The organism is Halomonas sp. DP3Y7-2, from assembly GCF_019800795.1.
Taxonomy (GTDB): Bacteria; Pseudomonadota; Gammaproteobacteria; order Pseudomonadales; family Halomonadaceae; genus Halomonas; species Halomonas litopenaei_A.
In genome coordinates this window covers 57,672-115,342 of record NZ_JAHVKJ010000008.1, presented here as the reverse complement: position 1 = coordinate 115,342, position 57,671 = coordinate 57,672, and the positions used below count along the sequence as shown (strand labels likewise).

48 protein-coding genes (2 of these 48 cut by a window edge) are annotated in these 57,671 nt (G+C 61.5%); 12 read left to right on the top strand and 36 right to left on the bottom strand.

What is annotated here, in order from left to right:
* From KUV45_RS10315 to KUV45_RS10305, 3 genes are all read right to left on the bottom strand, one after another.
* Positions 1–312, bottom strand: partial view of an SDR family NAD(P)-dependent oxidoreductase gene (locus tag KUV45_RS10315; RefSeq protein ID WP_222162984.1) — the 5' end (the start) only. 456 nt of this gene lie to the left of the window's left edge; only the first 312 of its 768 coding nucleotides appear in the window; its start codon is at positions 310–312; its stop codon lies beyond the left edge, outside the window.
* A gap of 84 nt (positions 313–396) precedes the next feature.
* Positions 397–2,049 carry an AMP-binding protein gene (locus KUV45_RS10310; protein WP_222162983.1) on the bottom strand — a complete coding sequence of 551 codons (1,653 nt, stop codon included), beginning with the start codon at positions 2,047–2,049 and terminating at the stop codon, positions 397–399.
* A 403-nt stretch (positions 2,050–2,452) separates the two neighbouring features.
* Positions 2,453–3,019, bottom strand: coding sequence for a TetR/AcrR family transcriptional regulator (locus KUV45_RS10305; RefSeq protein WP_222162982.1), 567 nt, complete (start codon positions 3,017–3,019; stop codon positions 2,453–2,455).
* A 235-nt stretch (positions 3,020–3,254) separates the two neighbouring features.
* Here KUV45_RS10305 and KUV45_RS10300 point away from each other — a divergent pair, with 235 nt between their 5' ends.
* Positions 3,255–4,439, top strand: coding sequence for an acetyl-CoA C-acyltransferase (locus KUV45_RS10300; RefSeq protein ID WP_222162981.1), 1,185 nt, complete (start codon positions 3,255–3,257; stop codon positions 4,437–4,439).
* Between the two features lie 125 nt (positions 4,440–4,564).
* Complete coding sequence (locus tag KUV45_RS10295) at positions 4,565–5,734, top strand: MFS transporter (RefSeq protein ID WP_222162980.1); 1,170 nt, start codon at positions 4,565–4,567, stop codon at positions 5,732–5,734.
* Between the two features lie 314 nt (positions 5,735–6,048).
* Here KUV45_RS10295 and pstB read toward each other — a convergent pair whose 3' ends face one another.
* The 6 genes from pstB to KUV45_RS10265 all read right to left on the bottom strand — a co-directional run bounded on the left by pstB (position 6,049) and on the right by KUV45_RS10265 (position 12,696).
* Positions 6,049–6,858 (bottom strand): phosphate ABC transporter ATP-binding protein PstB, encoded by an 810-nt coding sequence (gene pstB, locus KUV45_RS10290; RefSeq protein ID WP_206939114.1) that lies wholly within the window; start codon positions 6,856–6,858, stop codon positions 6,049–6,051.
* A 63-nt stretch (positions 6,859–6,921) separates the two neighbouring features.
* The gene (gene pstA, locus KUV45_RS10285; RefSeq protein WP_222162979.1) at positions 6,922–8,088 is read right to left on the bottom strand and encodes a phosphate ABC transporter permease PstA; all 1,167 of its coding nucleotides are present in this window, start codon (positions 8,086–8,088) and stop codon (positions 6,922–6,924) included.
* Between the two features lie 17 nt (positions 8,089–8,105).
* Positions 8,106–9,362 (bottom strand): phosphate ABC transporter permease subunit PstC, encoded by a 1,257-nt coding sequence (gene pstC / locus KUV45_RS10280; protein WP_206937123.1) that lies wholly within the window; start codon positions 9,360–9,362, stop codon positions 8,106–8,108.
* 107 nt (positions 9,363–9,469) lie between these two features.
* On the bottom strand, positions 9,470–10,483 hold the full coding sequence (locus tag KUV45_RS10275; RefSeq protein WP_222162978.1) for a PstS family phosphate ABC transporter substrate-binding protein: 1,014 nt from the start codon (positions 10,481–10,483) through the stop codon (positions 9,470–9,472).
* 258 nt (positions 10,484–10,741) lie between these two features.
* A complete protein-coding gene (locus KUV45_RS10270) occupies positions 10,742–11,500 on the bottom strand; it encodes a sulfite exporter TauE/SafE family protein (RefSeq protein WP_308126705.1) in 759 nt (252 codons plus the stop codon).
* The gene (locus tag KUV45_RS10265; protein ID WP_222162977.1) at positions 11,497–12,696 is read right to left on the bottom strand and encodes a Bcr/CflA family multidrug efflux MFS transporter; all 1,200 of its coding nucleotides are present in this window, start codon (positions 12,694–12,696) and stop codon (positions 11,497–11,499) included. Before KUV45_RS10265 ends, KUV45_RS10270 begins: the two co-directional genes overlap by 4 nt.
* Positions 12,697–12,938: 242 nt before the next feature.
* Here KUV45_RS10265 and tal point away from each other — a divergent pair, with 242 nt between their 5' ends.
* Entirely contained in the window at positions 12,939–13,877 is a 939-nt protein-coding gene (tal, locus tag KUV45_RS10260; protein WP_206937116.1) for a transaldolase, read from the top strand.
* Positions 13,878–14,115: 238 nt separating this feature from the next.
* Here the strand turns inward: tal and KUV45_RS10255 are convergent, their stop codons facing one another.
* The 9 genes from KUV45_RS10255 to KUV45_RS10215 all read right to left on the bottom strand — a co-directional run bounded on the left by KUV45_RS10255 (position 14,116) and on the right by KUV45_RS10215 (position 27,409).
* Positions 14,116–14,625, bottom strand: a complete 510-nt coding sequence (locus tag KUV45_RS10255; RefSeq protein ID WP_206937113.1) for an STAS domain-containing protein — start codon at positions 14,623–14,625, stop codon at positions 14,116–14,118.
* On the bottom strand, positions 14,612–15,805 hold the full coding sequence (locus tag KUV45_RS10250; protein WP_222162976.1) for a PP2C family protein-serine/threonine phosphatase: 1,194 nt from the start codon (positions 15,803–15,805) through the stop codon (positions 14,612–14,614). Before KUV45_RS10250 ends, KUV45_RS10255 begins: the two co-directional genes overlap by 14 nt.
* 12 nt (positions 15,806–15,817) lie before the next feature.
* Positions 15,818–16,588, bottom strand: coding sequence for a VacJ family lipoprotein (locus KUV45_RS10245; protein ID WP_206937108.1), 771 nt, complete (start codon positions 16,586–16,588; stop codon positions 15,818–15,820).
* A gap of 324 nt (positions 16,589–16,912) precedes the next feature.
* The gene (locus KUV45_RS10240) at positions 16,913–18,040 is read right to left on the bottom strand and encodes a beta-ketoacyl-ACP synthase III (RefSeq protein WP_222162975.1); all 1,128 of its coding nucleotides are present in this window, start codon (positions 18,038–18,040) and stop codon (positions 16,913–16,915) included.
* Positions 18,041–18,195: 155 nt separating this feature from the next.
* The gene (hrpA, locus tag KUV45_RS10235) at positions 18,196–22,134 is read right to left on the bottom strand and encodes an ATP-dependent RNA helicase HrpA (RefSeq protein WP_374107029.1); all 3,939 of its coding nucleotides are present in this window, start codon (positions 22,132–22,134) and stop codon (positions 18,196–18,198) included.
* A gap of 246 nt (positions 22,135–22,380) precedes the next feature.
* Positions 22,381–24,057: an AMP-binding protein gene (locus KUV45_RS10230; protein WP_222162974.1), complete on the bottom strand. Its 1,677-nt coding sequence runs from the start codon at positions 24,055–24,057 to the stop codon at positions 22,381–22,383.
* A 158-nt stretch (positions 24,058–24,215) separates the two neighbouring features.
* A complete protein-coding gene (locus KUV45_RS10225) occupies positions 24,216–25,019 on the bottom strand; it encodes a class II glutamine amidotransferase (protein ID WP_222162973.1) in 804 nt (267 codons plus the stop codon).
* Positions 25,012–26,865: a vWA domain-containing protein gene (locus KUV45_RS10220; RefSeq protein ID WP_222162972.1), complete on the bottom strand. Its 1,854-nt coding sequence runs from the start codon at positions 26,863–26,865 to the stop codon at positions 25,012–25,014. The genes KUV45_RS10225 and KUV45_RS10220 overlap by 8 nt, the downstream gene beginning before the upstream one ends.
* Positions 26,866–26,971: 106 nt before the next feature.
* Complete coding sequence (locus tag KUV45_RS10215) at positions 26,972–27,409, bottom strand: hypothetical protein (RefSeq protein WP_206936964.1); 438 nt, start codon at positions 27,407–27,409, stop codon at positions 26,972–26,974.
* 216 nt (positions 27,410–27,625) lie between these two features.
* Here KUV45_RS10215 and KUV45_RS10210 point away from each other — a divergent pair, with 216 nt between their 5' ends.
* Both KUV45_RS10210 and KUV45_RS10205 read left to right on the top strand, forming a co-directional pair.
* Complete coding sequence (locus tag KUV45_RS10210) at positions 27,626–29,761, top strand: S9 family peptidase (RefSeq protein ID WP_222162971.1); 2,136 nt, start codon at positions 27,626–27,628, stop codon at positions 29,759–29,761.
* A 76-nt stretch (positions 29,762–29,837) separates the two neighbouring features.
* On the top strand, positions 29,838–30,644 hold the full coding sequence (locus tag KUV45_RS10205) for a hypothetical protein (protein WP_222162970.1): 807 nt from the start codon (positions 29,838–29,840) through the stop codon (positions 30,642–30,644).
* A 136-nt stretch (positions 30,645–30,780) separates the two neighbouring features.
* On the opposite strand, the gene KUV45_RS10200 is transcribed toward KUV45_RS10205, so the two are convergent.
* The 6 genes from KUV45_RS10200 to KUV45_RS10175 form a co-directional block, all read right to left on the bottom strand.
* Positions 30,781–32,115 carry a cytosine permease gene (locus tag KUV45_RS10200; RefSeq protein WP_224852043.1) on the bottom strand — a complete coding sequence of 445 codons (1,335 nt, stop codon included), beginning with the start codon at positions 32,113–32,115 and terminating at the stop codon, positions 30,781–30,783.
* Between the two features lie 162 nt (positions 32,116–32,277).
* Positions 32,278–33,261, bottom strand: a complete 984-nt coding sequence (locus tag KUV45_RS10195; RefSeq protein WP_222162969.1) for a biotin-dependent carboxyltransferase family protein — start codon at positions 33,259–33,261, stop codon at positions 32,278–32,280.
* Positions 33,251–34,165 (bottom strand): allophanate hydrolase subunit 1, encoded by a 915-nt coding sequence (locus KUV45_RS10190; RefSeq protein ID WP_222162968.1) that lies wholly within the window; start codon positions 34,163–34,165, stop codon positions 33,251–33,253. Before KUV45_RS10190 ends, KUV45_RS10195 begins: the two co-directional genes overlap by 11 nt.
* Complete coding sequence (locus KUV45_RS10185; RefSeq protein WP_222162967.1) at positions 34,162–35,541, bottom strand: acetyl-CoA carboxylase biotin carboxylase subunit; 1,380 nt, start codon at positions 35,539–35,541, stop codon at positions 34,162–34,164. Before KUV45_RS10185 ends, KUV45_RS10190 begins: the two co-directional genes overlap by 4 nt.
* Positions 35,538–35,795 carry an acetyl-CoA carboxylase gene (locus tag KUV45_RS10180; RefSeq protein WP_222162966.1) on the bottom strand — a complete coding sequence of 86 codons (258 nt, stop codon included), beginning with the start codon at positions 35,793–35,795 and terminating at the stop codon, positions 35,538–35,540. Before KUV45_RS10180 ends, KUV45_RS10185 begins: the two co-directional genes overlap by 4 nt.
* 62 nt (positions 35,796–35,857) lie before the next feature.
* The gene (locus KUV45_RS10175) at positions 35,858–36,613 is read right to left on the bottom strand and encodes a 5-oxoprolinase subunit PxpA (RefSeq protein WP_222162965.1); all 756 of its coding nucleotides are present in this window, start codon (positions 36,611–36,613) and stop codon (positions 35,858–35,860) included.
* A gap of 118 nt (positions 36,614–36,731) precedes the next feature.
* On the opposite strand from KUV45_RS10175, the gene KUV45_RS10170 reads away from it, so the two are divergent.
* Entirely contained in the window at positions 36,732–37,640 is a 909-nt protein-coding gene (locus tag KUV45_RS10170) for a LysR substrate-binding domain-containing protein (protein WP_222162964.1), read from the top strand.
* Between the two features lie 76 nt (positions 37,641–37,716).
* On the opposite strand, the gene KUV45_RS10165 is transcribed toward KUV45_RS10170, so the two are convergent.
* From KUV45_RS10165 to dnaX, 6 genes are all read right to left on the bottom strand, one after another.
* On the bottom strand, positions 37,717–38,178 hold the full coding sequence (locus tag KUV45_RS10165) for a YcgN family cysteine cluster protein (protein ID WP_206936959.1): 462 nt from the start codon (positions 38,176–38,178) through the stop codon (positions 37,717–37,719).
* 36 nt (positions 38,179–38,214) lie between these two features.
* Positions 38,215–38,517, bottom strand: coding sequence for a YcgL domain-containing protein (locus KUV45_RS10160; protein WP_222162963.1), 303 nt, complete (start codon positions 38,515–38,517; stop codon positions 38,215–38,217).
* Positions 38,518–38,632: 115 nt separating this feature from the next.
* Complete coding sequence (rnd, locus tag KUV45_RS10155) at positions 38,633–39,766, bottom strand: ribonuclease D (protein ID WP_222162962.1); 1,134 nt, start codon at positions 39,764–39,766, stop codon at positions 38,633–38,635.
* A gap of 36 nt (positions 39,767–39,802) precedes the next feature.
* Complete coding sequence (recR, locus tag KUV45_RS10150; protein WP_222162961.1) at positions 39,803–40,408, bottom strand: recombination mediator RecR; 606 nt, start codon at positions 40,406–40,408, stop codon at positions 39,803–39,805.
* A gap of 95 nt (positions 40,409–40,503) precedes the next feature.
* Positions 40,504–40,830 (bottom strand): YbaB/EbfC family nucleoid-associated protein, encoded by a 327-nt coding sequence (locus tag KUV45_RS10145; RefSeq protein WP_045993209.1) that lies wholly within the window; start codon positions 40,828–40,830, stop codon positions 40,504–40,506.
* A 121-nt stretch (positions 40,831–40,951) separates the two neighbouring features.
* The gene (gene dnaX / locus KUV45_RS10140) at positions 40,952–43,204 is read right to left on the bottom strand and encodes a DNA polymerase III subunit gamma/tau (protein ID WP_222162960.1); all 2,253 of its coding nucleotides are present in this window, start codon (positions 43,202–43,204) and stop codon (positions 40,952–40,954) included.
* A 255-nt stretch (positions 43,205–43,459) separates the two neighbouring features.
* Here dnaX and KUV45_RS10135 point away from each other — a divergent pair, with 255 nt between their 5' ends.
* The 4 genes from KUV45_RS10135 (at position 43,460) to gltS (KUV45_RS10120) (ending at position 48,569) form a co-directional block, all read left to right on the top strand.
* Complete coding sequence (locus KUV45_RS10135; protein WP_222162959.1) at positions 43,460–44,704, top strand: hypothetical protein; 1,245 nt, start codon at positions 43,460–43,462, stop codon at positions 44,702–44,704.
* 654 nt (positions 44,705–45,358) lie between these two features.
* A complete protein-coding gene (gltS, locus tag KUV45_RS10130; protein WP_222162958.1) occupies positions 45,359–46,546 on the top strand; it encodes a sodium/glutamate symporter in 1,188 nt (395 codons plus the stop codon).
* A 27-nt stretch (positions 46,547–46,573) separates the two neighbouring features.
* Positions 46,574–47,245, top strand: coding sequence for an RraA family protein (locus KUV45_RS10125; protein WP_222162957.1), 672 nt, complete (start codon positions 46,574–46,576; stop codon positions 47,243–47,245).
* A 136-nt stretch (positions 47,246–47,381) separates the two neighbouring features.
* Entirely contained in the window at positions 47,382–48,569 is a 1,188-nt protein-coding gene (gene gltS, locus KUV45_RS10120) for a sodium/glutamate symporter (protein WP_222162956.1), read from the top strand.
* Between the two features lie 92 nt (positions 48,570–48,661).
* On the opposite strand, the gene KUV45_RS10115 is transcribed toward gltS (KUV45_RS10120), so the two are convergent.
* The 4 genes from KUV45_RS10115 to KUV45_RS10100 form a co-directional block, all read right to left on the bottom strand.
* Positions 48,662–49,693 (bottom strand): histone deacetylase family protein, encoded by a 1,032-nt coding sequence (locus KUV45_RS10115; RefSeq protein WP_222162955.1) that lies wholly within the window; start codon positions 49,691–49,693, stop codon positions 48,662–48,664.
* 173 nt (positions 49,694–49,866) lie between these two features.
* Positions 49,867–50,592 (bottom strand): tellurite resistance TerB family protein, encoded by a 726-nt coding sequence (locus tag KUV45_RS10110; RefSeq protein ID WP_222162954.1) that lies wholly within the window; start codon positions 50,590–50,592, stop codon positions 49,867–49,869.
* Between the two features lie 422 nt (positions 50,593–51,014).
* Complete coding sequence (locus tag KUV45_RS10105) at positions 51,015–52,385, bottom strand: NAD-dependent succinate-semialdehyde dehydrogenase (RefSeq protein ID WP_222162953.1); 1,371 nt, start codon at positions 52,383–52,385, stop codon at positions 51,015–51,017.
* Positions 52,386–52,656: 271 nt separating this feature from the next.
* On the bottom strand, positions 52,657–53,667 hold the full coding sequence (locus KUV45_RS10100) for an aldo/keto reductase (protein ID WP_222162952.1): 1,011 nt from the start codon (positions 53,665–53,667) through the stop codon (positions 52,657–52,659).
* Between the two features lie 226 nt (positions 53,668–53,893).
* Between KUV45_RS10100 and KUV45_RS10095 the strand changes: the two genes are divergently transcribed.
* Together KUV45_RS10095 and KUV45_RS10090 are read left to right on the top strand one after the other, a co-directional pair.
* Positions 53,894–54,856 (top strand): hypothetical protein, encoded by a 963-nt coding sequence (locus KUV45_RS10095; protein WP_206936943.1) that lies wholly within the window; start codon positions 53,894–53,896, stop codon positions 54,854–54,856.
* A 349-nt stretch (positions 54,857–55,205) separates the two neighbouring features.
* Positions 55,206–56,024, top strand: coding sequence for an isocitrate lyase/phosphoenolpyruvate mutase family protein (locus KUV45_RS10090; protein WP_224852052.1), 819 nt, complete (start codon positions 55,206–55,208; stop codon positions 56,022–56,024).
* Positions 56,025–56,387: 363 nt separating this feature from the next.
* Here KUV45_RS10090 and KUV45_RS10085 read toward each other — a convergent pair whose 3' ends face one another.
* The gene (locus KUV45_RS10085) at positions 56,388–56,858 is read right to left on the bottom strand and encodes a hypothetical protein (protein ID WP_222162950.1); all 471 of its coding nucleotides are present in this window, start codon (positions 56,856–56,858) and stop codon (positions 56,388–56,390) included.
* 3 nt (positions 56,859–56,861) lie between these two features.
* Positions 56,862–57,671, bottom strand: the 3' portion of a protein-coding gene (locus tag KUV45_RS10080) for a PAAR domain-containing protein (protein WP_222162949.1). Its footprint extends 306 nt past the window's final position; the window shows 810 of its 1,116 coding nt (coding positions 307–1,116); the start codon falls outside the window, past its right edge; it ends in the stop codon at positions 56,862–56,864.

Genomic DNA, 57,671 nt, shown 5'->3' with positions numbered 1-57,671 from the left:
GGCAGGATGGCCATGGCGATCCACCAGCTTGGCCACGCTGACCACGCCGGCGCAGTGGATGACGCCGTCGACCCCCTCGCGCTCGCCATGCTGACGTGCCGCATCGAACACCGCCTGCATGTCGTCTGCTGAGGTGACGTCGGCGTGCATGGCGATAGCGCCCTTACCCAGGTCCTTGGCCTGCTGGTCGATCTTGTCACTGAGGTCGCACAGCACCACCTGGGCTCCGGCTGCCACCAGTCTCTTGGCACAGGCGGCACCAAGCCCGGAGCCAGCGCCGGTGATCACAAAGGTGGCATCGTTGATATCCATGAAGTGTTCTCTCTCTTTACCAGACGTGCTTGACAACACACGCCCCGAGGGCTCCCTCGGGGCGTCAGAAGATGGCGCCAGGCGTCACGCCTTGGCGGCAGCATCGGCCCTCAACTTGAAACGCTGAATCTTGCCACTGGGGGTCTTGGGTAGTTCATCGACAAACTCGATCACCCTTGGAAAGGCGTGGGTCGACAGGCGCTCTCTGACCTGCTGGCGGATATCCTCGGCAAGCTCATCACTGGCCTCGAAGCCCTCCCGGAGCACCACGTAGGACTTGATGATTTCCCCACGAATATCATCGGGTTGCCCCACCGCAGCCGACTCCGCCACGGCAGGATGGGTCAATACCGAGTTTTCCACATCGGTCGGGCCTACCCGATAACCTGCGGTAGTGATGATGTCGTCATCTCTTCCGGCAAACTGAAAACTGCCGTCGTCGTTGCGGATGACCACATCTCCCGTCAAGTAGTAGCCCTCGGCAAACGGATGCTTTTCCTGCCAGGTATAGCCGGGAAAGAAATGCGCCGGCGACCTCGCCACGTCGACGGCAAGCACACCGGGCTCGCCCGGCGGCAGCTCGTTATATTCCGCATCAAGAATCACCAGGCGATAGCCCGGCATTGGCACGCCCATGCCGCCGACATGCTTGGGATGGTCGAGACAATGATGGTTGTTGCAGGTCATGCCCGTTTCGGTCTGGCCATAGTGATCCATCACCGCGCAGCCCAGCGCCCTTTCGACCCAGTTGACCACTTCGGTATTCAGCGGCTCCCCGGCGGAACTCGCCGCCCGCAACGACAGTGTCTCGTGTGCCTGATCAAAGAGCCCGGACGCCTTCATCAAACGATAGGCGGTCGGAGCGGCGGCAAAGTTGGTGATGTCATGGCGCTGCATGAAGGCCAGTGCGCCTTCGGCACTGAAGCCGGCCTCGCAAAAATGCGTGGTCACGCCCAACAGCAAGGGTCCGGTGATCGCGTAATAGAGGCCATAGGCCCAGCCGGGATCTGCCATGTTCCAGAAGCGATCCTCCCCACGCAGTTCGACGGCCAGCTCCATATACAGCGCAAAGGCGGGCATTGCGGAGAGCGGCACGGCAACCCCCTTGGGCTTGCCGACCGTGCCTGACGTAAACATCTGCAGAAACGGCTGCTCAGGGCCAAGGCGCGGTGGCGTAGCCGACGATGGCTCACTGGACAGGGCGTGATCCCAGTCGAGATCCTGCGGATGTGCCTCGCTGGCGCCACCCAGCGCCAGCACCGAGGGACAGGACGCCAGACCGTCAAACTTGTGACGATTGGCGCCATCGGTGATGACCAGCTTGGTATCGGCTCGCCCAAGACGGTAGTCGACGGCATCCGGGCCAAATGCCGTAAACAATGGCTGATACACGGCCCCCAGCCGCCAACTCGCCAATACTGCGATCAACAGCTGGGGCGAGCGCGGCAGCATGCAGGCGATACGGTCCCCTGCTGCCAGCCCCTGGGCCGACATCCACGCGGCGAGACGTGCGCTCAGGCTATCCAGTTCGCGATAGCTCAGGCGTGTAACGGCCCCATCCGGTGCTTCGTGCACCAACGCCAGCACCTCGCCACGGCCCTGCGCTACATGACGCCCACAGCAGGCATAGTAAGCGTTGAGGCAGCCGTCACCATGATCGTCCAAGCGGTCAATCACCTGCTGTATATCAAACGTCTCGCGATAGGACTCGGCCGATGGGAGTGTGGCATGGCTCATGACGTGCCTCTTACGTTGTGTTTGTTGGAGAGCGCTGCCCCGGCCCAAGCATTCCGTTGACGTAAGCGTAAACCTAGCAAGCGCTAGGGTGAAAACTAGATCCTTCGTACAGGAGTGACAAGCACAACCGGAATAGACCATCGTCTAGCCTGACACCGCCGCCAGGTCATCAGCGCCGCTGCAGACAGGATTCAGGGGGAAACTCATGCCAACGCAACAAGGGTGATGAACAAAGGCAATGCGAGTGAACAGAAGGGAGTCACCCAGAGGCGCTCATTGAGAGGAGCTCACGGAGTGCGGACCAATGAGATGAACTCATTGAGTGGGGATCACTGGAGAGGGAGCCTGTCGCCTGAGCCCCCTGCCCCGGGATAGCGCCCCCGGGACGCGGTAAAGGTGGCGCTCAGGTCCGGCGGGTCAGCATATTGACCAATTCATCGGCCAATTGCTCTGGGCTGCGCGGACCGTCCGGATCGTACCAGCGCACGGTCCAGTTCAGTGCCCCCAGCACAAAACGCGCGACCAGCGCTCGATCACCGGCCACCAGACCGGCTTCGATGGCCTCGTCGATGACGTCGTTCCACAGCCCCTCGTAGGCGTCCCTCAGGTGGGTCAGATGATCCCGCGCAGCGTCGTCCAGGCGTCGCCATTCGTAGAGCGCGACGACGTGGGCGTTACGATCGGTCAACAGCGTGTCCAGATGGGCACGCGCCATGACATGCAGCCGAGACAAGGGGTCTGAGCCTGCGTCGTCGAGGGCCGCACGAGCCAGCATCAGGGCATTCTGCGTTCCCTCTTCTATGACAGCGGCCAGAATTTCCTGCTTGTCCCTGAAGTGATGGAACAGGCTACCCGACTTGATACCCATTTCCTGAGCCAGCATGCGCACAGTCGTGCGATCGAAGCCTTCCTGGACAAACAGCTGGGCAGCGAGGCGGATCAGCTCCTTGCGGCGAGGCGAGTCATTCATTACATTCATCGACAGTTACACTAGCGCTTGCTTGGTTTTGATGAGGGAAGCATAGCGCACCCTCAGGGTCAACGCCGACTGATCCTGTCAACGCCAGGGACCTGCAAGCGCATCTCGCCGGGCTGGGCCACACTGAAGGTCTTCCGCAGGCGCCAGCTCGCGATAGCCAACAACCACAATACCGTCATGGCCGGTCCTTAACGGACCAGGCCATCAAGGTCACAGGAGGCACGCCATGCACCCGACCGACATCGTCTTTCTTGCCGCCGCCCGTACGCCCATGGGCGGCATGCTCGGTTCTCTTTCCAGCAAGACCGCTCCAGAACTGGCCGCCTGCGCGATCGCCGCCGCTATCGAACGAGCCGCCATCCCCCCCGACGCCATTGAAGAAGGCATCTTTGGCTGCGTTCTGCCGGCGGGCGTCAAGCAAGGGCCAGCACGCCAGGCCATGCGTCAGGCAGGCATTCCCGACCAGCGCGGCGCCACCACGATCAACAAGCTATGTGGTTCCGGCATGAAGGCCACCATGCTGGCCCACGACCTGATCAAGGCCGGCACGGCCGAGGTGATGCTGGCCGGAGGCATGGAGTCCATGTCCAACGCACCTCATGTCTTGACGAAGGCACGCAGCGGCTATCGCCTTGGCCATGGCGAACTCAAGGATCACATGTTCCTGGATGGGCTTGAGGACGCCGAGACCGGTCGCCTGATGGGCGGGTTTGCCCAGGACGTGGCCAATGAGCGCGGCTATGACCGGGAACGCATGGATGATTTCGCGATCGCCTCTCTTGAGCGCGCCATGCAGGCCACCAAGGCTGGACACCTGATCGCCGAGATGGCTCCGGTGACCATCACCAGCCGCCAGGGCGATAGTCTGGTCGAGCAGGACGAACAACCCTTCCAGGCTCGCCTTGACAAGATCCGCTCCCTGCGACCGGCCTTTGCCAAGGACGGCACCATTACCGCCGCCAATGCCAGCTCCATCTCCGATGGCGCCTCTGCGCTGATCCTGTCGACTCAGGCGGCGGCCGATCGACTCGGCGCTGTGCCGTTGGCTCGCATGGTGGGACACAGCACCCACTCACGTCATCCGAGCGAGTTCACCATCGCCCCGGTCGGGGCCATCGACAGCTTGATGAAGAAGCTTGACTGGAAGGTTGACGATGTTGACCTGTTCGAGATCAACGAAGCCTTTGCGGTGGTCACGCTGATGGCCATGGATGACCTCGGACTGCCCCACGACAAGGTCAACGTCTTCGGTGGCGCCTGCGCCCAGGGCCACCCGGTGGGCTCTACCGGCTCGCGGATTATTGCTACCCTGATCCATGCCCTGCGCACCAAGGGCGGCAAACGCGGTATCGCCAGCCTGTGCATCGGCGGCGGCGAAGCGACGGCCGTCGCGGTAGAGCTGATCGACTGATACCGCCTCACTCACTGAGAACGAGGCGGTCATGCGTGCCCATGTGTGTGGCCCGTCATTCATCGACATAGGCCCAAGGCGCCGCTGGTGCTTTCGGCCTATGCCTCCCCTCACAGGAACCATGGATGGACCGCTCTCGACTCGCCCTGCCACTGATCGTACTGGCCCAGTGGTGTGGCACCTCGCTCTGGTTCAGCGTCAACGGCGTTGCCGCATCCCTTCGCGATGACCTGGGCTTGCAGGAAGCCGACATCGGTCTGCTCACTCTCGCCGTCCAACTCGGCTTCATCGTGGGCACCTTGGTCATCGCGGGCTCCGGTCTGGCGGACCGCCACCGAGCCAGCCGTATCTTTCTCTGTTCGAGCCTGGCAGGGGCCGCCATCAACCTGGCGTTCGTCCTCGCGGCCTCGAGCCCTGCCCTCGCCGTCGCCTTGCGCTTTGCCACCGGACTTTGCCTCGCCGGCATCTACCCACTGGGCATGAAGCTGGTCATCGGCTGGACCCCGAAGCACACCGGCGCAGCGCTGGCCTGGCTGGTCGGCATGTTGACCCTGGGCACGGCCATGCCGCATCTACTGCGAGGCGCGACCCTTGACCTTCCCTGGGCGTGGACCCTGGCGCTGGCGTCTCTGCTGGCGGTCCTTGGCGGGCTTGCTGTCGGCCTGCTGGGGGATGGCCCCCACCTGCCGCACACCTCTGGACGAGCGTCTCTACGCGACGGGCTGGAGGCCTTTCGTGACCGCCACTTCCTGCGTGTGGCCGGGGGCTACTTTGGTCATTGCTGGGAGCTCTACGCCTTCTGGATGCTGGTGCCACTGCTGGTGAGCCGCGAGGTAACACGACTTGCGGTGGCCAGCCACTGGACCCCCTGGCTCAGCTTTGCGGTGATCGCGGTGGGTGCCCTGGGCTGTATTGCCGCCGGTGCCTACAGCCGGCATTACGGCAGTGCCAGGGCGGCCAATCTCGCCTTGGCCACCTCTGGCAGCCTGTGCTTACTCTACCCCCTGCTGGCCAACGTCAACCCGGCCCTGCTCATGCTGCTGCTGATGCTGTGGGGCTTCAGCGTCATTGCGGACTCGGCGCAATTTTCTTCACTGGCCTCGAGTGCAGCGCCCAAAGAACGTATTGGTGCCACCCTGTCTGTGATGAATGCCATCGGCTTCAGTCTGACACTGCCAGGAATCTGGCTTGGCGCCAGCCTGTGGCAGACCCTGGATGTGGCCGTGCTGTGGCTGTTGCTGCCTGGCCCGCTACTGGGTCTGCTGTGCATGCGAGGGGTCGCCAGACCTGCCTGACTGGCGGTGCCTGACGGGCGTGGCTGGTTACAGGAATGGCTGTCTACTGGCGTGGCTCTTCTCTACCGGCGTGGCTGTCTCGCCTCACTCGTGGCGCATGGCTTGAGCATCACCGTGCATGCCTTCCGACCGACATCACCGCGCAGAACGACAGCGTAGAGCGTCACTGCGTCATGATCGCCTAACACAATGAGGGAGGCCCCTGGGCCTCCCTCACGGATGTCATGGTCTGCTGACGCTTGTCTGTGCTTGATGACGTCTTCCCGGGTTCACGCGGGATCGGTCAGTGCGCCAGAGCTACCATCATCACTGGTCTAGCCGTAGCGGCCGGTGATGTAGTCCTCGGCCTTCTTGGTATGCGGCGTCGAGAACATGGTCTTGGTGTCGTTGTACTCAACCACTTCACCCAGATGGAAGAACGCGGTGTAGTCCGCCACGCGTGCCGCCTGCTGCATATTGTGGGTCACGGTGATGATGGTGAACTGCTGCTTCAGCTTGTCCATCAAGTCTTCGATGGTGGCAGTAGAGATCGGATCCAGTGCCGACGTCGGCTCATCCATAAGAATCACGTCAGGCTGCACGGCAATCGCCCGTGCAATACACAGACGCTGCTGCTGTCCACCGGACAGCGATGTTCCCGGCTGGTGCAGCTTGTCCTTGACCTCTTCCCACAGCCCAGCGTCACGCAGCGCACGCTCGACAAGCTCATCCTGATCGGCCTTGCGGCTTACCAGGTCATGCATCTTGGGGGCATAGACAATGTTGTCGTAGATCGACTTGGGGAACGGATTGGGCTTCTGAAAGACCATGCCGACCCTGCGACGCAAGGCGACTTCGTCCATCTTCGACTCGTTCACGTCGCGACCGTCCATTTCGATCAGCCCCTTGATGCTTACACTGGGGATCAGGTCGTTCATGCGGTTCAAGCAGCGCAGAAAGGTCGACTTGCCGCAACCCGACGGCCCGATCAGCGCCGTCACGTTCTTCTGGTAGAGATCCATGTTGATCGACTTCAGCGCGTGGAAGTCGCCGTACCACAGGTCCAGGTCTCTCACCCGAACGCTCAACTCATGATTGGCGTCGTCGTTGCGAGTGACCGGCTGGCCGGGCTGATCCTGCTTCATCACGTTCTCTCCGCGCTGGGCAACTTTCATGTTCATGGCAACGTATCCTGTTTGGGGGCCGCTTTACCAGCGCCGCTCGAATTTCTTGCGCAGCACCACAGCGGTGGCGTTGAGCGTGATGAGAACAGCCAGCAGCACCAGAATGCCGCCCGACGTCTTCTCGATGAAGGCACGATCCGGCTCACCCGCCCAGGTGAAGATCTGCGCCGGCAGCACGGTCGCTGCGTCGGTAAACGAAGTGGTCACATCTGGAATGAACGCCACCATGCCGACAATGATCAGCGGCGCCGTTTCCCCCATGGCCTGGGCCAGGCCGATGATCGAACCGGTCATGATGCCGGGCAGTGCCAGCGGCAGCACATGGTCACGCACCATCTGCCAGCGAGAGCATCCCACGCCAAAGGCGGCGTGGCGGATCGAGTCTGGCACGCTGCGCAGAGCGGTACGGGTGGCGATGATGATCACCGGCAGTGTCATCAATGCCAGGGTCAGGCCACCAATCACCGGAGACGAGCGTGGCACGCCAAAGAAGTTGATGAAGATGGCCAGGCCCAGCAGGCCAAACAGGATGGACGGAATGGCCGCCAGGTTGTTGATGTTGATCTCGATCAACTGGGTAAAGCGGTTGTCCGGGGCGAACTCTTCTAAGTACACCGCGGTCATGACGCCGATGGGGAATGCCACCGCCAGGGTGACCAGCAAGGTCAACACCGTGCCCATGGCCGCCGAGGCGATACCCGCCAGTTCAGGCATCTTGGAGTCACCGCTGGTGAAGAAGGTCGTGTTGAACGGAAGCTCCGCTCGGCCCTCTTCCTTCAAGCGATCGACCACCGCCTTCTCCTTGTCGCTGAGCCTGGCGTGGTGTCCCTTGAGATATTGGTCCACCTGGCCATCTGCCAGCACCCACTCCATGCGGGTCGTTCCCAGCAGGTCCGGATTGTCACGCATGCGCCCGGGGATCAGGCGCAGGTATCCACGGCTGACCAGCGGCCGAACGTCCTCATTGACCGCGGCCAGAGGAAGCTGGCTCGCCTGCTCGGAATAGTCCACTTCCACCTGGATCTTGGCCTGCTGGAAGGCGGGCAGCCCCTTGACCAGCATGTCGGCGAAGAACAGCACCAGGAACAGTGCCGCCAGGCCAAGTGCCCCCATGGAAATCCACTTCAGCCGAGCCGACTTGCGGTGGCGTGCGCGGAGCTGGGCGCTGATGTCGTCGAAGGATTGTCTCATTGCTTGGGCTCCACGGCTTACAGGTTGTTGACGCGATACTTTTCGCGGAAGCGACGAATCATGATCACCGACACCAGGTTAAGGCTCAGCGTCACGACGAACAGCACCAGGCCAAGGGCAAAGGCTGACAGCGTCTCGGCACTGGCGAATTCCTGGTCACCGGTCAGCGCGGCCACGATGCGCACGGTCACGGTCGTCATGTCCTCGAGGGGGTTGGCCGTCAGGTTCGGGCGCATGCCGGCTGCCATAACCACGATCATGGTTTCGCCCAGGGCGCGGGACACCGCCAGCAACGACGCCGAGATGATCCCGGGGAGTGCTGCCGGGACGACGATATCGCGGATCATTTCGCCCTTGGTCAGGCCAAGTGCCAGCGACCCTTCGCGCATGCTGTTGGGGACCGAGTTGATGACGTCATCCGACAGCGAGGAAATGAACGGAATGATCATGATGCCCATGACGATCCCCGGGGCCAGGGCGTTGTTGAACGACGCCTCTACACCGAAGAAGCCAGCAATCCCGACGATGATCGGCGCCACCGTAATGGCAGCGAAGAAGCCGTACACCACCGTGGGGATACCGGCCAGGACTTCCAGCACCGGCTTGGCAAAGGTACGCACCTTGGGCGGCGCATATTCAGCCATGTAGATGGCAGCCAGCAGGCCGATGGGAATCGCCACCAGCATTGCGATGAAGGTAATCATGAAGGTGCCGGCAAACAGCGGCACGGAACCAAACTGCGCGGCGCTGGCGCCTTCTTCTGCACGACCTGCCGCCGCCAGGAAGCTGGCGCCCGGATTCCAGGTCGTACCGGTAATGAAGTCCCAGAAGCTCTGCATCTGGAAGAAACGGATCGCCTCGAAGACGATCGACAAGAGGATCCCCAGGGTCGTGAAAATGGAGATCAGCGCGGCGCCGGCCAGAAAGAAGCGGATCACCCGCTCGATCGCCTGACGCGCGTGAAAGTCGGGACGCACCATGGCGACACCGATCACCAGACCGGCGCAGGCAACGACCAGACTACCTGCCAGCAACAGCAGCGGCGGAATCTCGGCGCCCACGAGCAGCATGACAAAGCTACCGACAGCGCCTACCGCCAGAGCCGGACCCGCCGTGGACATGACGGTGAACCAGCCGTACTGATCGGGCTGGGCGTACATGGAGGTGCCTGAGGCTCGGACCCTGGCCGCCTTGCCGCGGGCCAGGAAGTAGGCGATCAGACCGAGCAGAAGCAGCGAGCCGCTGAACATCGCCAGGAGTTGATTGGTCTGCATGGGTGTCTCTCGGAGTTATGTGCCAAAACGAGCGCATACTCGCTGGAACGTGTACCGGCCGACACCCTGTCGAGGATGCCGGCCGGCGTGATCGGGACCCGGGTCCCTTACTTCAGGTCGGCCAGCTCGAGGCTAGTCTGGCTCTCGACGGCGCTGCGAGCCTCTGCACGATCCGCCTCAGGGGCCGGAATCAAGCCAATACCCTTGAGGTAGCCGATGTCACCGACCATCTGCTCGCTCATGAAGGTGTTGGCGTATTCGTACATCGCCGGCACGTCATCGGCGTGCTGGTTCTTGATGTAGAAGAACAGCGAGCGCGACACCGGGTACTCACCGCTGCCGATGGCATCGGGGGTCGGTGCGACACCGTCGATGTTGGAGCCGATCAGGGTGTCGGCGTTCTCTTCCAGGAAGGAGTAGCCGAAGATGCCGAAGGCCGCTGTGTTCTCGGCCAGGCGCTGAACGATCAGGTTGTCGTTCTCGCCGGCGTCGATGAAGGCGCCATCAGCACGGATGTCGGTGTAGCCCTCACCACCGTAAGCGTCCATTTCCTCGGAGACCGCTTCCATTACCAGCTCAGCGAAGGCATCGCGAGTACCGGAGGTGGTGGGCGGACCGTAGACGGCGATCTCGCGATCCGGCAGGGACGGGTCGATCTCGCTCCACTTGGTATAGGGGTTGTCGACCAGCTCACCGTCAACCGGCACCTTGGCGGCCAGGGCCATGAACATCTGCTCACGAGTCACGTCCATGGCGTCATTCTGGGCGGACTGGGCGAAGGCGATGCCGTCATAGCCGATGAAGGCTTCGGTGATGTCGGTCACACCGTTGGCTTCACAGGTCTCGAACTCGGAGGTCTTCATGCGACGCGAGGCGTTGGTGATATCCGGGGTATCGTCACCCACGCCGGAGCAGAACAGCTTCAGACCACCACCGGAACCGGTGGATTCGATGACCGGCGTCGGGAAGTCGGTAGTCGCGCCGAACTCTTCTGCCACGTAGCTGGCGAACGGGTAGACAGTGCTGGAGCCCACGATGCGGACCTGGTCACGTGCCTGAGCGACACCCACCACGCCCATGACGGCAGCAGCGATAGCGGTGGTCTTGAGGATGCGATTCATGGAGAAGTCTCCTGATGATGAGATGGTCAACCTTCGCGATGCACACAATGCCGCAGAAAAATGACAGCTTCATGACAGCTCACCTCGAAACGCAATATGCCCTACCACGCAATACCTGACAGGCGTGTCCCAACGGCTGACATTCCGTCTCGGCTCCCGAGACACCGGTCGCCACACTTCCCCCGCCCTCCCCTAAAAAAACGCCGCCCGTCGCCTTGCGGCAGCGGGCGGCGTTGTCGCCGGCGCGATCAGAGGGGATCAGCTCAGCAGCAGTCCAATCGCCGCCGCAGCGCATAGGGTCAAGGATGCCCCTTGCAACAGCCGTCTCGGCAGTCTTGGCGCCAGCGCGGCCCCCAGCCCATGGCCCACCAACACCATCGGCAGAAAGCTCAGGCTGACCGCCAGCAACCACAGCGGCACCTTGCCCACGGCGGCAAGGCTTGCCAGCGTCATCAGCGACGATATCAGGAAGAAGGCCGCCAAGTTGCCCCTCAACCGATCCATCGGCATGCCATGCATCAAAAGGACGATGGGAGGACCTCCGATCGCCGCGACGGCGCCAAAGATTCCCGAGAGAAATCCCGCACCGAACAGCGAGCTGCGGTTGACCGGCAGGCGGAGCTTGAACAGGGTGACCAGCACGGCGAACAGCACGATGGCGGCGATCATGACTTCAAGGGTTGCCATGGGAGCGATCAACAGCAACCACACCCCCAGCAAGGTGCCCGGCACCTTGCCGACCAGCGCCATGGAGATGTCGCCCATCGCCACTTCGCGACGATAGCGCCTGACCACCAGGCACGACACCAGAAAGCCGTAGACCACCAGCACCACCGGCACCATGGCGGGAGCCTTCAGCAGTATCAGTGGCGCCCCGACCACCGCCATGCCAAACCCGGTGGTGCGCTGTACGAAGCACCCGAGTGCCAGCACCCCGCCGACCCACAGCCAGGTACCAAAGGTCAGTTCACTGAGCGCCCACCACTGCAGCAGGCAGCCCCATGCTGCATCGATCACGACACCACCTCATCGAGCTTGGGGGGCCGTCCCGCCAGCAAACGCAGCCCCACATTCCCGATCAAGGCGACCGTGACCATGGCGATGACCATCGGCCAGGCCGAGTCGATTTCAAAGGCCGTGACCAAGGCACCGGACAGTGCGGCGCTGCTGAACTGGATGCTGCCCAGCAGCGCCGTGGCCGTGGCACTCATATGACTGAAACGCTCCAGCAGCGAGGAGATGGCGTTGGGGGAAATAAGGCCGACCACCCCAAGAAAGGTCATCACCAGCGGCACGACCGTGTAGATCGAGTCCAGTCCGGTGGCGACCAAGGCCATCAAGCCGCAGGCCGCGACCAGCTGAATCGCCAGGCCCAGCCGTAGATTCTGCTGTGGGGTGCGCCTGCGCAGCAGCCGGATATTGACGCGATTCGACAGCGCCATGATCACGACATTCGCTCCAAACACAAAGGGGTAGGCTGCCGGCGACAGCCCATAGTGTTCCATGTACAGGAAGGGCGACGACGTCACAAAGGCGAAGATTCCCGCAAAGGACGCCGCGACAGCAAGGATGTAGCCCATGGCCCGACGATCGACCAGCACACTGAGATAGTTGCGCAGCACCTGCCGTGGCGATGCCACCGGCGCGTCCTCTGGGCGAGTCTCTGGCAGAAAGGCACCCAACAGCCACATCAGGAAGGCGGCATAGACGGCCAGGAAGACAAAGATCAGCCACCAGTCCGCCACATACAACAGCAGACTGCCGACCATGGGCGCCACCAGTGGCGCCAGCATCAGAATCATGGCCATGGTCGACATCACCTTGGCGGCTTCGCGGCCACTGAAGCAATCCCGCACGATCGCCGCGGAATTGACCACACACGCCCCTCCCCCCAGCGCCTGGACGAACCGCCACACCAGCAGTTCGGTCAGCGAATCGACGCTGACAATCACCAGACTGGCAATAAGAAACAGGATCTGCCCTGCCAGCAATACCGGCTTTCGCCCGATCCGATCCGACAGGGGCCCACAGGTCAGCTGACCTACGGCAAAGCCCACCATGAAAACGCTGAGTGACAGCTCGGTATGGTGAACGCTGGCCCCGACCGTCTCTGCAAGCGCCGGCATGGCGGGCAGATACGCATCGATCGCAAAGGGGGCAAGTGCAGTATTGGCGGCGACCAGCAGCGCCACTCGTCGAGCATTCAAAGACACGGACACTCCATGACAATAGAAAGACGTCTAGACGACGAGGCGTTTCGCCGTCGCCAGACGATGATAGATGACAGGACAACCCATATGCCGCAGCGACGACCGGTGGGTCGCACCAGGGCCAGGCCATGTGCCGAAGGCCTCACTCCCTCGCGCTCGGCAGCGCTCGCGGCTGTTGTCAATCTCATCCGCTTGATACAGTAACCCCAGCCCACCGACACCTTCTGACATTGGAGAAGAGCTGCATGGCAGATAATCTGCTCGATCAACTGAAAGCGATGACCACCGTGGTCGCTGACACCGGGGACCTGGACGCCATCCGTCGCTTCCAGCCCACCGACGCCACCACCAACCCTTCGCTCATCCTGCAGGCCGCCGGCCACGACGACCGACGCGCACGTCTGGCCGCGATTGCCAAGGAAGCCAACGACATTGACGACGCCCTGGATGCGGTGGCGGTCGAAATCGGCAGTGAAATCAGTGAGCTGGTACCCGGTTATGTGTCTACCGAGGTCAGCGCACGGCTGTCGTTCGACACCGATGCCACCCTGGCGCGCGCTCACTCACTGATCGAACGCTATGGCCGCCACGGTGTCGGCGCCGAGCGCATCTTGATCAAGGTGGCATCGACCTGGGAAGGCATTCGTGCCGCCAAGGTACTCGAGCGCGAAGGCATTCGAACCAACCTGACCCTGCTGTTCAGCTTCGCTCAGGCTCAAGCCTGCGCCGACGCCGGTGTCACCCTGATTTCCCCCTTTGTCGGCCGCATTCTGGACTGGCACAAGGCCCAGCAGCCCGACGCCGACTTCTCCGGAGACAACGATCCTGGCGTTCAGTCGGTGAAGCGCATCTATGACCACTACAAGGGGCACGGCTACTCCACCATCGTGATGGGTGCCAGCTTCCGCAATACCGATGAGGTCAAGGCGCTGGCAGGCTGTGACCGCCTCACGATCTCGCCCAACCTGCTGGAAGAACTGCAGAGTGCATCAGGCGACCTGCCTCGTCGACTGACCGCCAGTGACGCCGAGACCCGCCCGCCGGAACCGCAGTCCGAGGCCGACTTCCGCTGGGCGATGAACGAGGACGCCATGGCAACCGAAAAACTGGCAGAGGGCATTCGCAAGTTCATGGCCGATCAGCGCAAGCTAGAAACCCTGCTCGCTGACCTGCGCAGCAGCTGATTCGGCCGTATGTGGCCAACGCTCTGGAGGTCGTTCAAGGACATGAGCGATAGTCCGGGGCGCTGGCCCACGGCAGGTCGAGCTACGCCCTCGCGAGGTCAACGCTGAAACGCTTGTGGTTCTGGCTCTGGTTCTGGTTCTGGTTCTGGTACCGAACCGGGCTGCGTGACGCCCTGGGAACGCCAATTGGCAACACACCAGCCCTGCGAATAACAGGCTACCCGTTGACGCGCCGACATCAGGCCTTGTGCGCGCTCTCGCTCTGCGCTTCGAGCATTTCTACCAGGGGCTGAAATTGCTCCTGATTGTGTTCGTTCATGCGCATCAGAATACGATGGGCCTCGAGAATGCGCTGACGTAACCCTTCTTCATCAGCCGCTACCTCGGGCAATTCCTGCAGTTCGTCGACTTCGGCAATGGGCCGTTCGACCAGGGTAAAGAAGCTGCCGAAACCCATCACCTCCAGCATGCGCTTGACGTCAGGGTTGTCGGCCACAATGGTCGGAGACTGTTCGAGCTTGCCCCGCAGGGCCATGGCGACCTTGGCGAGAAAGCCCAGCGCCGTGGAGTCCACATTGCTCGCATCCCGCAGATCAATCATGACAGCCGTCAGCCCCGGCGTCTGTGCCAGTTGCTGGGCTTGATGGTCCAGTGTTGCGCACAGCGTGAGGCGGACATCGCCACACAGCTTGAGCACGAACACACCAGAATCAAATGCTGCCTTCAGGCGGCCTTCATGCACTTTCATCGCCAAACCCGCTCACCAACATGATCGTCAAGTCGTCAGGCAGCTCTTCGCGACCCGAGGTGGGGTCGGCGAGCGCTTCTTCATCACTGGACAAGGTGCCCAAGGCCAAGCCTCGTCGCAGCGTATCCAATGAATCGCTGCTGGCGACCCGCTGCTGCAATTCGTCCAATCTCGCCTCCAGGCTAGCCCCCGGCAAACACTCCAGCACGCCGTCAGAACACAGCCATAGAGAAAAATCGCTCGGCAGGTCACAGCCAAGCGTCGGGTAGCACACGTCAGGAAACAGCCCGACTGGCATGCCTTCTCCTTCCAGCGTCACCACACCTTCGCTCGTTTTCAGCAATGGCATCGGCAGCTGGGCCCCCAATGAATAGTGTAGATAACGCTTCTGCTGGTCGATAACGCCGACAAACAGGGTGGCATGCTTGCCGATCCCGGTATCCAGCAGTTCCCGATTCAGTTGCGCCAGCCACCTCGGCGGCAAGGCCTCTGGGGCCTCTCCATTCCACTCGCCTTGCCATCGGTTGAACAGGTACTTGAGCAACACCGTGACAAAGGCGGAAGAAGCACCGTGACCCGACACGTCGGCAAAGTAGAATAACGTATACCGCTCATTGTACGCCTGGATATCCAGAAAGTCGCCGGACAGATAAAGCGATGGTGCCAACCAGTAGTCACACCCCACCCTGCCGAGCTGCTGTGGACGCACGGGCAGCATTCGCCGCTGAATCTGCCCCCCCGCCTGCTGATCCAGCCGCAGCATGGCCAGGTGCGTCTCCAGGCTTTCATTGAGCTCTTCCAGACGCAGCCGGTCCTGCTCGCGCTCTCGGGCCAGGCGATTGACATCGACCACCCGACGTATCATGCGCCGCAGCAAGTGAGCGTGACGCAGGGGCTCGATCACGTAATCGATCAGTCCGGCATCCACCGCCTTCAGCAGGTCGTCGTCGCGACGATCTTCGCTCACCACCAGAGTCGGCCAGCGCTCGGCCAGGGTCATCCACTCGCGACTCGGCACCGCCAGCGAGTGGGCCACCACCAGTGCCGTCGTCTCAGGCAGCTCTGCTGCACTCGCCGCGGCGAACACCGCCAGGCCGTCTCGTGCAATGGCATCCACCAGGGCGTCGCGATGACGGCCCGGATGGTCGATGACACCGATCAGGGGCTTGGCAGCTAGCATGGTCACGCGGCCTTACTCGGCGAACGCATCTTCGTCGTAGTCAAAATCATCGTTGATGAAGTTGTCCTCACCCAGCTGGCCATCGTTGACCTCGAACATGCGGCGCTGCAGCCAGGCATCTCGAATGAAGCTGTACCGGTCGCCACGAATCAGGTCTTCCTGGTCAAGCAGCTGCGCCCTGGCGTCCAGTAGCTCGAGCCCGCGCAGCGAATAGCGCACGGTGTCGTCTTCCACATAGGTCAGCGGATACGAGTACCAGTCCACCGGCAGCGCTGCCGTGTCACGCACCGTGCTGGGGCCGAGGAACGGCAGCACCACGTAAGGCCCCTCGCCGACCCCCCAGGCCGCCAGGGTCTGACCGAAGTCTTCGGTATCGGCCGTAAAGCCGGCATGGCTGGCGGGGTCGAGCAGGCCACCGAGGCCAAAGGTGGTGTTCATCAAGAACCGCATGCTGGAATTGCCGGCATTGGCGGGCTTGCCTTGCAGCAGGCTGTTGAGCACCGTGCGCACTTCACCGAGGTTGTCGAAGAAGTTGCTCACCCCCCGCTCCAGCGGGTCCGGGGTGATATAGCGATAGCCCTGAGCAGCCGGCTTCAGCGCATACCGATCCAGGACATCATTGAAGGCAAACACGCGGCGGTTGAAGCCTTCCCAGGGATCCGCCGGGTTAGGCTCACTATTCACACCGCTGCTGGCGCATCCACTGACCGCCAGTGCGGCTGCCAGTACCACAACGCCCTTCGGCGCACTTTTACTCAGGACACCGCATTCATTAGCGTTCATTTTCGACTGCCTCCATTGCCTGTCCATGTCACCATCATCACTTTGAGGGCGCCAGCGCTCGACATCACCGCCTGACCTGGCGAACCCTCCTACAGCATGTGGCATCGCCAGACAGGCTTGCCATTCACCCGTAGCATGCCGTGTCGTCGAGGCACACTACCGATTATTGTTTCCCTGCGTCTTCTACTGTCGCGCTACGGGCCCTGTGACCAGCCACCTGGACCGCTACCGGCGTCCGCCGTCGGATCCAGGGGTTGGCGACCACCATCGGGGCTAGGTGGTCGCCGCGGCACTCCACCTTTGCCGTCCTGGCAAGGGCTTGTCTCAGCGTCGTCGAATCACGACGCAGCCCGCACTGTAGCCCGCGCCGAAGGAACACACCACCCCGAAGGCACCCGGTTCGAGATCCTGATGATGCAAATGGAAAGCGATGACCGAACCAGCAGAGCTTGTATTAGCGTAACGATCAAGGATGATCGGCGCTTGATCCAACTCAGGCTCGTGGCCAAGGACACGCCGTGCGATGAGATCATTCATATGGCGGTTGGCCTGATGCAGCCATAGCCGTGACACCGACGAGGGCGTGATCTGCAGGCTGGACAGGTGATCTCGAATCAGTTCGGCGACCATCGGGCAGACGTCCTTGAACACTCGACGCCCCTCCTGCACGAACAGCTTGTCCACCGCCAGCGGATCGCTGTCGGTCACCCGATTGAGGAAACCCGCATTGTTGCGAATCGCATTGGAGAACCGCGTCAGCAGCCGGGTACCGACCACCTCGAAGGAAGATGCCGCCGTTGCTACCTCCTCGCTCTCCAGGACCAGCGCGGTGCAGGCGTCACCAAAGATGAAGTGGCTGTCGCGATCGCGGAAGTTGAGATGGGCGGAGCACACCTCGGGGTTGACGACCAGTGCGCGCCGCACGCCCCCGCCGCGGATGGCATTGACGGCATTGTCGATGGCGAAGGTCGCTGACGAACAGGCAACGTTCATGTCGAACGCGTACCCTCCTGCACCTAGCGCCTGCTGCAGCTCCACCGCCACCGCGGGGTAAGCGCGCTCAAGGTTCGAACAGGCCACAATCACCAGATCGATATCCGCCGCTGCAACACCCGCGCTATCCAGCGCCTGACGGGACGCCGCAAGGGCCATCTCGCACTGGATACCCGGGGCGTCATTGGCACGCTCGTCCAGCTGGGGACGCATCCGTTCGGGATTCAGGATGCCCTCGGCATCGAGCACATAGCGGCTTTGGATACCGGACGCCTTGACGATGAACTCGCTGCTTGAATGGGCAAGCGGCTCCCGCTCTCCGGCGTCGATAGCGGCTTGCTGGCGCGCATTCTCGGCATCCACCCAGGCGTTGTACGACGCCACCAGCGCATCGTTATCGATGGCATTTGGCGGCGTATAGAGTCCGCTGCCGGTAATCAGCACCTTCGCTGGGGTCATGCCTTTCTCCTTCATCGGGCAGCTTGCATGCCACCTTGCTGTCGCGGCCTATCAACGACCGCTTAGATTCACGTCACGCTCCATCGTTGCGCCAACGCCTGCACGAAGCAACGTCATTGGCTCACTACTCGAGCTGTCGCTCATGTCGGACCGAATCAGGCCCGACCTGTCAGCTCTGCCCAGCGTTTCGCCAGGCGTTTCTCTGAGACCGGCATGGCGGTACCGAGTTGCTGGGCAAACAGCGACACCCTCAGTTCCTCGATCCACCAGCGGAATTCCACCAACGCAGGATCTTCGACATCGCCGCGCTTGTCCGCCTGACGCCTGGCGTCCAGTTTCGCTTCGAAGTCCTGCACCGCCTGCATCAGCATCTGATCCCGAGAACGCTCCCTTGGGGCCTTCTCCAGACGCACCAGGGCCGCCTCCATATAGCGCGGATACGCCTCCAGCCATGGTCCTGCCGCCGTGACGAACCCAGGATGCACCAGGCGCTGCATCTGTGCCTTGAGATCACTGTATACCAGTGCCAGCGAGAGACTGAGGTTGCCCTTCAACGCCTTGGTCACTGCCAGATGGCCCTTGAGCGCTCGCTCCAGCACCGCCACCATGCTCTCGGCACGGGGTAGCATGTCCTGCTCGACAGCGGCGATGCGCTCTTCCAGCGCGGCCGCACTGCGAGGCAGTGGATCTACCGCCACCACCTGGGCAAACACCGCCGTCACCACATCTTCCGTCAGTGCGCGCTTGCTGCCTACCTTGGCGAACAGTAGAGCACAAGTTGAAAGCCCTTGAGTCCGCTCGATGGCCCTGACCAGCGATGGGCACAGGTCCATGGCGGCCTTGACCACGCCGAGGCGATGGGCTTCTCGCGCCTTGTCAGGATGGTCGAACAGCTCAAGCCTCAGGCCCTCTGCCCCAGGCACCAGCGCCGGAAAGGCCTCGACCCGAATACCCGCCTGCTGGGTCACCCGTGACTCACTGAGTGCATCGCGGGGAAAGGTCGTGAGTTCGACCTGTTCTTCCACACTCTTGGCCAATGCCCTGGCGCCCTCGCTGGCAGCTTGCTCAAAACGGCGCTCCAGCGCGCGCAGGTCTCTGCCCTGCCCCAGTTCCTTGCCAGCGTGGTCCACCACCTTGAGATTCATCACCAGATGATCCTCAAGCTGGTCCCAGCGCCAATCATCCTGGGTCAGGCGCCCCCCTGTCTTGACCCGCAAGAACTCCGCAAGCGCCTCGGTCAGACTCCCCTGACCGGGTACCAGCGCCTCCAGGGCAGCGTCGACCCAATCCGGAATTGGCACGACCTGACGGCGAATCGACTTGGGCAGCGACTTCAGCAACGCAATGCACTTGTCGCGCAACAGGCCTGGCACGAGCCATTCCAGTCGCGCCGGATCTAGTTGGGACAGCATCGCCGCAGGCACGGTCATGGTCACCCCATCGTCCTTGGCACCAGGAGCAAAATGGTAGCTCAAGGGATAGCGCACGCCCTCGATGACCAGCTCATCCGGATAGGCCTCGCCGGTCACATCCAAGGCGTCCCTGGCCAGCAACGCCTGTCGGTCGAACTTCAACAGTTGCGGGTCATCACGTTCCGCCTTGCGTCGCCAGGCCTCGAACCCCTTGCCGTTGACGATATCCTCGGGCAGACGCGCGTCGTAGAAGTCAAACAGCTGCTCTTCGTCGACCAGAATGTCTCGCCGCCGGGCGCGATCTTCCAGATCCTCGACCTCGTCGATCAAGGCACGGTTATGCGCAAAGAAACTGCCCTTGGTGCGAAACTCACCTTCGACCAGCGCGCGGCGAATGAACAGCTCGCGACTCTCGGCCGGGGCGATGGGGCCGTAGTGCACCTTGCGACGACTGACGATGGGCAGGCCAAACAGGGTGACCTGCTCAAAGGCGACCACCTGAGCACGTTTCATTTCCCAGTGAGGCTCGCTGTAGCTGCGCTTGACCAGATGACCTGCCAGCGGCTCTATCCACTGGGGATCCACCTTGGCCACGGTTCTGGCAAACAGCCTGGAGGTTTCCACCAATTCCACCGCCATGACCCATTTCGGGGTCTTCTTGGAAAGCCCCGATGCGGGATGGATCATGAACTTGCGATTACGCGCGCCCAGGTATTCCCGGTTTTCGTTCAGCGTCCCCAGGTGACTGAGCAGTCCCGTCAACAGCGCCTTGTGCATGGCAACGGTCTGCGCGCGTTGAGCTTCATGCTCGCGCTGGTCTGCCTCATCGGACTCGACCGGTAGCTGCTGTCGCGGCGGTGGCACCTGAATATCCATGTCACGCAGCAGTTGGCGCAGCTGACGGAAGGTGTCATGCCATTCCCGCAGGCGCAGGTAATTCAAGTAATGATCGCGACACCACCGGCGCAGGCGATTCCCGGACAGCTCGTCCCGAGCGGCCTCGAACCCTTGCCAGAGGTTGAGCAGAGCCACAAAGTCCGACTCCGGATCCTGCCAGCGCCGATGCGCCTGGTCCGCCGCTTCACGCTTGTCCGCGGGCCGGTCACGCGGGTCCTGCACCGCCAGCGCGGAGACCACCACCAACACCTCCCGCAGGCTGCCATGCTCGTCGCCTGCCAGCACCATCCGTGCAAGACGGGGGTCGATGGGGAGTCGCGCCAGGCGCCGACCGATCGGCGTCAGCCGCCCCTTGTCATCGACCGCGCCCAGTTCGAACAGCAACTTGAAGCCATCGGTGACAAAACGTGAATCAGGCGGATCGACGAACGGAAACGCCTGGATGTCACCCAGCTTGAGCGACAGCATCGACAGGATGACCGACGCCAGATTGGTACGGCGAATCTCAGGGTCCGTAAATTCCGGGCGCGCCAGAAAATCTTCTTCGTCATACAGCCGAATACAGACGCCTTCCGCGACGCGCCCGCAACGCCCCATTCGCTGATTCGCGCTGGCCTGGCTGACGGCCTCTACCGGCAGGCGCTGAATCTTGGCGCGGTAGCTGTAGCGGCTGATCCGCACAAGGCCCGGATCAATGACGTAGCGAATGCCCGGCACCGTCAGCGACGTTTCTGCCACGTTGGTGGCCAGCACGATGCGACGTCCACCGTGGGGCGCAAATACGCGATTCTGCTCAGCATTGGAAAGGCGGGCGTAAAGCGGCAAGACCTCGGTGCTCTTGAGGTCGGCACGCCTGAGCACATCGGCGGTTTCGCGGATCTCACGCTCTCCCGGCAGAAACACCAGAATATCTCGCGGTCCATGAAACCAGCGCTTTTCCCGCTCGATGGCTTCAATCTCCTCCACCGCGTGGAGTATGCCTTCGCTGAGAGACCGGTCTTCTTCGTCCTCGGCGTCCCTGATCAAGGGGCGATAGCGGACTTCCACCGGGTAGGTACGCCCCGACACTTCCACCACCGGGGCAGGCTGGACAGAGCCGTCGGCGTGACGAGTCGCAAAATGCTGGCTGAAACGCTCCACGTCGATGGTGGCCGACGTGATGATCACCTTGAGGTCCTTGCGGCGAGACAGCAGTCGCTTCAGATACCCCAGCAGAAAGTCGATGTTGAGACTACGTTCGTGAGCCTCGTCGATGATCAGCGTGTCATAGCGCAGCAGGTCAGGGTCCTGCCGGGTTTCCGCCAGCAGAATCCCGTCTGTCATCAATTTGACCAGGGTGTCATCGTTGGTCTGATCGGTGAAGCGAACCTGATACCCTACCTGCTCGCCGACGGACACCTGGAGCTCTTCCGCCAGGCGCGTGGCGACGGAGCGCGCCGCCAGACGCCTTGGCTGCGTGTGTCCAATCAAACCTCGACGACCGAGGCCCAGCTCAAGACACAGCTTGGGCAGCTGGGTCGTCTTGCCTGAGCCGGTCTCACCCGCCACTACCACCACCTGATGCGAGGCCAGCGCCTCCAGGATGTCCTGCCGACGCTCGGCGACAGGTAGTGCTTCGGGATACTCCAGCGTCACTGAACGCTCGCGGCGCTGCTGCAGGGTGCGGTTGGAGCGCTGCCATTGGGCTTCCAGCTCCCCTAGGCCGCGGTCAATGGGTTTGTCGTCGCGCAGGCGACGCGCCAGGCCAGACAGTCGTTTGGTCAACACGGGCCGGTCGCGCAGCATCACCTCATCGAGGCCTGAGCTCAGGCGTTCGAGTCGCGCGGCGGCAGTGGTATCTTGCGGGGAAGTGGACGTCGAACTACACACGATAGGGTCGCAGGCTCCAGGTGGGCGTGAGCGTCGCTCCGGTCAGGACGACGGCGCCCTTCGCGAGACAACGCCATCCCTTGGAGGAGGCGTCGCCGCAAAGGGCGCGCAAAACACACTATTGTAACGCTCAAGCGGCCGCTGCCAACCCTGCAGCGAGGGTCAAGCGGCTTCGCCACCCCTTCCTTCATCGCGCAGCTGGCGCCTCAACACCTTGCCGACGTTGGTCTTGGGCAGCTCATCACGGAACTCCACCAGCTTGGGCACCTTGTAGGCGGTCAGCTCCTTCTTGCACCAGTTACGCAGCTCCTCGGTGGTCAGCGAGCTGTCCTTGGCCACCACGAACAGCTTGATCACCTCGCCGTTGGTCTCGTCGGGCACCCCGACGGCGCAGGACTCCACAACCTTGGGGTGCGCCGCCACCACGTCTTCGATCTCGTTGGGGTACACGTTAAAGCCCGACACCAGGATCATGTCTTTCTTGCGGTCGACGATACGCACGTAGCCATCATCTTGAATCACCGCGATATCGCCGGTGTGAAAGAAGCCGTCGGCATCGATCACCTTGGCGGTCTCGTCGTCACGTTGCCAGTACCCCTTCATCACCTGAGGCCCTCGCACGCACAGCTCTCCCGGTTCACCCGGCTGTGGCTCACCCCCATCTGGGTTGCACAGCTTGAGCTCGGTACCCGCGACAGGACGACCAATCGTCCCCAGCTGAATCGCCTCGACCGGATTGAAGCTGACAATCGGCGATGTCTCGGTCAAGCCGTAGCCTTCGGCCACCGGGCAGCCGGTCACCTCTTCCCAGCGCTTGGCCACCGCCTTGGTCAGCGCCATGCCACCGGAAATGGTGAGGCGCAGGTCGGAAAAATCCAGCGCCTTGAAGTCGTCGCGATTGCACAGCGCGTTGAACAAGGTATTGAGCCCCACGAACCCGGTGAAGCGGGTGTTCTTGAGCTCCTTGACGAAGTTATCCAGGTCACGCGGATTGGTGATCAGCAGGGAATGGTTCCCACCTTCCAGCATGAACAGGCAGTTCACCGTGAAGGTGTAGATGTGATAGACGGGCAACGGCGCCACGACCACCTCGCATCCCTCACCAAGCCCTGTTCCGATGATCTGCTTGGCCTGCAGCATATTGGCCACAAGATTGCGATGGGTGAGCATGGTCCCCTTCGCCAGCCCCGTCGTGCCGCCGGTGTATTGCAGGGCGGCAATATCATCGAGCTTGCCGTCCGCCTCCGCATGCTCGAGCGCTGCGCCGCGCTTGAGCACCTGCCGCAGGCCGATCGCCTTGGGCAACGAATAACGAGGCACCATCTTCTTGACGTACTTGACCACGAAATTGATCAGCGGTCGCTTGGGAAAGTCGTGCAGATCACCAATCTCGGTGATCACGACATGCTCGATATCGGTCTTGTCGAGCACCTTTTCCAGCTTGTCGGCCATGTTCGCCAGGATCAGGATGGCCTTGGCACCGGAGTCCTTGAACTGGTGCGCCATCTCCCGCTCGGTGTAGAGCGGGTTGGTATTGACCACCACCATGCCAGCGCGAATGGCGCCGAATACGGCGACCGGAAACTGCAGCAGGTTGGGCAGCTGAATGGCGACGCGGTCGCCGGGCTGCAACTGGGTCTCGTTCTGCAACCAGGCGGCAAAGTCACCGGACAATCGATCCAGCTCCGCATAGGTCAATGACTTGCCCATGCATGAGAATGCCACCTTGTCAGCATACCGCTTGACGGAGCGATGGAAGATGTCCATCACCGAGTGGTAATCATCAAGCCCTTCCAGAGCCTCCCCCCGGACGATCGATGCAGCGGCGTTCTCACTCATGGGCGTTCTCCACTGGAGGACATGGCCTCCTGCTTATTATCGAACTTCAGCGCCTGATTCAGCGCTTGCTTGACTATGGCTACCATAGCCCAGGATCGCAACAAACTGTAATACAACCGATTCAAACTTTCGTTTAAAACCAGGCAGATTAACGACGTTTATCCTTGCTCTGCGGAGTCCTGCTCGCTGAGAAAGCGCGCCACGATTTCGCCGTCACGCCACACCAGCAGCTCGCCCGGCAGCATGCGTGTCCACTTTTCATTGTCGGTCAGCGGCTCGGTGGCCAGCACCGACACCACGTCATTAGGGGTCGTATGCTCGATGAAGTTCACCACCATATCCGCATCGGAGAGATTCGCCTCGCCGAACGGGGCGCGCCGGGTAATGTGCGCCAGCTTGGTTGAGCAGAAGGTATACAGATACTCCCCATCTGCCAGCAGCAGGTTGAACACACCAAGGCCACGCAACTTCTCGCAAAGCTGATGAAGCGTCTGCCACAGCCCACGGCGATCCTCGGGTGGGTCCGGGTAGTGTCGACGCAGCTCACCCAATAAATGACAGAAGGCATGTTCGCTGTCGGTGGAGCCCACCGGTCGATAGCTGGCGAGCTCCAGTTGCTGCCAGTCGGTCAACTGCCCGTTATGGGCATAGCACCAAGGCTGCCCCCACATTTCGCGCACAAAGGGATGGGTATTGGCGAGCTTTACCTGCCCCACGTTGGCCTGACGAATATGGCTGATCACGATATGCGACTTGATCGGGTATTCGCAGATCAATCGGGCAATACGTGAATGCACGGAGGGGTGGGGATCGCGAAATTCGCGATAACCTCCTTCTTCATAGAATGCGATGCCCCAACCATCACGATGTGGCCCGGTACCACCGCCGCGATGGAGAAACCCGGTAAAGCTGAAACAGATGTCGGTGGGCACATTAGCGCTCATGCCCAGAAGCTCACACATGCGGCTCTTCTCTTGTTGATTCACGTTCGGGCTGACGCTGCCTGCGGCGTCGCCATAGATACAGTACAACGCAGACCACCAACACCATGACCAGCGACGCCAGCACGCGCGGATCGCTGCGGGCCTGTTCCATCGCCGGAGCCAGTCCAGGACGCCCATCGCGCCACCACTGCACCAGTCGCTCCGGCCCTTCATTGACCAACGCCACGAAGCGATCTGCCAGGGGGGCCTGCTGGGCAGGCGCGGCGGTGTCGTCACTGGCCGACGCGAAACGCTCTCCGCTCAAGGTGGGTCCCGCCAGAGCACGATCGATACCGACCTCACCGTCGGCATTGATCCACACCGTCGGCAGCTCCCAACGGGACTCATCACCGTCGAGTTCTGCCACTGCCACGATACGCATTGGCCGGCGCACGTCATCCTCAAGCTCGGGCAGCTGCAGCGTCCAGCGACGATCACCGGCAGGCGTTACCTCCAACGGCTGCCCGGTGAGCTCGGCCTCAAACCGAGTGTTCCCATGCTCCAGGCGAGGATGCTCGGCGACCAGCGACACGCTGCGTTGCTGTCGATCCAGAGCGACCCCGATGGCGGGCAACACGTTGACGGCCTGAACCCGCTGGCGATGAAAGTCATCTGCCTTGGCGGTGATCACCAAGCGGGCGGCTCCGACACCTGCCGGCGCGGCCAGGTCTGCGCGAAATACGCCTTGCTGATGGACCAGGGAGACGACATGGGAGCCTTCCACGGCCTCGCCGGTCAGTTCCGCCGTGACCTGCAGCCCCTCCGGCACCATCACGTCATCGCCCTGCTCCACCCTGACGCTGAGCGGCACCGAGAAGCCCGAATACAGCGTCGCGGGGAGTGCCCCGGTCACCAGCTGCCGGTCACTGTTCACCGTCACCCGAGAATCGTCCGCCACAGGGCCCTCGATGCGCCACTCCCCCTGCTCGGGCCGAGGCACCTGAATCAGATCGAAACGGGGCTCCCGCTGCCAGCGGACCCCCGCTGGGGCAGTATCACGGGTATAGCGACGTCCATCCGGCGCCACCAGCGTCACCTCGCCCTGTCCGGGCTCGTGAAACACCAAGGCAGAGAAGTCGTCGACGCTGGCATCCACGGTGAAGCGCTGATCCTGCAGCGGCACCTGGTCCACCGGAAAAATACGCTCGACGATGTCGAGGAAGGCCCCCAGCAGCGCGTTCGGCGTCTCTGCCACCGCTGCCAGGCCGCCGGTTCGCTGCGCCAGCCGTTCCACCAATGCCACATCAGCCCCGTCGGAAAAGGCGATGGCGTGGATCGCCACTCCCTGGTCCGCCAGCGCGGGCACCACGTCGTCGACAAGGCGGGCACGCGAGGCAAGATCGATCTCTGGCTTGCTGCCATTGCCCGGCGCCAGATCAATCACCCCATCCGTCAGCAGCACCAGATGACGCCAGCCTTCTGCTTCGGCGGCCGCGGCGGTGCTCAGCGCCGCTTCAATGTCGGTGTACTGCTGGTACTGCTCGAGCGCAGGCGGCAAGGCCAGCGCGCGCTCGCGCCACTGGGCGTCCACGCGAGCCGGGGGCAATGGATTATCGACGCTCTGGCCAAACGTCCAGATCCCGGCATTGACGCCCCCTGGCAGCAGGGCCACCAACATATCCAGCGCGCTGCCGGCGAGCTTGTTCGGATCATTGGTCTTCATGCTGCCGGAGACGTCCACGACGACGCGCACATCGGGAGGCTGCTCCGCCCAGGCGTCATCATCCACGTCCTGCGCCATGACCGAAGACGCCAGCGTGAACGCCATGGCGCCGGCCACCAAGCCGGCGACCAGCACGGACATCGAGGGTTTCGGCTTCTTCATGGCAGCTCCTGGAGTCGGCAGCATGGCGTGGTAACCGACGGGAATGAGTGTTGCGATGAGAGGCGAGTCTCGCTAGACGGCGATGGCGCCCATCGCCGCCGACCGCTCACCTCAATACAGGCTCCTGACGTTCGTGCTGTTCTTGACCGCCCTCTTGCTGCTGCTGGCGAGAGGCGGCCTCTGCTGCCTTGCGCACGCGACGACGACGTCCGGCCCACCACAGTGCCAGGCCAAACACCGCACCGATGGCAGCACCGATGATCACTCGTGTGGCCGCCGGCAGCATCACCCCCTGACGCCCATCCATGAACGCAACTGCGGCCACCATGATGGCAGGAGCCTGACCGTTGTAGACCTGCCCTTCTTCCACCAGGGGCAGGTCAAATGCCGACGGCATCCACATCACACCCGCCACGGCCCAGGTCACTACCAGCCTTGGCATGCGCGGTAAAAATGCCAGTCCGAGGTAGCCAGTCAGCAGTACGACCAGCGACAATGCTGCGTAGATCAACCACAGCGTGGACATGGAATCCGAAATCAACATTACTTGCTCCCATCAACTGTTAAGGAAAGACTGCATAGATGACACCGCGATGCCAGCGTGGCCGGTAGCCTGGCACCAGAGGCCGATCGCCAGACCGCTGGGACAGCCACGCAGGTGGGTCGGTTCCCTGCCCCGTCATCCGTTCACATCACTGCCGTTTTTCCCGACATCAACGCACATGACGACACTCGTTCCGAGTATGGTACATCTCGCACCATGAAAGCACAGCCGCCAAATGCAACAGCCGCCACACAGGCTGCCCCCGCCACTACCTATCTTCGTCAAGATGACGCGGCCTGGCATTGGCTTGAGGAGAGAGACGAGCCCGCGGTACGCGGATTTCTGGATGCCGCCAATACACAGACGGACCAGTGGTTCAGGCCCCTGGATCCGCTGGTAGAGCGCCTCTATGCGGGTCACCTGGCCCGGCGCGAACTCGCCGTGACCGGGCTACCCAGCCGCCTGGATCACTACACGCTGTGGAGCGAGACCGCCGCTGATGCCGACTACCCGGTGTGGTGGCGCCACCCCAACGACGCGCCCGATCTGCGCGAGACGTTCTTTGATCTGGAAGCACGCGCTCGGGAGCAGTCCTTCCTGGAGCTGGGTGACATGGCTCTGTCGCCGAACGAAGAGTGGCTGGCTTGGACCGAAGACACCCAGGGTGACGAGACGTATCGCCTGTTCATCAAGCGCCTGCCGAACGGGCAGGCCACCCCCTTACTGGACGATATCGGTCCGGAGCTGTGCTGGGCGGAAGACCACTGCACTCTGCTGTTCACTCGCTACGATGCCACCCAGCGACCCGACAGTGCCTGGCGGCTGCGCCTTGCGCTGAATACCGCTGACGCGACAGCGTCGGTGGAGCAGGAGCAGCTCGTGCTGCGCGAGGACGACCCCGAGTTCTGGATCGGACTTGGCAAGACGCGTTCCCGCGCCTGGCTGACCATAGAAGCGGCCTCAAAGGACACCAGCGAGACCCATGTGGTCCCCGCTCACACGCCCCATGCTGCGCCCCGCTGCTACCAGGTGCGGGAAACCGGGGTCGAATATGCCATCGATCATCGACCCGGCTACTTCTATATCCTGCATAACCAAGGCGCCAAGCATTTTCAGCTGGAAGTAGAAGAAGAGCACCGCCCCGGGTCGCGCCAGGTGGTGATCGGTCACCGCGAGAACAGCACGCTGGAAGGCATCGACGCCTACGCCTGGGGACTGGTCGTGGCCGAACGTGACCACCGAGAGGCCCAAGTCAGGCTGCGCCGCCTTGAGTTCGATGGCGACCACCGGTTGACGCTGGACGCAGCGCTGCCCTGCTCGCCAGGCCCCCTCAGCCTCAACCTGGGGGATAGCCCGCATTTCGATGACCGCGTGCTGCGCCTGCGCGAAGAGTCCTTTTGCAGTCCTTCCAGCTGGTGGTCACTGGACCTGGACAGTGGCCAGCGACAGCTGCTCAAGCGTCAGCCGCTGCACGGTGACCTGATGCCCGAAGACCTGAGCTGTCGAAGGCTATGGGCGGTCTCCCATGATGGGGAGCAGGTGCCGGTATCCGTGGTCTGTCGCAAGGACTTGGCAGATCAGGCGCTACCCACTCTGCTTTACGGCTATGGGGCCTACGGTGAAGCGCTGGATCCCTGGTTCTCGGTGGCTCGCCTTGAGTTGCTGGCCCGCGGTGTCGCCTTTGCGGTGGCCCATGTGCGTGGCGGCGGCGAGCGGGGGGAACCCTGGTACCTGGCCGGAAAGCTGGAGCACAAGCCCAACAGCTTCGAGGATTTCCTGGCCGCCCGGGATGCCCTGGTCGACGCCGGCCAATCGGCCCCGGACCGGATCGTCGCCTACGGCGCCAGCGCCGGTGGCCTGCTGGTCGGGGCCAGCCTCAACCAATCGCCCCAGGCCTTCTGCGCAGCGGTTCTCGACGTGCCTTTCGTGGATGTTCTACGCACCATGGAAAACCCCGACCTACCGCTGACCACCGCCGAATATACCGAGTGGGGCAACCCCAATCATGCCGCCGATGCCCGCCGTATCGGCAGTTACTCGCCCCTCGACAACCTGCAGGAAGACGCCTGGCCACCGGTGTTCCTGCAAGGCAGCTGGCACGATAGCCGGGTGCCCTACTGGGAGCCCGCCAAGCTGTACGCACGGCTTAGCCTGGCGAATATCGCCAGCCCCGCCCTGTCGAACCGGGTGACACTACTGAAGACGGATATGGACTCCGGCCATGGCGGCGCATCCGGCCGCTTCAAGGCTTGGCGCGATGGGGCGCAGCAGGATGCCTTCATCCTCTGGGCATTGGGGCTGGCCGACGAAGGCGACTCACCCGCGCCCACAACAGACACCCCTGCGCGCTGATCGGCGCGCTGATATGGTAGTAGGACGGAATACCCACTGGCCGCTGCATGCGGCCACTGAAATGACAAGGATTTTCATGAACGCCAAACCCATGCTCGCCCTCACCGCCGCCCTTTGGCTCGGCACTGCACTGACCGGTTGCTCCGATGACAGTGACACGGACGGCCAGGACAGTGCGGCGACACACAGCGACAGTGCTGCGGCCGAAGGCGCTGCCGCCAGTTCTGCCGACAACGACACCGCGGAACAAGGCTCTGACGATGCTGAACCGGCGCTGTCAGGGGATGCGCGTCGCGCCGCCCTCGAGGACTCGCTCAAGGCCAACTTCGACCCGCAGCTCGGCGAGGTGCGCTATCTGATTGGCTGGAGCGACCTCAACGATGATGGCCGGGAAGAAGCCATCGTCCACGTCGTGGGTCCCATGGTCTGTGGCACCGGCGGCTGTGACACGCTGATCCTTGAAGCCCAGGGGGATACCTATCGCGTCATCAGCGCCCAGCCCACCACCCAACCTCCCATTCAACTGGGCGACGCCGCCCACGAAGGCTGGCAGGACCTGCTGGTCCGGCGCCACGTCGCTGCCGATGAGCCTGCCCAGACCGTTCGCCTGCGCTTTGACGGCAACAGCTACGTCGAGACCCAAGACGAACAAGCGACCGCTGACTCTGCCGGCGAGACCCTCATCGCAGACTTCAGTAGCCTCGAGGACGCGCGTCCACTGTTCGATGGCGACGCCGAGATCACGGGGTCCATGGAAGGCGAGATGGAAGGTGAAATGGAAGGCGAGATCGCTGCCGACGACGACGCACAGGCGAAGCAAGACAACGACAGTACGCTCGCGGAAGACGCCACTCAGGCAGGTTCAAGCCAAGCCGGTGGCTAAGCACACAGGCCGATGACACTCCGATGGGAGAAGCGCCGGGCCAGCTTGCCAGGCCCAGTGCTATCGCCCCTTCGGCAGTCTCGGCTACGCGAACGCAGCATAAGCAGATAGGTGAGGAGATCGGTGGGGAGGTAAGTCAGGCGGTGCTGGCGGAGCGCCTGACCAGACCGAGACCCAGCGCGTAGCTGCTCCAGGCCACCACGAAGGTCAGAGGAGCCGATGCTCCAGCCAGACTCGGCGTTAGCATCAGTACGATGCCAATCACCGTTGCCACCGCCCAGGCGAACAAACCGACTGGATTGAACGCGTGGGTATCGCTGCCGAGATCGACCTCGAGGCGTCCTTCGGGCGACAGGATATGTGCCAAGGCTACTCCCACCCAGGCCACCACGAACACGCCCTGATAGGCCAGTGCCGCTAAAAGATAGCCGAACACATCTGCCCGCATCAGCAGGTAGGCAAGCCCACCCACCAGACAGCCGGCCACAATCTTGTTGAGCCTGATACCGGTCAGCTTGCCGACGAAGGCTTCGAGATTGACCGTCGCCAGGTAGAAGTTGGCGGTGTTGATGCGACTCTGGGTGACCCATACCAGCGCCAGCCCGCCGAGCCCCATCAGCTCGAGCAGTCCCAGTACGATGGACGCTTCCGACAGGCCGTCGGTGGGCAGACAGGCGTCGAGCAGGATCCCCACCACTCCACTGAACACGAAGGTCATCAGATAGAACGGAATGCCGAAGGTGACGCGGGCGTGGAAGCGGCTATCCTCGAGGCGACCGAAGCGGGCATAGTCGAAGGTAAACATCATTAGTACCCAGACCCCCATGTAGTAGGCAAAGGTCGACAGCCAGCCGAAGGGGCTGGCGCCCACCTCAGGCACTCGGGAAAGCCAGCCAGCTGGATAGCCGAACTCGGCCACCGCCATGCCCACGGCGATCAGCATGCCAAGGATGTAGACGGGCAGCAGCACGCCGTTGAACTTGTCGAGCCAGTGCTGAACGCTGCCGAAGATCAGCGAGACCCCGACCACCACCACGATCAGGGTGGCGCTGGCCATGCCGAGCGTCCCGGACCACTCGGATAGCACCAGCGCCATCACATAGCCTTCGAACACCGCGTAGTAGAGCGCGGTGGCAAAAAAGATCAGAGTAGCGATCATCGCGCCCAGGTGACCGAACAGGACCCGGGAAAACAGCGCCACGGTCAAGCCGGTGCGAATCGCGTAACGGCTGATCATGGCGTTGATGACCCCGTAGCAGACCACCGTCAGGGCGATCCCGATCAGTGCGTTGGTGGTGCCGTAGCTGCGAGCCATGGCAGCGGCCACCACCATGTAGAAGATAGCGCTACACACCGCCCACCAGGCCATCATCAGATTGCCCCTGGGCATGCGTTGGTCCAGAGGCATGGGGCGGTCGGCAAAATCGCCGGCGCCCTGTCCGCCCTGGTCGTGGGAGCTCATATCCTTCATCGATGAATCCTCGTGCTGTTGTTGTCATTGGACGAAGCTCGCCTCTCCCCTCTTTTGATTGCTTATACCCAGTGAAGCGATCACATCAGGCAAGGGGGTCCCGGGCGGAGCCAATTAGCTCCGCTGGGAAAGACGACGAAGTAGAAGTGAATAGGCCCTGGGCTATACACCCAAGGCTTGGCGCAGGGCGTCAAGACGCTCGGCATAGGCCTTGCGCGCGTCAAGGGCCTGATCGAGGGACACCGCCACGAAACGCACCTTCTGATGGGGTTGGATCTGGCCCACCAGGTCCATGTCGGCGCTGATCACCGTGCCAACCATGGCGTAGCCGCCGCCGGACACGGCGTCACGGTGGAGGATGATCGGCTCGCTGCCGGCGGGCACCTGGATCGAGCCGATCGGATAGCAGGCGTCGACAATATTGGACGGATCATCACCGGCACCGAACGGCGGCTCGCGCTCGACAAACTGAAGCGGTGTTCCCCCCTTGAAGCGATAGCCGATACGATCAGCCTCAGAGGCAACGCTCCAATCCTCCTGGTAGAAGAGGTCCCTCGCCTGCTTATCGAGGAGATGGTCATAAAGCCCCGGCACCACACGCAGTTCATAGTGCTTGGCAAAGCGTGGCAGGAACTCCTCGGGAAGACGCCGACCGGGTTGTACACGGGTATCGCTTTGGACCTGCCCCAGCGGCAGGACATCGCCGGTCTTCAATGGGCGTCCCTCGACGCCGCCAAGGGCGCCCAAGGCGTAGGTGCTGCGGCTGCCCAGACGTTCGGGTACATCGATGCCCCCTTCCACCGCCAGGTACAGCCTTGCCCCAGCACGCACGAAGTCGAAGCTCAAGACACTGCCCGCCGCCACCTCCAGCACCTCGCAGGTGGGTTGGGCCTGGCCATCGATCTTCGGCACCATCTCGGCGCCACCGGTGGCGATGCGACAGGCTCGGGTAAAGCGCAGCTCAGGCCCCATCAAGGCACATTCGAGCACCGCCGCGTCCTCGGCGTTGCCCAGCAACAGGTTGGCCGCGCGCATGGAGAACTGGTCCATCGCGCCGGACGGCGGAATCCCCAGGTGATAATGGCCGGCGCGGCCAGCGTCCTGGACCGACGTTGCAAGCCCCGGCTTGATCACTTCAATGCTCATCGAGCACCTCCTCGACACGACGGGCTACGGCTTCTGGAGCCTCGCGATACTCGTTCAGATCAAACACGAATGGTGCGGTACGAGGCCTGAAGCGGCCGGCCTCGGCATCGGCCACCATGGCGTCGTACTCAGATCGCTCGATGGCGCGGTGCTTGACGATGTCACCTGGGCGGAAATAGATCATCGAGTCGTCGATATGCGCCTGCTCGCCGCTGGGGTCATAGATCGGCATCGGCGTCACTCCGAACATCTGATAGCCCCCGGCGCCACGCACCGAGTAGATGCAGCTGAAGCACCCGCCGTAACCTACGGTCTGCTTAGGCGTATCGGTACGTGGCCGTACGTACTTGGGAACCTGGAGCTGCCGCTCCCGCGGCACCATCTGATACATGAACGGCAGGCCAGCGACGAAGCCGACCATCGATACGAACCATGGACTACCGCTATGTGCCTCGATGAAGCCATCGACATCGGTAAAGCCGTTGATTCGTGCGGCGTACTCCAGGTCGGTGCCTGTCGGATCCTGATGACGATCGCGAAAGCGCATCAATGTCTCATGGGTCCAAGGATCGTTATACAGCACCGGCACTTCCACCACGCGGGTTTCCAGGCGCTGAACCTGTTGGCCCTGTACCTCGGCATCGATCTGCTCAAGGGTGTCGGTCAGACGTGACAGCGATAATCTGTCAGGGTCGTAGCGCACCTGATAGGAGGCGTTGGCAGGACAGACCTCGATCACTCCCGGCAAAGCCCGCTCACGCAATCGGCCAGTAATAGACACCCCGCGAAAGAAAGCTTCCAGGTTCATCGCCTCGGACAGCTCGACGAACAGGAATTCGTCGCCGGCGGGGCTGTAACGTGCGGGCGAGGCCTGCTCGATCCGGCCTTGGACGGAGTCGTTCATGATGCTGCCTCCTGGGTTGATGGCGCTGCTGTGGGCTCCAGCCAAACCTCCAGGGTACCGGTATGGAAGTCGCCACGACGCACCGCCTCGTCCTCGACCAGCCGGCGATGCAGGCTCGCCGTAGTCGTAAACCCTTCCAGCGTAAATTCATCAAGGGCGCGGCCAGCGCGGGCCAGTGCTGTAGCACGATCCTCATCCCAGACAATCAGCTTGGCCACCAGGGAGTCGTAGAACGGTGGCATCTGATACCCCTCATACAGCGCACTGTCGATGCGCACCCCCGGACCAGTCGGCCACGCCAGTCGCTCGACCTTGCCCAACGAGGGGAAGAAATCATTGTCTGGATCTTCAGCGTTGATGCGCATCTCCACGGCCCAGCCGCGCATGGCGATATCATCCTGCTGAAGCGCCAGCGGTTCACCCAGGCACACCCTGAGCATTGAGCGCACCAGATCCACCCCGGTGATCATTTCGGTGACCGGGTGCTCCACCTGGATGCGGGTATTCATCTCGATAAAGAAGAACTCGCCGCTGTCGTCGTCATAAAGGTACTCGAGGGTCCCGGCAGCCTTGTAGCCGACGTGCTCGGCCAATGCCACCGCAGAAGCACAAAGTCGCGCGCGGGACGCCTCGGACAGGGCCGGCGACGGGCTTTCCTCGAAGACCTTCTGACGCCGTCGCTGCAATGAGCACTCACGCTCGAAGAGATGTACCGCACGTTCGCCATCGGCCAGTATCTGTACCTCGATATGCCGGGCGTGCTCGATAAATCGCTCGAGATAGACGCTGTCATCGCCGAAGGCCGCCCGCGCCTCGCTCTGGGCCAAGGGCAGCTGGGCGCGAAGCTCCACCTCATCGGCGGCAGTGCGGATGCCACGTCCTCCGCCACCGGCGGCGGCCTTGATCAGAAGTGGATAGCCGACCTCCTCTGCCACCCTCGCCGCTTCCTCGATATCGACCACCGCCGACGGCGACCCCGGCACCACCGGCACTCCTGCCGCCTGCGCGGTGCGCCGGGCTTCGGCCTTGTTACCCATACGCTCGATCAGCGCAGCATCGGGACCGACAAAGATCATCCCAGCCTCGACCACACGGCGGGCAAAGTCGGCACTCTCGGAAAGAAAGCCATAGCCTGGGTGTACCGCCTCAGCGCCAACTTCGCGGGCCGCCGCCAGGATCGCCTCGATATTCAGGTAGCTCTTGGCGGCCTGGGCCGGGCCGATGCAGACCGCCTCATCGGCCAACTGGACGGCCAGGCTGTCGGCGTCGGCCTCGCTGTAGGTGACGATACTTGTCAGTCCTAGCTCCCGGGCGGCGCGTACCACTCGCACGGCAATCTCCCCGCGGTTGACGATCAACAGTCGAGTCGCGTTCATGCGTCACCCTCCGCGGCATCAATCAGCAGAATCTCCTGCCCGGCCTCAATCACATCTCCATCATCGACATTAAAGGCAACGACCCGGCCGGCAATCTCGGCCTTGAGTTCGCAGAATTGTTTCATTACCTCAAGCAGGCCAATGGTGTCACCGACCTCGACATGGTCACCCGGGCTAACGAAGGCGTCGGCCTCGGGCGAAGGACGCCGGTAGAAGACGCCGGGAAAAGGAGCTTGCTGTGTTTGCTGAGACATGAGTCTTCTCGCTTGTCGTTGGAATTGGAATTGGAATTGCAGCGCACGGGACGGAGGCTGGTTCAGGGTGCCTTGAGCGCGATATCTGCAGCGGACAGTCGCCGTCGGATGGCGTCGAGCAGAGCCAAGGCACCGGGGGAGTCACTGTGAAGACACACCGACTGAAAACTGACCGGCACTTGCCTGCCGCTGGTGGTCTTGACAACGCCCTCACGGGCCGCCAGCAGCACCTTCTCAGCCACCGCCTCCGGGTCCAGTTGCTGTACCTGGCGAACAAAGATGATGGAGCCTTCATCGTCATAGTCGCGATCGGCGTAGAACTCGTGAACCCGCGGGATGCCCTCGTCCTCGGCGACTCGGTCGATCATCGACCCTGCCAGGCAGTAGATAGGCAGATGGGCGTCAATCAGCGTCAGGGCCTGGCACAGTGCAGTGGCAAAACTCTCGTCCTTGGCGGCATGCATATAAAGGGCGCCGTGAAGCTTCAGGTGGTGGAGTCCAAGTCCTTCCCGAGCCGCCAACTCGCGCAGCGCACCGAGCTGGTAGATGACGTCATTGACCAGCTCCTCTGGGCTGGCGTGGATATGACGGCGCCCAAAGCCTACCAGATCACGAAAACCGGGATGAGCACCCACCGCGACCCCAAACTGTGCGGCCTGTCGCAGGCTATGGGTCATGGTGCTGGGATCACCGGCATGAAAGCCGGTCGCGATGTTAGCGGAGCTGATACTCGCCATGATGCGATCGTCGATATCTCCGCCGATGCGCCAGGCACCAAAGCCCTCGCCCATATCGGCATTGAGGTCCAGTGTTGTCATTGTGGGTCTCCTCGCTGGTGTTCCCTTGTTGTAGCTGAGGGCCACCACTGATTGGAATTACCTATTCTTGTTTGGCATTATCAAAAAAACCGAACGCCTGAGAGGTGAGAAATTTCACATGGCGCGCAGCCCATCCCTACGCAAGCTACGTTATTTCGTGGCAGTCGCCGAAAGTGGCAAGGTGACCCAGGCCGCGGTGGACCTGAACGTGTCGCAGTCGTCAATCACCACCGGCGTGCGGGAAATCGAGGAAGAACTCGGTGTTAAGTTGTTCGAACGCCAGGCCCAGGGCATGCTACTGACCCGCGAAGGGACCCGTTTTCTCGACAGGGTCCGACATGTGTTCCAAGCGGTGGACGAGGCCTTCGACTCCACTCGCATTCACTCACCGACCCTGGAGGGACGCCTCGACCTGGCCATGAGCTATACCGTTGCAGGCTACTTTCTGCCGCCGCTCCTTGCACAGTTCCAGCGGCGTTATCCCGGTGTAGCGGTGCGCCTTCACGAGGCTTCGCGCCCTGTCATTCAAGCAGGCTTAATCAGCGGTCGCTTCGACCTGGCGATCATGCTGATCTCGAATCTGGACGCTGACGCCCCTCTGGCTCAGCACCTGCTGATCCGTTCGCCAAGGCGACTATGGGTGGCCAGCCACCACCCGCTTCAGGCCAAGCGTGACGTCGGCCTGGCCGATGTGGCACGCGAGCCCTACATCATGCTCAACGTGGATGAGGCCGAGCAGACCGCGCTGCGCTACTGGGCTCCGTCCGGGCTCGGCCCACAGACGCTGTTCAGTACATCCTCAGTAGAAGCCGTACGTTCACTTGTCGCTAGCGGGTCGGGAGTCAGTATCCTGTCGGATATGGTCTATCGCCCGTGGTCATTGGAGGGACGCCGCATTGAACATATCGACCTGGCCGACCCTATTCCGACCATGGACGTGGGCTTCGCGTGGAACCGCAAGCGCCCCCTGACAGCCCCGGCCAAGGCATTTCGCGATGCTTTGATCGAGGCCATGGCGGCGGGCTGAGCCAAGCCCCAACGCAAGCGGCCTCCTTAAGGAGGCCGCTACTCACGCCGTCGGGAGGCTTGTCGCTTGCGATGTCTCAACCGTCTACGGGGATCACCGCGATAATGTGATCCTCGAAGTCGGCTTCGTCGACCTCGGTCTCGGAAATGGCGAAGCTGCGCACGCTGATGCCCTTGCGGTGCACCCGTTCGCGATCTCCACAGATCAGGTGGTGCCAGCCTGCCAGCTTGCGCCCTTCGGCCAGCCTCCGGTAGGCACATGAGTGCGGCAGCCATGTGAACTGGTGGGCCAGCTCCGGGGTAAGCTGAGTACAGTCTGGCACCTTGGCGAAGCGGTTTTCATAGTCGCTGCAGCGACAGCTGTGGACATCGAGCAGACGGCAGGCGAGCCCCAGTACCGCCAGGTCACCGGTGTCCTCATCCTCGAGCTTGCGCAGGCAGCATTGGCCACAGCCATCGCACAGCGCCTCCCACTCCTGGGGGTTGAGCTCATGCAATGAATAACGCTCCCAGAAGCGCTCTCTCAGCGATGTTTCCAAACCGACCTCTGTCTTCCTCCCTCTGGAGGTAATCGTTTAATAGCGAGCTTCCGTGGGCGTGCGGTACAGGTCCAGCAGATACTCGTCCTTGGCCGGCGGCATCTGCAGGTAGAACCCCTTCTCCTCGATCGCCGCCATCACGTCGGCGCCGCTGGTACGTGCCAGCGTCTTCTCAGGGGTCAGGATCATCGTCATCACCGATACCGGCGCACCAAAGCGCTCCAGCAGCGGTTCCGGTATCCGCTCAAGCCCCTGGCGCTTGTCCACGTAAAGATACATCTCTTCCTTGCGCAAACTCTTGAACACTTCGCACAGCAGCTTGCCTTGCATTGTCGTCATGGCTGTCTCATCGGGCCCTGATGGGCCCTGTCACGGGTGTGGTTGGGTGCATCCCTGTCAGTGGAGGGCAGCAGGCGGCGTCCCCCGTCAGCCGGGGTATGCCAGCCCGCCTATGTCACCCCGCCTGGGCCAGGTCGCCCAGGGCGGCCTGCAGGCCTGGGTTGAGTCGCTCACCGCGCCAGCCGGAAGCCAGCGGTAACGGCGCATTGCGCATGCTGGCCGTCACCAGCGCTTCAAGCTCTCGGCGCCGCAGCAGCACCTCAGGGGCCACCCCAAGGGACTCCGCTTCGCCATTGACCACCTTCTTCAACGCCTTCATGCGTGCCTTGAAGGGTGGCAGCGTTGGCGCCAGTGGCACCGGCGCCAACGCTGCCGCATCGGCGTGGGCGGCTTGCTTGACCAGCGCCAGCAACACATCGCCCTCGCGCTTGATCAGTGGAGGCTTGACGCCCTCGACGCGGGACAGCTCATGGCGGTTGGCCGGCAGTTTCTCTGCAATAGCGTAGAGCACGCGATCCTGCACAATCCAGTTGCGCGGCAGATTTCGCGCCCGCGCCTCCCCCTCGCGCCAGGTGGTCATCAGGCGATACGCCTCCACTTGGCGCGGCGCCAGGCGCCACAGCTGGCGATGACGCAGATACCACTGGCCATCGCTGTCGCTGGAGCGCTCCGACTGGGCTACCAGATCGGCGCAGTCTTCGAGCACCCACTCCAGGCGACCATGCCGTTCAAGAGACTCTCGCTGCAGTTGCCAGACCATCAACAGGTAGACCACGTCAAGGGCGGCATAGCTCAACTGTGCGTCACTCAGCGGGCGTTCGAGCCAGTTGGAACGGGTTTCTTCCTTGGGCAGGGTCTCGCCCACCCAGAACTCCACCAGACGTTGATACCCCATGGCGGCGTCTTCACCCAGCAGGCCCTGGGCGACCTGGGTATCGACCAGTGGCGTCGGTGCCACACCCGCCCAATGGGCAAACACCTCAAGATCCTCGCTACAGGCGTGCAACAGCTTCAAGGCGTCATTGGTCAGCAACTCGCGACAGGCGTCGCTGCAGGCCACTTCCAACGGGTCGATCAGGTAGGTGGCCTCGCCGCCATAGATCTGAATCAGTGCTGGCACCGGATGAAAGGTCTTCTCCCTGAAGAACTCTGTGTCCAGCGCCAGCACAGGCGCCTGGGACAGGGCCTTGCAGGCCTCATCAAGTGCGGCGTCGTTATCGATCCATCGAATATCGGGGGTAACAGGCATTCAGGCTTCCATTTCAGTCAACGGCACGGGCCTAGGTCATTCGCTATCGAAAGGCAGGCGGCCAGAAAAGGCACGGCTCAGGGTTCCCCCGTCGACGTACTCGAGTTCGCCGCCCATGGGCACACCATAGGCCAGGCGAGACAGGCGCGCACCGTGGCGCTTGATTTGAGTGGCGATGTAGTGCGCCGTTGCTTCGCCTTCCACGGTAGGGTTGGTTGCCAGCACCACTTCCTTGACCAGCCCCTCATCCATGCGCGCCTCAAGCTGGTCGAGACCGATGTCTTCCGGACCGATCCCGTCCAGCGGCGACAGATGCCCGTGCAGCACGAAATAGCGTCCCTGGAAGCCACCAGCTTCCTCGATGGCGAGCATATCCGCGGGAGACTCGACCACGCACAGCACGCTGTCGTCACGCCGCGCGCTCTGGCAGAGACCGCAAAGCGGCTCCTCCGTCAGCGTTCTACAACGCTGGCAGTAGCCCACCTGCTCCACGGCCTCGAGCATCACCTCAGCGAGGCGTCTACCGCCTTCACGCTGGCGTTCCAGCAGGTGCATGGCCATGCGCTGGGCGGTCTTGGGGCCGACGCCGGGCAGCACGCGCAGGGCGTCCATCAGTTGCTCGACCAGGGGAGAAAAACTCATGACAGTCTCGTCCGGGGCGGGGCCGCAAGCGCCCCCCGCCAGTCAGATATTGTCCGGGCCCGCCAAGGCCCGGAACGCCGCAGGTGGACGCCGAATCAGAACGGCATCTTGAAACCAGGCGGCAGGTTGAGGCCAGATGTCACCTCTTCCATCTTGGCCTTGGAGCTGGTTTCCACCTTGCGAACGGCGTCATTGACCGCCGCTGCCAGCAGGTCCTCTAGCAGCTCCTTGTCCTCTTCCATGACGGAGGGGTCAATCTCGACCTTGCTGACGTCGTGACGGCCGTTCATGGTGACCTTGACCATGCCGGCACCCGCTTCACCCAGCACCTCGGCCTTGGCGATCTCCTCCTGAACGCGCTGCATCTTGTCCTGCATTTCCTGGGCCTGCTTCATCAGGTTGCCCATTCCACCTTTCATCATGATCTGATCCTCTCAAACGACACGGTTTAGCAAAGCGTTTGCCAGGTACGTTACCTGGCAGAAATAGATTCCGGGCCCAGCAAAGAACACATTCTGATCAATGCGGCGGCGATGTCTGTCATCAGCGCCGGGCCTTGCGCGTCTCGCCAGCGGGAGTCACGGTGGACTCCACCAGCCTGGCGCCAAAAGTCTGCTGCAACTGCTGAATATGGGGATCACGCTTCAATGCCTCAACCGCTTGTGCATGGCGTTCCGCAGCCAAGCGCTCGGCCATCTGGCGCGGGGTCTCGACGCGACCATCCAGCTCGACAACGTCGACCTCCAGCCGACGGGCATAGCCAAGGGCCTCCAGCGCATCACGAATGCGATTCTGGTGGACGTCGGCATTCATCGCAGATTGCGACGGGTCCAGCTGAAGGTGCAGCCGTTCGCCATCATCTCCGGCCACGATGCAGTGCGCCGCCAAGTTCCTGGTAAGCCCGGAAATGGCCAGATCGTCGAAGTGCTCCAGCCACAGTGCGTGGGTCAGTCGCTGCCCGTCGAGTGGCGCCGTCGTGACCGCCTCAGCCTCGGCTTCTGTCGTGGCCTCATTAGTGGCCTCTGTCGTCGCCTCGCTAGCGGCTTCTGTAGCGACCTCCGAGATGGCCCCACTGCTGTCCGTCGGCCTGCCAGCGGCGGCGGTGGACACGCCTTCCTGCTCGAGCTCGCCAGCAGACGTTGCCCCGACCTCCGCCGCCGCGGCATCGACCTGGGACACTGCCAACGCCTCGGCGGAGGCAGCGGAGGCGGCTGGGCTTGCGTCTGGCACCGGCGCCTGGGGCTCGTGGGGACCCTCGCCATCCATGCCCACCTGAGGCAGCGCCTCTGCGATCGCTACGCTGTCTGCGGGCGCCTCAGCGGGCTCTCGGCTGTCTGCGGGCGCATCAGCGGGCTCTCGGCTGTCTGCGGGCGCCTCAGCGGGCTCTCGGCTTTCTGCGGGCGCATCAGCGCCCGACGTAGGGTTCTCGGGAACGCCGCCCTCCCAGGGCGGAAGGCTGTCAGCAGCGGTGGCCGGCTCATGATCGGCCACCGGCTGGCTCGGCCCACTCGGCTCACTCGGACCGGGGGGCGGAGCATCCATGGAAGCAGCGACCTGCGCTGAGCCTGCCGAAGGGTCCTCGTAAGACGATGGCTGCTCGGGTTCAGGCTGTGGAGGCTGCTCGGCCCTTGCTGGCTGGGGCTGCTCGGGCTCCCCGCGCATCGGCAACGGTGTCTTGGCAGGTCGCGGCACGCCCTGAGGACGAAAGGCCAGCATCCGCAGCAGCGTCATTTCCAGTGCGGTGCGGGCATCCGGTGCATGGGCCATGTCAGCCCGTCCCTGCACGCCGATCTGGTAGTACAGCTGGATATCTTCAGCCGCGAACTGCGCGGCAAGTGCCAGCAACGCTTCGCGATCACCGTGGCCATTATCCAGCGCCGACGGCACCATCTGACCGATCGCCAGGCGATGCATCACCGAGGTCAAGTCATCGAGCACGGCACCAAAATCAGGGCCCTGCTCAGCCAGGCTCGCCACCTCGCGCAGCGCCCTTGCCGCATCGACCTCGGCCAGCGCTTCGATCAGCGCCAGCACATGACGATGATCCAGCGTTCCGAGCATGGCCGCCACGTCAGCGTGACGCACCTCGCCCTGACCAAAGGCGATCGACTGGTCCGTCAGGCTCATGGCGTCACGCATGGAGCCCGCGGCAGCCTTGCCCAAGAGCCACAGCGCGGACTCCTCGTAAGGTACCTGCTCCGCCTCCAGCACCTTCGACAGATGGCCAACGATGCGCTCAGGAGGCATGTGCTTCAGGGTAAATTGCAGACAGCGTGACAGCACCGTCGGCGGAAGCTTCTGCGGATCGGTGGTGGCCAGCAGGAACTTGACGTGGGGCGGCGGCTCCTCAAGGGTCTTCAGCAGGGCGTTGAAACTGCTGGTCGACAGCATGTGCACCTCGTCGATGAGGTACACCTTGTAGCGGCCCTGAGTCGGCGCGTACTGGACATTGTCGAGCAGCTCACGGGTGTCTTCCACCTTGGTTCGCGAAGCAGCGTCGACCTCAATCAGGTCGACAAAACGCCCCTGATCGATGGACTGACAGCTATCACAGCGCCCACAGGGGGTCGACGTCACGCCGTCGTCACCCTCGCCTTTGTCGGTGCAGTTCAGACACTTTGCCAGAATCCTGGCCAGTGTGGTCTTGCCCACGCCACGGGTGCCCGTGAACAGGTAGGCATGGTGCAGCCGCCCTTGGTCGAGGGCATTGACCAAGGCTCGCTGGACATGCTCCTGCCCCACCAGTTCATGGAAGGTGCGAGGCCGCCACTTGCGGGCCAGAACCTGATAGCTCATTGAACGTCATTTCCTGCGGCTGGGCTTCGGGCCTGACGACCCGCTATGTCAACAAGGCGGGGGCAAGGCGTGACGGGCACGCAACAGTATTTCCCGCTCGATGGTCGTGGCATTCTACCGGGTGGGACTCACGCCGCAAAGGCCGTGACCCATGACACCGTCACCGGCGCCGGTCGACAGGCCAAGGCGGCTATCATCGACACGCCATGACACGCCACTCACGACTGCCGCCCTCGCCATCCGACGGAACACCTTATGCCTGACAACCTCCCCGGCCCGCGCTCCGGTCGCCCCTTGCTCCTGCTGACGGATTCACGCTTGAAGTTGATCATGACCCTCGCCATTGCGGCCATCATCACCGTGTCATGGCTTGGGATACTCGACCGCGCCACCCAGCGCCAGGTAGAAGGCGCCACCACACAAGCCTTGCTCGCCTTCGCTGCGGCGAGGGGCCTCAACGCGGGGATATCCGTCCTGCAGTCCACCGAAGTGGGGGTGGTGGCAGCGTCGACCCATCCCTTCGAGGTGCTGGACCCGATCAACGACCTGGTGGAGGACTATGCCAGCGTGATGAAGCTGGCCATCGGCTCGCTGATAGGCCAGACCCTGCTGCTCGAGATCACGGCCACGCTGGCATTCAAGGTGGCCTTCACCGCTGCCGGCCTGTGGCTGCTGCTCAGTCTCTGGCGCGGCTGGCCGACGACAGCAATGGCCTGGCGCGCCTTCGCCCTCATCGGCCTGGGCCGTTTCCTGCTGCTGTTGACCCTTGCCGCCAGCGCGCTGGTCGATCACGCCTTCCTCGACGAGCGCACCACGAACAGCATGGAGGAGGTCCAACGCCTGTCCGAGGACGTTCAGGCCACCAGCGAAGCCCACACCGATGATGGCCTGCCTGCGGAGCAACGCGAACAGATCGAACGCGAATTGGCGTCCGCCGAGGACCAGCGCGACCAGCTGCGTGGCGGGCTGATCACGCTCAACCGTCGGATCGCCCTGGCAGAACAAGGCGTCGAGCAGAGCCGTGGACGCCTGTCGCTGCTGACGGCTCGCCTCAGCCTGAAGGAACGCCTTAATCCCTTCCATGACAACCCCGAGATCGACCGCCTGCAGCAGCAGCTGGCAGAGCGCCGCGACTCACTCGCAGCGCTGACGGAACAGCGCGAGCATCAGCTTGAACAACTCGCCGAACTGGACCGCCGGCGAGACGCCTTGAGCAGTCGCTTGGCAGGGGAAGACCAGGGCCTGCTGGCTAGCCTCACTCAGCGCTTCTCCGCCTTGACCGACAGCCTCAGTCTGGCGGCGATCCAAAGCCGCGTGGAGTCCGGTACCAATGCCATTCTAGAGCTGATGGCGCTGTTCGTACTGCGTACCCTGGTCATTCCCCTGCTGTTCCTGTGGCTCGGCATGAAGCTGTTTCGCGCGCTTTACGCTCGGCCCCCGCAACCCTTGCCGATGCTGCCCGCCCCTGGGACAGATCGCGACCAAGACGACAGACGCTGAACCTCTGCCATGGGGTCGTGGAAAACGCGACCCCTACTTCGCACGCCATTTAGGGCGTTTTTTAAGCACGCAGTTCAAGCGCCGGTCTCAAATAGCCCTCTACCGATACAACGACGCCCGCCACACCCCTTGCTCGGTGTGGCGGGCGTTCTCTCCATATATGCATGCTCCATATATGCATGGCATTGACGCAAGGTGTCGCCCAGTCACCTGAGACACCATCCGCCAAAAGCATGACCCTTATGCCTTGGCATTGACGAGCGTGCAATGCCGTCATCCCGTGGCCATCTCTTCATGTCTCCTCAGAATGCGCAGTCATGGCCGTCAACCAAAGAAGCGTATGACTGACATCTGACGTTTATCGGCACTCCATCTCAGGCATCCCGTCTGGACGTCTGATCTCCACCTCTCCCCCACCTTCTCCATCTTTGCTCTGCTTCGCCCCGTGATATCCGTCATCTTCGCCACCATGGTTCGCTGACTTCCATCATTGACACTTTCAGGCGCTTGCACAGAGCGAAAGACGATCCTGCTTCACGTCAACACCACGACCGATCCTACCTCCAAAGGAATTCCCGAACACCACCACATAGGTATGATTCACCAACACATCTTTCCACCAAAACTCCATGCATCTTCACCAGGATATTACTGATGGATATTCACTTTGACATCATTCAGACCGCGGGTATGGCGGGAGGGGTTTTCCTTCTGGGGAAATGGATAAAAGCGCGATCTTCCTTCCTGCAAAAGTTCTTCTTCCCTGCTCCTGTCATCGGAGGGATCATTGTCAGCTTGCTCGTGTTCTTCCTTCATCAATCAGGCGTCGTGAACATCAGTTTCGACAAGACCCTGATGTCCTTCTTCATGAACATCTTCTTCACCTGTGTCGGATTCACCGTCAGTGCCAAGCTGATTCGTTCCAGTGGGCGCCAGGGAGCTGTTCTGGCCGTTATCGCCGTCACCTTCTTGATCATCCAGAATGTGATTGGCGTCAGCCTGAGCCGCCTTCTGGGCATTGACGAGCTGCTTGGCATCGCCATGGGCTCCATCTCGATGTCTGGAGGCGTAGGCTCTGGGGCAGCCTTCGGCCCAACGCTGGAATCTCTGGGGGCTCAGGGCGCTACCGCGATCGGCATCGCAGCCGCCACCTTCGGCCTGATGATGGGAAGTCTGATTGGCGGACCTGTTGCCAAGCGCCTGATTGATCGACACCGCCTGGCTCCGACAGGTGCCACCACTGATGGCGCAGACGACAGCCCAACGTCTGCTACAGCAGCGACCACTAGCTCAACGCTCTTGCGAAGCACTCTCCTCGTGCTTATAGCGGCGGCCATCGGCACCCTGATTTCCCTGATTCTCACCCTATCAGGCATCAAGTTCCCCTATTACGTGGGATGCCTTTTCGGCGGCGCACTGGTGCGCAACATTGCGGACTACGGCGTCATTGATCTTTGTCATGATGAAGTCGATATGGTGAGCACCACCTCGCTGAATCTATTCCTCTCCATCAGCCTGATGTCGCTGAACATATCGGCGCTTATCGACCTGGCATTACCCATGATGGCCATCCTTCTCACCCAAATGGTGACCATGATGACCTACGCCTACTTTGTCACGTTTCGCCTGATGGGAAAGGACTACGATGCGGCGGTCATGGCGGCCGGCCACTGTGGCGTTGGACTAGGACAGACACCGAACGCCTTGGCCAACATGTCGGCCGTTATCAATGAAAAGGGGCCATCCCCTAAAGCGTGGTTCATCCTCCCGGTCATCACCGTCGTCTTCATCAACATATTCAACCCGCTGATCATTACCTTCTTTATCAACCTGTTTCAGTGATAGGTGTTATTTCAAGGAGCAACATCCATGAGCACAGCGACATCGTTTCGCCTTACGGATCAACAGCGCAGTACGCTCGACAGCATCGTCACACCTCATCTCAGCGATAATCTGGATCGTCTATCCGGCATAAAGGGGCTACGCCACTATCATCGCCATCGCAAACTTATCGGCACCGCCCTGACAGTGCGCTGTCGCCCCGGGGACAACCTCTACATCTATCAGGCACTGACCATGCTGGAACCCGGTCAGGTCCTGGTCGTTGACGGCGCCGGGCATGAGGACAATGCCCTGGTGGGTGAGCTGATCATGCTCTACGCACAGCAAAGGGGCTGCGCGGGCTTTGTGATCGACGGAGCGATTCGCGATATCACGGCCTTCAAGGAGCATGACTTCCCCTGCTATGCGCGCAGCCATATCCATCGCGGCCCATACAAACATGGGCCCGGAGAGGTCAATGTGCCTGTCAGCGTGGGTGGCCAGGTCATTCATCCTGGCGACATCCTGGTCGGTGATGAGGACGGGGTGGTGAGTTTTGCCCCGGAACAGCTGGAGCCGCTGATCCGCGCAGCCCGACTAAGCGCGCAGAAGGAGGAGACCATCAAGCAGGAAATCGCCACCGGAGAGCACCATCAGCGTTGGCTGAACGCTGTATTGCTGGCTCAAGGCATCGAGTACGGAACGCTGAAGCAGCAGTGATTCCCCCCTGGACGCTCGGCGCCGTTGGCGGCGAGCGTCTGCCAGCATGAGACAATGAGGGGCTGACGGCTGTGGGATATCAGCGCCCATATCGGCTTCCCCTCTTGTCTTGGCTACCCTCACTTCAGGACGTGCCATGGACATTCACTTCGATCTGATCCAGACGGCGGGCATTGCAGGTGCCGTCTTCATGCTTGGCCAGTTCATCAAGAGCCGTTCAAGCTTCCTTCAGCAGTTCTTCTTCCCAGCCCCGGTGGTCGGCGGCATCATCGTCAGCCTCGCCATCTTTGCACTGCACCAGGCTGACATCGTCTCCATCAGCTTTGACCGAACGCTGATGGCCTTCTTCATGAATCTCTTTTTCACCTGCGTTGGCTTCACCGTCAGCGGCAAGCTGATCAAATCAAGCGGCCGCCAGGGCGCGATACTCGCGGTGGTCGCCGTCAGTTTTCTGGTCGTACAGAACCTGGTCGGGGTATCGATCAGTCACTTGCTTGGCATCAATGAGTTGCTGGGCGTTGCCATGGGCTCCATCTCGATGTCCGGTGGCGTTGGCTCTGCTGCCGCCTTCGGGCCGACGCTTGAAGAGCTGGGAGCCACCGGTGCCAGCGCCATCGGGATTGCCGCGGCGACCTTCGGCCTGATGATGGGTAGCCTGATTGGCGGCCCCGTCGCTCGCCGGCTGATCGACCGTCACCGCTTGAGCTCGAGCGCTACCGTCGACACTGCACAAACCGCCGACGCGGGGAGCGCAGCTGCTGCTATTTCCAACAGCTCCATGCTGGGTTCGACGCTGATGGTGTTGATCGCAGCCGCCATCGGCACGCTGATTACTATCCTGCTGCATACGACCGGCATCAACTTCCCCTACTACGTCGGCTGCCTGTTCGGTGGCACACTGCTGAGAAACCTGTCCGACTCGGGGCACCTTACGCTGCGCCACAACGAAATAGGCATCATCAGCGGGATTTCCCTCAATCTGTTTCTCTCGATCACGCTGATGTCACTCAATATCAGTGCCCTCATCGATCTCGCGCTGCCCATGATGGCCATCCTCGTGGCCCAGATGTGCATCATGATGGCCTACGCCTACCTGGTGACCTTCCGCGTCATGGGCAAGGACTACGATGCAGCCGTCATGGCGGCAGGGCACTGTGGTATTGGCCTGGGCCAGACACCCAATGCGCTAGCCAATATGTCGGCCGTCATCAGCGAGCGAGGACCGGCCCCGCGTGCCTGGTTCGTACTGCCGATCATCACCGTCGTCTTCATCAGCATCTTCAACCCACTCGTCATCACCCTGTTCATCAATCTGTTCAAGTGACGACAGCGCCCTGACAACGAGCTTTCACTATCCAAGACACAATGATGCCCGCCACACCTCTTGCTCGGAGTGGCGGGCATCATCGTGTCGCATCAGCGCTGCTCGAAGCCCTTCAGCACCTTGACCACGTTGATACCGATCTCCTTCACCGCGTAACCGCCCTCCAACAGGATGACGGTGGGCAGCTCCAGGCTGGCCAGACGCCGCCCCATATCGTGGAAATCGTCACTCTTCAGGCGGAAGCTGGAGATCGGGTCGCCTTCGAAGGTATCGACCCCCAAAGACACCACCAGCAGTGAAGCCTGGTGACGGCGAATCTCGCCCAGCGCCAGCTCCAGCTGCTCACACCAGCTGGTGTAGACGGTGCCTGGCGGCAAGGGATAGTTGACGTTGAAGCCGAGACCCCGACCCTCACCTCGCTCGTCGGCATGCCCAAGGAAGTAGGGGAAGCACTGGTCCGGGTCACCGTGGATCGACTGTGTCAGCACATCGTCACGGGCGTAGAAGATCTGCTGGGTGCCGTTGCCGTGGTGGAAGTCCACGTCGAGGATCGCCACCCGGCCATGGCCGTCGTCGAGCGCGCGCTGGGCCACGATCGCGGCATTGTTGAAGAAGCAGTAGCCGCCGAACTGATCCGTGGCGGCGTGGTGGCCAGGCGGCCGACACAGGCCAAAGCTGGGCTCGCCGCAGGCAGCCGTGTGCCGGTAGGCAGAAAGCGCCACGTCCTTGCTCGCCATCGCCGCCTCGAAGCTGCCCTGGGAGATCGAGGTATCCCCACCGAGTGCATAGTAGCCAAGCTTGCCACCAATATGGCCAGGGATACGGTCATCGCGCATGGTTCGCGTAGGCCAGGTGGTCGGTATCGCCTCGCCCTGATAGCCCGCTGCCTGCCAGTCATCCCAGCAGTTGGCCACAAAGTCCACATAGGCGGCATCGTGAACGGCATCAACGGGATCGCGACCGAAGGCTTGCGGCTCACTCACCTGCCCTACCTCGTGCTGACGTATTTGCTCCAGCACCAGGTCTACCCGCTCGGGGCACTCGAACGGCGTCATCAATTGACCGTCGTGCAGCTCGGTCTTGGCGCGACGCAATTTGGTCGCTTCGCTGTGAAACACCTGCATGGAAAACCTTATCCTTATGATCGGGTGAGCTCACTGTTCTGCGGTGTGAGCCCAGTGCACACCGTGGAAGGCAAGACATCGGAGGGTAAAGCAACGCCCGACCCGTTGCAGTGGTAAGCGGTCGGGCGCTGATAGCAAACGCGAATCGCTGATCGCAGAAGCAGGTCAGGCCGTCAGTTCAGGCTTTCCAGCTGCCGCTCCAGCTCACGCCGCATCGACTCGTCCAGCCCCAGAGCCGTACCCAACTCCTCCAGCCAGGCCCGCTCCATGGCATTCTGCTCATCGATCACGGCGGCGCTGGCCAGGTACATTTCTCTGGCAGCCTGCGGAGAATCTGCCTGGCGAGCCAGTGCCTCGGCATCCAGCGGAGCCGTGAGCTGCTGCTCGACCCAGGCATGCAGCTCGTCATCCGCCCCTAGCTGCTGCATCTGTTCGCTGATCAGGGCACGCTCCTCGGCGTCAATATGGCCATCGGCACGCGCCGCCATGATCACGGCCTGCAACACCTCGAGACTACGCTGTTCTTGAGCCGCCCCATTGAGCTCCTCCAGTGGGGCGCCTTCCTGAGCCGACGCTGCGTGAGTCGCATCGGTACTTCCGGAACGGGATGCCTGCCACGCCTTCCATGCCAGCATACCGACTCCTGCAATGGCACCGTACTTGATCGCCTTGCCACCCATGCTGCGTCCCCGCTTGGAGCCCATCAGCATGCCCAGCGCACCACCTCCCAACAGGCTTTTCATGTCCATCCCCCCGCGGGAGGACGATCCGCCCGACAGCTGGGACGACACGCTATTGATCAACCCCTGTACATCGAAGCCACCGCGCGAAGACCCAGACGATGAGGATCCTCCGCCCGCCTGTTTCATCAGCTGGTCCAGCAGGAACTTGGCATTCATGACGCTCTCCTTGGTCGTGAGACAACCGTATCTTCGTTGGAATACTCCAGCGCGATGAGGTTCCCCGCAAGCTGCGTGAACGGGTTCATCACTGGAGCCTGAATCTCCGATGCTGCCAGGTTCACCCTAACCGCCTCCGGCAACCGCTGCGCCGCACTCTTGGCGCCAAGGGGGAGCTCGGGTCCTTCCTTGCACCCTACACCCGTCACCCCAGCGACACATCCTGCACATGCGCTCCTTATCAACAGTCCCTGTCAGCAGCCCCCTGTCAACAGGCTCTTATAAACAGGCTCTTATAAACAGGCTCCTAGTAAACAGGCCCCGTCGAGCCAGCTAGCTCGACAGGGCCTGAGAGGCGTCTGCCTCACGCTGCCTCACGCTTCTTCGCGCGTGACAGCGCAGGATGGTTCAGGACACAACGCTCAACGCGCCATCTTCACCATCTGGCGGTTGACGAACTCGTCCATGCCATCCTTGCCAAGCTCACGCCCGAAGCCAGAGCGCTTGACCCCACCGAACGGAAGCTCAGCCTCGCTGCCGGGCGGCTCGTTGATGTGCACCATGCCCACTTCCAGGCGGTTGGCCAGGCCCAGCGCCGCCTCGGGATTGGTGGTCTGGATCACCGCGCCCAGTCCGTAGGGCGTGTCGTTGGCCAGGTCAATGGCCTCTTCCAGGTCAGCAGCGCGATAGACCACGGCGACCGGCCCGAACAGCTCTTCCTGGAAGATACGCATGTCCCGGGTCACCCCGGTCAGCAGGGTGGGCGCGTACCAGGCACCCGCCTTGTCCAGGCGCTTGCCTCCGGTCACCAGGGTGGCGCCTTGGCTGACGGCATCCTGCACCTGGGCATCAAGGTTCTCCAGCGCCTGCTGGGAGGACATCGGTCCCATCGCGGTGTCATCCGCCATCGGATCACCGACCTTGATGTTCTCGACCGCCTGACGGAAGGCCGCCAGAAACTCGTCATGCACCGAGGCATCAACAATGATCCGCTTGGCCGCGTTGCAGGCCTGGCCGCAGTTACCGAAACGTCCCTGCACCGCCTGCTTGACCGCCTGATCCAGGTCGGCATCGGGCAGTACCAGGAAGGGATCGGAGCCACCTAGCTCCAGTACGACCTTCTTGAGCTGACGACCAGCTTGCTCGGCCACTGCGGCACCCGCTCGCTCCGAACCGGTCAGCGACACGCCCTGCACGCGACTGTCCGCGATCAGCTCGCCAACCTGCTCGTTGCTGGCATACAGATTGGTGTAGAGACCTTTCGGCGCCCCTGCTTCGTGGAAAATGTCTTCGATGGCCTTGGCCGACTCGGGGCACTGGGGCGCATGTTTCAGCAGGATGGTATTGCCATTGAGCACGTTAGGGGCGGCAAACCGCGCCACCTGATAGTACGGGAAGTTCCAGGGCATGATGCCCAACAGCACGCCCAGACCCTGCTTGCGCACTTCGGCCTTGGCGCCTGCCGTCACGATGGGCTCTGGCTCGAGCCAGGCCGGACCATTGTCGGCGTAGTAACGGTAGATATCGACTACGACCGACATTTCTCCCAACGCCTGGGACTTCGGCTTACCCATCTCACGCACGATAATGTCCGCCAGCGCATCACGACGTTCCTCATGCAGGTCAGCCACACGGTGGAGCAGGGCTGCACGCTCAGCCGGGGTGACGCCACGCCATGCCAGATAGGCTTGCTGGGCCAGTTCGACAGCCTCAGCAATCTGGGCGTCGCTGGCATCCGGATAGGTCGCCTCTACCTCTCCCGTGGCGGGGTTGGTGACCTTGTAGTGACTCATTGAGGCTTCTCCTTTCAACGTGGTGTTGGTAATGACTTGGGGTAAAAGAGATCTGTGTTAACCGTGAACCGAGCTATCCGACGCTAGACCAGAAGCGCTCTGGTGATATCAAGACCCAACAGCATAGCCGGGGCCTTATGGCGTTGACAGGTCGAATCCACCAGAGTTCGACGCCGCCGCCAGACAATACTCTTGAACTTGGTATAAACCCTTCGAACCTGGCATAGACCTTGTGAACCTGGCACCGACCTTCACCATCATGACGCTCGGGTCAGCCGGCAGGATCGAATTCCTCAGTATCGATATCGGCCTGCTGGACGTCACTGTAGCGTCGCCCTGCTACCTGGTCGGGGGTCAGCATGGCGTTGAGCAAGGCGAGCACGCCTGCATCCAGGCTCAGCGCCTCCGCGGCCAGATTTTCTCGCTGATGCGACGGGTCACGGGAACCCGGGATCGGAATGACATCCGCCCCCTGCCCTCGCAACCATGCCAGCGCAAGCTGCGCCGGAGTGCAGCCCTGCTGCATGGCGATGTCTTCAAAAGACGCCAGCAGCGACAGGTTGTGTGCATAGTTGGCGCTGGAGAAGCGCGGCATGCCACGCCGCATATCGCCCTCTTCCAGGTCCTCAGGGTGGCGTAGGCGACCGGTAAGAAAGGCACGTCCCAGCGGACTGAAGGCCACCAGCACCGTGCCAGCCTCGCGACAGGCGTCGAGCAGTGCAATCTCGGGGTTTCGCGTCCACAGCGAATACTCGGACTGGACCGCCGCCACCGGATGCTCCGCCTGGGCACGCCGAAGCGTCGTGGCGGATACCTCGGACAAGCCTACCCCGCCAATCTTGCCTTCCTGCTCAAGCCGCCCCAGCTCCCCGACACTCTCCTCCACCGGCACCTGGCGATCCAGCCGATGGAGGTAGTAGAGATCCAGATGATCCGTACCGAGCCGTGCGAGGCTCTGCTCGCACTGGCGTCGCAGAGTCTCTGGGCGTCCGTCGATGCGCTTGGCGCCAATCGATGCATCGAAGGCCATGCCGCATTTGCTGGCAAGAAAGACCTCCTCTCGCAGTCCCTTCAGCGCCTGCCCCACGACCTGCTCATTGCGTGTCTTGCCGTAAAGCGTGGCGGTATCGAAGTGCCGATATCCGGCGTCGAATGCCTCACGAATCACCTCTACCGCACGGGCCTCCGGCAAGGGACTGCCGTAGGCATGGGAGACGTTCATACAGCCCAGACCGATCGCTGGTGCACTCAAGCGGGCAAGGCGCTGAACCACGTAAGACATGTCGGCTCCATGGATTGGTCATGAAAAGGTAACAGAACGCTCATCGTACGATGCTGATATTAATCCTTCTAGGCGAATCATTTCGCCCCTACCATATAGCTGTCGCGCAACAGACACGTCCCACGGCCCCCAGGATCAGCGAAGTATCGGCAACGCCCTGTGCCCGACGAAGATAACGCGCCTCCAACAGAAAAAAAACGAACCCCCACCAAAGGATAGCAACGCAGTGGAAAACTTCTCGATCGGCGTGGACATCGCCACCAGCCTGGCGATTCTCGGTGCCTTTGTCTCCTGGACCCTGGATAACCATCGCCAACGTCGCATGGCCAGAGAGGTCGGCATCAATGACCAGGCACGCGCCATCGCGGTCACCAAGGTTCAGGAAACCACCATTCAGCTGTCAAAAGACTTCAACAGCATGATCACCATCGCCGGCAAGATCGAGCGTCGATTGAACCGGCTGTGGAAGCAGGATGGCGTCGATGCCGTGCAACGGCATATCGAGAACAATGACAGCTACCTGCAGGATGTCAGCAGCGACCTCCAGGACTTCAAGGGCGAGGTGTCTCGCTACTACGAGAGCTGCCACGTTCACAAGTATCTGCTGTTTCCCGTGCTCGGAAGCTTACCCGAAGGAGACGAGATGGTAGCCAGCGTCAAGCGGGACTTTGATGACATCGCCCGCTGCCACGACGAAATCAACTCCGGCTACGCCCACCTGATGCGTGAACTCGAGACCGCCGTGGCCCTGGCGGCAGAGCTGCAGGCCACCGACGAGGATGACGCTCAGCACCCCGAGATCAAGAAAAAGCTGGTCAACGCCGTCAGTAGCATCGCCTACGATCCAGACTACAAGGACTTCACCCACTACTTTATTCCCGATGGTCAGGAAGAGGCCTTTTACCGGGAGTACGACAATCGGGAAATTCAGGATCGCGAGCTAAGCGGCCAGGTCATCGGCAACCTCTACGGGAGCCTGCTGAAACACCCCGCCCGACCACAGGCCATGTGCCTGCTGTTGGCGCGTCAGTCGATCCAACGGACTCGTACCGAGTGCAAGGAAGTCCTGTGCTCGCTGAGTGCCGTGGCGAGTGTGCTGCTGGCCCGTAACGAGGGCACCACCCTCTCGGCAGAAATTCAAAAGCTCAAGTCAGACGACTACTTCGCCCTCGACCGCGAGATTCGCTGATTCTCCCGCCCCACCAGCCCCCTCCCAAGCTGCTCTTGTGCCGGTGCAGCTCGGGAGGGGGTCACTGCACGCCTATCTGTTGCTTTCATTCTCGGTTCGTCCCAAGGTGTTCTTGATGCCGTATATGCCGCTGTTTGGCTGATTCGCTGTGATCGCGATATCGAGACTCAGAAAATATTTGTAATAAACATTAAGAATCAAATTAGCTAGACATGAGCTTTTTATATAATTAAATGTGGTAATGCAAGGCATGATACCTTCTGGGCTAGAAGGAATATCGATCAAGTGAAAAGCGTTTTGCAGAGTTAAGTCCAACCTCTCATTAAGGTGATAACGATTCAAGGGCGTGATGGATATGAAAAAACCGGATTCGACTTTCCGTGACCTTCACAAGGACGGTCTACTGGTACTTGCCAACGTGACGGATGCCGGTAGTGCACGCATTGTTGAGTCCCTAGGCTGCAAGGCCGTAGCGACCAGTAGTGCTGCTGTGGCCTGGTCGCATGGCTACCCGGATGGAAATACGTTACCCCTTGAGTTGCTGAGCAATACCGTCCGCTCCATGGCGCGAGTGTTGACGGTACCGCTAACGGTAGATATCGAAGGGGGATACTCTCATGATCTCAATAATGTCTCGCACGTTATTAACTCCGTTATTAAGGCGGGAGCGGTGGGCATCAACCTGGAGGATGGTAGCGAGAGCCCTGATCTCCTATGCCAGAAAATCGAGGTAGCCAGGAGCGTTGCCAATCAGCTGGGGGTGGATCTGTTTATCAACGCGAGAACGGATATCTATTTAAAAGCACTAGTGCCGGTCGGGGAAAGGCTTGAAGAAACGGTTAGGCGTGCTTCGCTATATTCCGAGGCTGGAGCAGATGGTGTGTTTGCGGCGGGAATGGTAGAAGCCAATGATATAGAAGCGCTTTGTCAGTCGACTCGACTACCGGTCAACGTGCTGTTTCGCGAGAATTTGCCTGATCAGGGTGAGCTGGAGCGTCTAGGCGTCAAGCGGTTAAGTGCTGGTTCAAGCATCGCCGAATTACTGTATGGAGCGAATGCCGCCATTGCCAAGAACTTTCTACAGACTGGCTGTCTTACAACACAATCACTAAATGCGTATACCTACCAAGAGCTCAATAGCATGATGGCAGGGGCGAGCACCACCTGAGTCGAACGATACTTTATACAACATCCCCACCTTATAATGAGCTGGCTATCCCGGTAGAAAGGAGTGGTGGCACAAGAATGTATTGATGTTACCTGACCTCTTTGAGATTTATGAGGATCGAGTGGTAAAAAGCATGTTTTTCCGTGCGTAGATTGATGCCCCTCGGCGGCAAAGGAGATGGTGTTATCCACATCTTTGTAATGACCACAGATCCCCCCTTCCCGCACTAGACTTGCTCCCTCCAAAATTTCATCCGCCCTTCTACCTTCCCAGTTTCTTTTGAAGAGAAAGCATATCCTTGATGTCGTAGGTAAGTGCTGTCAATATATCTGGTATGTCCTTTGTTTTGTCATATCATTACAGTCAAAGATCACTTTCACAGTAGAACCAGTGTTCGACCTCGGTTCTTTTGCAGAAAGCATAATAACTTTTATCATTTTCTTCTATCGCCGTACTAATGTCGTCCACGATCCATTCCTCAATACGGTTGTCAGAGCTATATTTATAATATCTCTGTGGAGGTACAATATCAATCCACACATCAATATCATAAAATGATGTGCACTCTCCCGCACTGCAACTAAATGAAGAACCTGTGAGCCCTGCCTCCCTCATTCTTTCACGAACCCACCTCACGTCATCTTCCTCAAGACCATCTGGTCTAAAATAGCTCGACCTTACAATGATCGTGTCCCCATCATACATCTCTTCAAGCTTACCTAGTATATCCTGCATCCTAACCAAGACGTCATCAGGGGGCTGCTTTGGCCATAGATACACTAACAAGCTGCCTGTAAGCAGTAATGCTACACCCTCGTTGACTCTCTTCTTCATTGTTTATATTCTCCGGCTTCTTGCTAATGCACAGTCGTGACGTACTTTTGCCCCTTGCCTGATTGGGTAAGGGGCTGAGGCTACTTTCTGCATCACGATGTCAGCAGTAAGCGCTGAAGGGTCAGGGTATTCATGGTATAGCTCGAACCCTAAACGTATTGAGAGGTTATCTGTCACATCGTCAAACTTACGCAGACTAGGCCACCTACCAGGAGTCTCTGATCTATATGTGATTTCCTGATCATCATGCAGAGTGTCGGAGCCAATCTGCTCAAGCCCAGCACCATCCAACATCCGCCCTTCAGAAAAGCCACAGTACAGGCTGACATAGCCGTAGTGAATATTCGCCCATATATCGTAGTAGTACTCGTATTCGCCGTATTTGTGATGGTATCGGTAGGAGGACTTGCCGAGTGAATCAAAATCTCTGTCCTGTAGGATTAGGTGTTTATGATCCCAATCACCATTTTCCCTCACCATCCACGCCCACAGAACAAGGGCGCATACCCTACTAGGAACCTTCGGCATCAAGAAGTTGCGGATACTCGCCAGCGTGGGGTAGTCACCTCCCATGCTGTCCATCTCTTGTGTGAGCACCTCGATGGAAAGCTCGCTACTCTGTCCGTTCCAGAGTGACATCATCCGGCCTGGCCGAGACACGACATTCCTCTGAATCTCACCCACGATGAACGCCGCCAGGTCCAGTGCCTGATCGGGATGGTTACAAGGCGCCTCGGCTGGTTCCGTATTGGCGAAGGAGTGGCGGATTCCAGCACCAGAGTACTGTCTTCGTTGTGCTACCGCTGAGTCGTA

Coding starts and splice junctions, on each gene's coding strand:
- KUV45_RS10195 (WP_222162969.1), bottom strand. CDS start 33,261: ATGAGCATTGAAGTGATCAAGCCGGGGCTTGCAACGTCGGTCCAGGAC.
- KUV45_RS10200 (WP_224852043.1), bottom strand. CDS start 32,115: ATGAAGGATATGAGCTCCCACGACCAGGGCGGACAGGGCGCCGGCGAT.
- KUV45_RS10310 (WP_222162983.1), bottom strand. CDS start 2,049: ATGAGCCATGCCACACTCCCATCGGCCGAGTCCTATCGCGAGACGTTT.
- gltS (WP_222162956.1), top strand. CDS start 47,382: ATGGACATTCACTTCGATCTGATCCAGACGGCGGGCATTGCAGGTGCC.
- tal (WP_206937116.1), top strand. CDS start 12,939: ATGGCAGATAATCTGCTCGATCAACTGAAAGCGATGACCACCGTGGTC.
- KUV45_RS10145 (WP_045993209.1), bottom strand. CDS start 40,830: ATGATGAAAGGTGGAATGGGCAACCTGATGAAGCAGGCCCAGGAAATG.
- KUV45_RS10205 (WP_222162970.1), top strand. CDS start 29,838: ATGAACGCCAAACCCATGCTCGCCCTCACCGCCGCCCTTTGGCTCGGC.
- KUV45_RS10190 (WP_222162968.1), bottom strand. CDS start 34,165: ATGAACGACTCCGTCCAAGGCCGGATCGAGCAGGCCTCGCCCGCACGT.
- KUV45_RS10160 (WP_222162963.1), bottom strand. CDS start 38,517: ATGACGACAATGCAAGGCAAGCTGCTGTGCGAAGTGTTCAAGAGTTTG.
- KUV45_RS10300 (WP_222162981.1), top strand. CDS start 3,255: ATGCACCCGACCGACATCGTCTTTCTTGCCGCCGCCCGTACGCCCATG.
- KUV45_RS10135 (WP_222162959.1), top strand. CDS start 43,460: ATGCCTGACAACCTCCCCGGCCCGCGCTCCGGTCGCCCCTTGCTCCTG.
- rnd (WP_222162962.1), bottom strand. CDS start 39,766: ATGCCTGTTACCCCCGATATTCGATGGATCGATAACGACGCCGCACTT.
- dnaX (WP_222162960.1), bottom strand. CDS start 43,204: ATGAGCTATCAGGTTCTGGCCCGCAAGTGGCGGCCTCGCACCTTCCAT.
- hrpA (WP_374107029.1), bottom strand. CDS start 22,134: ATGCTGCGCGACCGGCCCGTGTTGACCAAACGACTGTCTGGCCTGGCG.
- KUV45_RS10225 (WP_222162973.1), bottom strand. CDS start 25,019: ATGTGTGAGCTTCTGGGCATGAGCGCTAATGTGCCCACCGACATCTGT.
- KUV45_RS10170 (WP_222162964.1), top strand. CDS start 36,732: ATGGCGCGCAGCCCATCCCTACGCAAGCTACGTTATTTCGTGGCAGTC.
- KUV45_RS10295 (WP_222162980.1), top strand. CDS start 4,565: ATGGACCGCTCTCGACTCGCCCTGCCACTGATCGTACTGGCCCAGTGG.
- KUV45_RS10220 (WP_222162972.1), bottom strand. CDS start 26,865: ATGAAGAAGCCGAAACCCTCGATGTCCGTGCTGGTCGCCGGCTTGGTG.
- KUV45_RS10250 (WP_222162976.1), bottom strand. CDS start 15,805: ATGCTAGCTGCCAAGCCCCTGATCGGTGTCATCGACCATCCGGGCCGT.
- KUV45_RS10305 (WP_222162982.1), bottom strand. CDS start 3,019: ATGAATGACTCGCCTCGCCGCAAGGAGCTGATCCGCCTCGCTGCCCAG.
- KUV45_RS10275 (WP_222162978.1), bottom strand. CDS start 10,483: ATGAATCGCATCCTCAAGACCACCGCTATCGCTGCTGCCGTCATGGGC.
- pstB (WP_206939114.1), bottom strand. CDS start 6,858: ATGAAGCAGGATCAGCCCGGCCAGCCGGTCACTCGCAACGACGACGCC.
- KUV45_RS10090 (WP_224852052.1), top strand. CDS start 55,206: ATGGATATGAAAAAACCGGATTCGACTTTCCGTGACCTTCACAAGGAC.
- KUV45_RS10255 (WP_206937113.1), bottom strand. CDS start 14,625: ATGAAAGTGCATGAAGGCCGCCTGAAGGCAGCATTTGATTCTGGTGTG.
- pstC (WP_206937123.1), bottom strand. CDS start 9,362: ATGCAGACCAATCAACTCCTGGCGATGTTCAGCGGCTCGCTGCTTCTG.
- pstA (WP_222162979.1), bottom strand. CDS start 8,088: ATGAGACAATCCTTCGACGACATCAGCGCCCAGCTCCGCGCACGCCAC.
- KUV45_RS10185 (WP_222162967.1), bottom strand. CDS start 35,541: ATGAACGCGACTCGACTGTTGATCGTCAACCGCGGGGAGATTGCCGTG.
- KUV45_RS10085 (WP_222162950.1), bottom strand. CDS start 56,858: ATGAAGAAGAGAGTCAACGAGGGTGTAGCATTACTGCTTACAGGCAGC.
- KUV45_RS10230 (WP_222162974.1), bottom strand. CDS start 24,057: ATGAGTGAGAACGCCGCTGCATCGATCGTCCGGGGGGAGGCTCTGGAA.
- KUV45_RS10110 (WP_222162954.1), bottom strand. CDS start 50,592: ATGAATGCCAAGTTCCTGCTGGACCAGCTGATGAAACAGGCGGGCGGA.
- KUV45_RS10245 (WP_206937108.1), bottom strand. CDS start 16,588: ATGAACGCTAATGAATGCGGTGTCCTGAGTAAAAGTGCGCCGAAGGGC.
- KUV45_RS10100 (WP_222162952.1), bottom strand. CDS start 53,667: ATGTCTTACGTGGTTCAGCGCCTTGCCCGCTTGAGTGCACCAGCGATC.
- KUV45_RS10175 (WP_222162965.1), bottom strand. CDS start 36,613: ATGACAACACTGGACCTCAATGCCGATATGGGCGAGGGCTTTGGTGCC.
- KUV45_RS10180 (WP_222162966.1), bottom strand. CDS start 35,795: ATGTCTCAGCAAACACAGCAAGCTCCTTTTCCCGGCGTCTTCTACCGG.
- recR (WP_222162961.1), bottom strand. CDS start 40,408: ATGAGTTTTTCTCCCCTGGTCGAGCAACTGATGGACGCCCTGCGCGTG.
- KUV45_RS10210 (WP_222162971.1), top strand. CDS start 27,626: ATGAAAGCACAGCCGCCAAATGCAACAGCCGCCACACAGGCTGCCCCC.
- KUV45_RS10125 (WP_222162957.1), top strand. CDS start 46,574: ATGAGCACAGCGACATCGTTTCGCCTTACGGATCAACAGCGCAGTACG.
- KUV45_RS10105 (WP_222162953.1), bottom strand. CDS start 52,385: ATGAGTCACTACAAGGTCACCAACCCCGCCACGGGAGAGGTAGAGGCG.
- KUV45_RS10215 (WP_206936964.1), bottom strand. CDS start 27,409: ATGTTGATTTCGGATTCCATGTCCACGCTGTGGTTGATCTACGCAGCA.
- KUV45_RS10115 (WP_222162955.1), bottom strand. CDS start 49,693: ATGCAGGTGTTTCACAGCGAAGCGACCAAATTGCGTCGCGCCAAGACC.
- gltS (WP_222162958.1), top strand. CDS start 45,359: ATGGATATTCACTTTGACATCATTCAGACCGCGGGTATGGCGGGAGGG.
- KUV45_RS10240 (WP_222162975.1), bottom strand. CDS start 18,040: ATGACCCCAGCGAAGGTGCTGATTACCGGCAGCGGACTCTATACGCCG.